The organism is Duganella sp. Dugasp78, from assembly GCF_059491455.1.
In genome coordinates this window covers 4,151,336-4,207,585 of the sequence record NZ_CP168506.1, presented here as the reverse complement: position 1 = coordinate 4,207,585, position 56,250 = coordinate 4,151,336, and the positions used below count along the sequence as shown (strand labels likewise).

Annotated in this window: 53 protein-coding genes and 1 riboswitch (1 of these 54 running past the window's edge); of the genes, 19 read left to right on the top strand and 34 right to left on the bottom strand. The window is 64.3% G+C overall.

The features are described 5' to 3' along the window. Positions 1-147 precede the first annotated feature (147 nt). Positions 148-462 carry a hypothetical protein gene (locus tag ACEN9O_RS18660; protein WP_495618502.1) on the bottom strand — a complete coding sequence of 105 codons (315 nt, stop codon included), beginning with the start codon at positions 460-462 and terminating at the stop codon, positions 148-150. Between the two features lie 243 nt (positions 463-705). On the opposite strand from ACEN9O_RS18660, the gene ompR reads away from it, so the two are divergent. From ompR to ACEN9O_RS18645, 3 genes are read left to right on the top strand one after another with little or no spacing between them, the layout of a single operon-like run. Then, positions 706-1,473 (top strand): osmolarity response regulator transcription factor OmpR, encoded by a 768-nt coding sequence (ompR, locus tag ACEN9O_RS18655; protein ID WP_008450215.1) that lies wholly within the window; start codon positions 706-708, stop codon positions 1,471-1,473. Between the two features lie 15 nt (positions 1,474-1,488). Next, positions 1,489-2,856 (top strand): ATP-binding protein, encoded by a 1,368-nt coding sequence (locus ACEN9O_RS18650; RefSeq protein ID WP_495613331.1) that lies wholly within the window; start codon positions 1,489-1,491, stop codon positions 2,854-2,856. Beyond that, positions 2,856-3,563, top strand: a complete 708-nt coding sequence (locus ACEN9O_RS18645; RefSeq protein WP_495613330.1) for a hypothetical protein — start codon at positions 2,856-2,858, stop codon at positions 3,561-3,563. Before ACEN9O_RS18650 ends, ACEN9O_RS18645 begins: the two co-directional genes overlap by 1 nt. Here the strand turns inward: ACEN9O_RS18645 and ACEN9O_RS18640 are convergent. Next, positions 3,550-4,053, bottom strand: coding sequence for an Imm26 family immunity protein (locus ACEN9O_RS18640; RefSeq protein ID WP_495613329.1), 504 nt, complete (start codon positions 4,051-4,053; stop codon positions 3,550-3,552). The two genes, ACEN9O_RS18645 and ACEN9O_RS18640, sit on opposite strands and share 14 nt — an antisense overlap. Before the next feature lie 176 nt (positions 4,054-4,229). Further along, a riboswitch (TPP riboswitch) is annotated at positions 4,230-4,328 on the top strand. Between the two features lie 56 nt (positions 4,329-4,384). Between ACEN9O_RS18640 and ACEN9O_RS18635 the strand changes: the two genes are divergently transcribed. Next, the gene (locus ACEN9O_RS18635) at positions 4,385-6,514 is read left to right on the top strand and encodes a TonB-dependent siderophore receptor (RefSeq protein WP_495613328.1); all 2,130 of its coding nucleotides are present in this window, start codon (positions 4,385-4,387) and stop codon (positions 6,512-6,514) included. Positions 6,515-6,602: 88 nt separating this feature from the next. Here ACEN9O_RS18635 and ACEN9O_RS18630 read toward each other — a convergent pair whose 3' ends face one another. Continuing rightward, positions 6,603-6,800, bottom strand: a complete 198-nt coding sequence (locus ACEN9O_RS18630) for a hypothetical protein (RefSeq protein WP_495613327.1) — start codon at positions 6,798-6,800, stop codon at positions 6,603-6,605. A gap of 27 nt (positions 6,801-6,827) precedes the next feature. On the opposite strand from ACEN9O_RS18630, the gene ACEN9O_RS18625 reads away from it, so the two are divergent. After that, positions 6,828-7,001 (top strand): hypothetical protein, encoded by a 174-nt coding sequence (locus ACEN9O_RS18625; protein ID WP_495618561.1) that lies wholly within the window; start codon positions 6,828-6,830, stop codon positions 6,999-7,001. A gap of 88 nt (positions 7,002-7,089) precedes the next feature. Here ACEN9O_RS18625 and ACEN9O_RS18620 read toward each other — a convergent pair whose 3' ends face one another. The 5 genes from ACEN9O_RS18620 to ACEN9O_RS18600 form a co-directional block, all read right to left on the bottom strand. Further along, complete coding sequence (locus tag ACEN9O_RS18620; protein WP_495613326.1) at positions 7,090-7,815, bottom strand: hypothetical protein; 726 nt, start codon at positions 7,813-7,815, stop codon at positions 7,090-7,092. Next, positions 7,812-8,339, bottom strand: coding sequence for an AAA family ATPase (locus ACEN9O_RS18615; RefSeq protein ID WP_495613325.1), 528 nt, complete (start codon positions 8,337-8,339; stop codon positions 7,812-7,814). The genes ACEN9O_RS18620 and ACEN9O_RS18615 overlap by 4 nt, the downstream gene beginning before the upstream one ends. After that, entirely contained in the window at positions 8,336-8,983 is a 648-nt protein-coding gene (pnuC, locus tag ACEN9O_RS18610; protein ID WP_495613324.1) for a nicotinamide riboside transporter PnuC, read from the bottom strand. Before pnuC ends, ACEN9O_RS18615 begins: the two co-directional genes overlap by 4 nt. Next, positions 8,983-11,124 carry a S46 family peptidase gene (locus tag ACEN9O_RS18605; protein ID WP_495613323.1) on the bottom strand — a complete coding sequence of 714 codons (2,142 nt, stop codon included), beginning with the start codon at positions 11,122-11,124 and terminating at the stop codon, positions 8,983-8,985. Before ACEN9O_RS18605 ends, pnuC begins: the two co-directional genes overlap by 1 nt. Positions 11,125-11,262: 138 nt before the next feature. Further along, positions 11,263-12,399: a helix-turn-helix transcriptional regulator gene (locus tag ACEN9O_RS18600; RefSeq protein ID WP_495613322.1), complete on the bottom strand. Its 1,137-nt coding sequence runs from the start codon at positions 12,397-12,399 to the stop codon at positions 11,263-11,265. 288 nt (positions 12,400-12,687) lie between these two features. Here ACEN9O_RS18600 and ACEN9O_RS18595 point away from each other — a divergent pair, with 288 nt between their 5' ends. Continuing rightward, positions 12,688-13,911 carry a hypothetical protein gene (locus ACEN9O_RS18595; RefSeq protein WP_495613321.1) on the top strand — a complete coding sequence of 408 codons (1,224 nt, stop codon included), beginning with the start codon at positions 12,688-12,690 and terminating at the stop codon, positions 13,909-13,911. Positions 13,912-13,996: 85 nt separating this feature from the next. Here the strand turns inward: ACEN9O_RS18595 and ACEN9O_RS18590 are convergent, their stop codons facing one another. From ACEN9O_RS18590 to pdxR, 3 genes are all read right to left on the bottom strand, one after another. Then, positions 13,997-14,860: a gluzincin family metallopeptidase gene (locus ACEN9O_RS18590; RefSeq protein ID WP_495613320.1), complete on the bottom strand. Its 864-nt coding sequence runs from the start codon at positions 14,858-14,860 to the stop codon at positions 13,997-13,999. A gap of 292 nt (positions 14,861-15,152) precedes the next feature. Continuing rightward, positions 15,153-15,524 (bottom strand): VOC family protein, encoded by a 372-nt coding sequence (locus ACEN9O_RS18585; protein ID WP_495613319.1) that lies wholly within the window; start codon positions 15,522-15,524, stop codon positions 15,153-15,155. 96 nt (positions 15,525-15,620) lie between these two features. Then, positions 15,621-17,066 carry a MocR-like pyridoxine biosynthesis transcription factor PdxR gene (gene pdxR, locus ACEN9O_RS18580; protein WP_495613318.1) on the bottom strand — a complete coding sequence of 482 codons (1,446 nt, stop codon included), beginning with the start codon at positions 17,064-17,066 and terminating at the stop codon, positions 15,621-15,623. 133 nt (positions 17,067-17,199) lie between these two features. Here pdxR and ACEN9O_RS18575 point away from each other — a divergent pair, with 133 nt between their 5' ends. After that, complete coding sequence (locus ACEN9O_RS18575) at positions 17,200-18,234, top strand: porin (protein ID WP_495613317.1); 1,035 nt, start codon at positions 17,200-17,202, stop codon at positions 18,232-18,234. Positions 18,235-18,263: 29 nt separating this feature from the next. Beyond that, a complete protein-coding gene (locus tag ACEN9O_RS18570) occupies positions 18,264-18,707 on the top strand; it encodes a cupin domain-containing protein (RefSeq protein ID WP_495613316.1) in 444 nt (147 codons plus the stop codon). A gap of 15 nt (positions 18,708-18,722) precedes the next feature. Here the strand turns inward: ACEN9O_RS18570 and ACEN9O_RS18565 are convergent, their stop codons facing one another. The 6 genes from ACEN9O_RS18565 to ACEN9O_RS18540 form a co-directional block, all read right to left on the bottom strand. Then, positions 18,723-20,459 carry a sensor histidine kinase gene (locus ACEN9O_RS18565; RefSeq protein ID WP_495613315.1) on the bottom strand — a complete coding sequence of 579 codons (1,737 nt, stop codon included), beginning with the start codon at positions 20,457-20,459 and terminating at the stop codon, positions 18,723-18,725. Positions 20,460-20,466: 7 nt separating this feature from the next. Continuing rightward, on the bottom strand, positions 20,467-23,046 hold the full coding sequence (locus ACEN9O_RS18560; RefSeq protein WP_495613314.1) for a chemotaxis protein CheB: 2,580 nt from the start codon (positions 23,044-23,046) through the stop codon (positions 20,467-20,469). Positions 23,047-23,183: 137 nt separating this feature from the next. Beyond that, positions 23,184-24,611 carry an efflux transporter outer membrane subunit gene (locus ACEN9O_RS18555; RefSeq protein WP_495613313.1) on the bottom strand — a complete coding sequence of 476 codons (1,428 nt, stop codon included), beginning with the start codon at positions 24,609-24,611 and terminating at the stop codon, positions 23,184-23,186. Further along, positions 24,608-27,934, bottom strand: a complete 3,327-nt coding sequence (locus tag ACEN9O_RS18550; RefSeq protein ID WP_495613312.1) for an efflux RND transporter permease subunit — start codon at positions 27,932-27,934, stop codon at positions 24,608-24,610. The genes ACEN9O_RS18555 and ACEN9O_RS18550 overlap by 4 nt, the downstream gene beginning before the upstream one ends. Beyond that, a complete protein-coding gene (locus tag ACEN9O_RS18545) occupies positions 27,931-31,038 on the bottom strand; it encodes an efflux RND transporter permease subunit (RefSeq protein ID WP_495613311.1) in 3,108 nt (1,035 codons plus the stop codon). The genes ACEN9O_RS18550 and ACEN9O_RS18545 overlap by 4 nt, the downstream gene beginning before the upstream one ends. Continuing rightward, entirely contained in the window at positions 31,035-32,450 is a 1,416-nt protein-coding gene (locus ACEN9O_RS18540) for an efflux RND transporter periplasmic adaptor subunit (protein WP_495613310.1), read from the bottom strand. The genes ACEN9O_RS18545 and ACEN9O_RS18540 overlap by 4 nt, the downstream gene beginning before the upstream one ends. A gap of 250 nt (positions 32,451-32,700) precedes the next feature. Between ACEN9O_RS18540 and ACEN9O_RS18535 the strand changes: the two genes are divergently transcribed. The 3 genes from ACEN9O_RS18535 (at position 32,701) to ACEN9O_RS18525 (ending at position 35,226) form a co-directional block, all read left to right on the top strand. Continuing rightward, positions 32,701-33,177, top strand: coding sequence for a Spy/CpxP family protein refolding chaperone (locus ACEN9O_RS18535; RefSeq protein ID WP_495613309.1), 477 nt, complete (start codon positions 32,701-32,703; stop codon positions 33,175-33,177). Between the two features lie 64 nt (positions 33,178-33,241). Then, positions 33,242-33,955 carry a response regulator gene (locus ACEN9O_RS18530; RefSeq protein ID WP_495613308.1) on the top strand — a complete coding sequence of 238 codons (714 nt, stop codon included), beginning with the start codon at positions 33,242-33,244 and terminating at the stop codon, positions 33,953-33,955. Beyond that, positions 33,955-35,226: a sensor histidine kinase gene (locus ACEN9O_RS18525; RefSeq protein WP_495613307.1), complete on the top strand. Its 1,272-nt coding sequence runs from the start codon at positions 33,955-33,957 to the stop codon at positions 35,224-35,226. The genes ACEN9O_RS18530 and ACEN9O_RS18525 overlap by 1 nt, the downstream gene beginning before the upstream one ends. On the opposite strand, the gene ACEN9O_RS18520 is transcribed toward ACEN9O_RS18525, so the two are convergent. Genes ACEN9O_RS18520 through ACEN9O_RS18505 form a run of 4 tightly spaced genes read right to left on the bottom strand, consistent with a single transcriptional unit; the run spans position 35,195 to position 39,514 of the window. Then, entirely contained in the window at positions 35,195-35,731 is a 537-nt protein-coding gene (locus tag ACEN9O_RS18520) for a GNAT family N-acetyltransferase (protein WP_495613306.1), read from the bottom strand. The two genes, ACEN9O_RS18525 and ACEN9O_RS18520, sit on opposite strands and share 32 nt — an antisense overlap. 1 nt (position 35,732) lies before the next feature. Next, the gene (sppA, locus tag ACEN9O_RS18515) at positions 35,733-37,616 is read right to left on the bottom strand and encodes a signal peptide peptidase SppA (protein ID WP_495613305.1); all 1,884 of its coding nucleotides are present in this window, start codon (positions 37,614-37,616) and stop codon (positions 35,733-35,735) included. Positions 37,617-37,667: 51 nt separating this feature from the next. Further along, a complete protein-coding gene (locus ACEN9O_RS18510; RefSeq protein WP_495613304.1) occupies positions 37,668-39,113 on the bottom strand; it encodes a sodium:solute symporter in 1,446 nt (481 codons plus the stop codon). 59 nt (positions 39,114-39,172) lie between these two features. Next, positions 39,173-39,514 (bottom strand): hypothetical protein, encoded by a 342-nt coding sequence (locus tag ACEN9O_RS18505; protein ID WP_495613303.1) that lies wholly within the window; start codon positions 39,512-39,514, stop codon positions 39,173-39,175. A gap of 65 nt (positions 39,515-39,579) precedes the next feature. On the opposite strand from ACEN9O_RS18505, the gene ACEN9O_RS18500 reads away from it, so the two are divergent. Beyond that, entirely contained in the window at positions 39,580-39,801 is a 222-nt protein-coding gene (locus tag ACEN9O_RS18500; protein WP_495613302.1) for a DUF3820 family protein, read from the top strand. A 20-nt stretch (positions 39,802-39,821) separates the two neighbouring features. Here ACEN9O_RS18500 and ACEN9O_RS18495 read toward each other — a convergent pair whose 3' ends face one another. Both ACEN9O_RS18495 and ACEN9O_RS18490 read right to left on the bottom strand, forming a co-directional pair. Continuing rightward, a complete protein-coding gene (locus ACEN9O_RS18495) occupies positions 39,822-40,745 on the bottom strand; it encodes an alpha/beta hydrolase (protein WP_495613301.1) in 924 nt (307 codons plus the stop codon). A 28-nt stretch (positions 40,746-40,773) separates the two neighbouring features. Continuing rightward, a complete protein-coding gene (locus ACEN9O_RS18490; RefSeq protein ID WP_495613300.1) occupies positions 40,774-40,971 on the bottom strand; it encodes a hypothetical protein in 198 nt (65 codons plus the stop codon). 140 nt (positions 40,972-41,111) lie between these two features. Here ACEN9O_RS18490 and ACEN9O_RS18485 point away from each other — a divergent pair, with 140 nt between their 5' ends. Next, positions 41,112-42,134, top strand: a complete 1,023-nt coding sequence (locus ACEN9O_RS18485; RefSeq protein ID WP_495613299.1) for a M4 family metallopeptidase — start codon at positions 41,112-41,114, stop codon at positions 42,132-42,134. A 10-nt stretch (positions 42,135-42,144) separates the two neighbouring features. After that, entirely contained in the window at positions 42,145-42,450 is a 306-nt protein-coding gene (locus tag ACEN9O_RS18480; RefSeq protein WP_495613298.1) for a protealysin inhibitor emfourin, read from the top strand. On the opposite strand, the gene ACEN9O_RS18475 is transcribed toward ACEN9O_RS18480, so the two are convergent. The 7 genes from ACEN9O_RS18475 to ACEN9O_RS18445 all read right to left on the bottom strand — a co-directional run bounded on the left by ACEN9O_RS18475 (position 42,447) and on the right by ACEN9O_RS18445 (position 48,910). Then, positions 42,447-42,836 (bottom strand): PPC domain-containing DNA-binding protein, encoded by a 390-nt coding sequence (locus ACEN9O_RS18475; RefSeq protein WP_495613297.1) that lies wholly within the window; start codon positions 42,834-42,836, stop codon positions 42,447-42,449. The genes ACEN9O_RS18480 and ACEN9O_RS18475 overlap by 4 nt on opposite strands. Next, positions 42,836-43,201 carry a glutaredoxin gene (locus tag ACEN9O_RS18470; RefSeq protein ID WP_116988067.1) on the bottom strand — a complete coding sequence of 122 codons (366 nt, stop codon included), beginning with the start codon at positions 43,199-43,201 and terminating at the stop codon, positions 42,836-42,838. The genes ACEN9O_RS18475 and ACEN9O_RS18470 overlap by 1 nt, the downstream gene beginning before the upstream one ends. A gap of 87 nt (positions 43,202-43,288) precedes the next feature. Next, complete coding sequence (locus tag ACEN9O_RS18465; RefSeq protein ID WP_495613296.1) at positions 43,289-43,870, bottom strand: BPSL1445 family SYLF domain-containing lipoprotein; 582 nt, start codon at positions 43,868-43,870, stop codon at positions 43,289-43,291. Positions 43,871-43,971: 101 nt separating this feature from the next. After that, on the bottom strand, positions 43,972-44,667 hold the full coding sequence (locus ACEN9O_RS18460; RefSeq protein WP_495613295.1) for a glutathione S-transferase N-terminal domain-containing protein: 696 nt from the start codon (positions 44,665-44,667) through the stop codon (positions 43,972-43,974). Positions 44,668-44,740: 73 nt separating this feature from the next. After that, positions 44,741-46,900 (bottom strand): putative bifunctional diguanylate cyclase/phosphodiesterase, encoded by a 2,160-nt coding sequence (locus ACEN9O_RS18455; RefSeq protein ID WP_495613294.1) that lies wholly within the window; start codon positions 46,898-46,900, stop codon positions 44,741-44,743. Beyond that, complete coding sequence (locus tag ACEN9O_RS18450) at positions 46,893-47,897, bottom strand: EAL and HDOD domain-containing protein (protein ID WP_495613293.1); 1,005 nt, start codon at positions 47,895-47,897, stop codon at positions 46,893-46,895. Before ACEN9O_RS18450 ends, ACEN9O_RS18455 begins: the two co-directional genes overlap by 8 nt. 68 nt (positions 47,898-47,965) lie before the next feature. Then, the gene (locus ACEN9O_RS18445; RefSeq protein WP_495613292.1) at positions 47,966-48,910 is read right to left on the bottom strand and encodes a LysR substrate-binding domain-containing protein; all 945 of its coding nucleotides are present in this window, start codon (positions 48,908-48,910) and stop codon (positions 47,966-47,968) included. Positions 48,911-49,052: 142 nt separating this feature from the next. Here ACEN9O_RS18445 and ACEN9O_RS18440 point away from each other — a divergent pair, with 142 nt between their 5' ends. The 4 genes from ACEN9O_RS18440 (at position 49,053) to ACEN9O_RS18425 (ending at position 53,101) form a co-directional block, all read left to right on the top strand. After that, the gene (locus tag ACEN9O_RS18440) at positions 49,053-49,754 is read left to right on the top strand and encodes a pirin family protein (RefSeq protein ID WP_495613291.1); all 702 of its coding nucleotides are present in this window, start codon (positions 49,053-49,055) and stop codon (positions 49,752-49,754) included. Positions 49,755-49,877: 123 nt separating this feature from the next. After that, entirely contained in the window at positions 49,878-50,531 is a 654-nt protein-coding gene (ribA, locus tag ACEN9O_RS18435) for a GTP cyclohydrolase II (RefSeq protein WP_495613290.1), read from the top strand. 156 nt (positions 50,532-50,687) lie between these two features. Next, positions 50,688-52,112: a S1 family peptidase gene (locus ACEN9O_RS18430; protein ID WP_495613289.1), complete on the top strand. Its 1,425-nt coding sequence runs from the start codon at positions 50,688-50,690 to the stop codon at positions 52,110-52,112. Next, on the top strand, positions 52,109-53,101 hold the full coding sequence (locus ACEN9O_RS18425) for an FHA domain-containing protein (protein WP_495613288.1): 993 nt from the start codon (positions 52,109-52,111) through the stop codon (positions 53,099-53,101). The genes ACEN9O_RS18430 and ACEN9O_RS18425 overlap by 4 nt, the downstream gene beginning before the upstream one ends. 88 nt (positions 53,102-53,189) lie before the next feature. On the opposite strand, the gene ACEN9O_RS18420 is transcribed toward ACEN9O_RS18425, so the two are convergent. Continuing rightward, complete coding sequence (locus ACEN9O_RS18420; protein ID WP_495613287.1) at positions 53,190-53,798, bottom strand: choice-of-anchor C family protein; 609 nt, start codon at positions 53,796-53,798, stop codon at positions 53,190-53,192. A 125-nt stretch (positions 53,799-53,923) separates the two neighbouring features. Further along, positions 53,924-54,535, bottom strand: coding sequence for a TetR/AcrR family transcriptional regulator (locus ACEN9O_RS18415; RefSeq protein WP_495613286.1), 612 nt, complete (start codon positions 54,533-54,535; stop codon positions 53,924-53,926). Between the two features lie 103 nt (positions 54,536-54,638). Here ACEN9O_RS18415 and ACEN9O_RS18410 point away from each other — a divergent pair, with 103 nt between their 5' ends. Continuing rightward, the gene (locus ACEN9O_RS18410) at positions 54,639-55,880 is read left to right on the top strand and encodes an MFS transporter (RefSeq protein ID WP_495613285.1); all 1,242 of its coding nucleotides are present in this window, start codon (positions 54,639-54,641) and stop codon (positions 55,878-55,880) included. Here the strand turns inward: ACEN9O_RS18410 and ACEN9O_RS18405 are convergent, their stop codons facing one another. Together ACEN9O_RS18405 and ACEN9O_RS18400 are read right to left on the bottom strand one after the other, a co-directional pair. After that, entirely contained in the window at positions 55,881-56,177 is a 297-nt protein-coding gene (locus ACEN9O_RS18405; RefSeq protein ID WP_495613284.1) for a hypothetical protein, read from the bottom strand. 55 nt (positions 56,178-56,232) lie between these two features. Then, positions 56,233-56,250: the 3' portion of a LysR family transcriptional regulator gene (locus ACEN9O_RS18400; RefSeq protein WP_495613283.1), read on the bottom strand. The gene runs 888 nt beyond the window's last position; the window shows 18 of its 906 coding nt (coding positions 889-906); its start codon lies beyond the right edge, outside the window — the gene reads right to left on this strand; it ends in the stop codon at positions 56,233-56,235.

Sequence of the window (56,250 nt, the reverse complement as noted above, 5' to 3'; positions counted from 1 at the left end):
CCGAAAGGCAATTGCGTGTAATTAACAGATATTACACTCAGACTAAGGAAAAGAAAGCGATTTTCGTGGCGTGCATTACACAACTGTGAACTAATTGCTACAGATCAATGTTGAACCTATAACAAAGCGCAGCGTCCTCGCCGCGCTCTATTTACGCGGCGGGTTGGCGTAGATATCCTGGCCCGCTTCGTTGATCTGGCGGCGCAGGTCGCGGCGCTCATCGGGTGTCAGGCGGCCGGTGCGGTGGTTCATTTCGGCGTTGCGGCCGACGGCTTCCTGCATGGCGCGGCGCTGGCCCTCGGCTCGGGCCTCGTAGCCGCGCGGATCGAGCTGGCGGGGTTCGGCCTGGCGCGCAGGCGGCGCTTCGCGCACGGGCTGGCTGCGCGGCTCGTCGCGGTTGGGCGCGTCGCGCTCCGACGAACCGTCGTGCGCCATCGCCATCGCGGCGCCGCTCAGCAGCAGAACACCCAACAGGGATCGAACGCAAAAATTTGCGCTTGCTGCCGCGTAGTTTTTTTTGTGATCGATGCCCATGATGTTCCTAGAAAGCTGAATCTATGCCCAGAGTGTATGATGCTTTACCTGAGGGGGTAAGACGAATTGGGTAAAGTTTGTAACACTTTGTAATGGGTTGTCACAGACGTTTTCGCAATGCGATTATGACGTTACCATAGCAACATGAATATGACAAATTTGGCAGGCCCAATGACTAGCACAACGACTGAATCCGGCAACACCCCCGCTAACCAGCATGGCCACCAGGCCAAGATTATGGTAGTGGACGACGACGTGCGCTTGCGCGACCTGCTGCGCCGCTACCTGACCGAGCAGGGCTTCAACGTCTTCACCGCCGAGAGCGCGACGGCCATGAACAAGCTGTGGCTGCGCGAGCGCTACGACCTGCTGGTGCTGGACCTGATGCTGCCGGGCGAAGACGGCCTGTCGATCTGCCGCCGCCTGCGCGGCGCCGGCGACCAGACGCCGATCATCATGCTGACCGCCAAGGGCGAAGACGTGGACCGCATCGTCGGCCTGGAAATGGGCGCCGACGACTACCTGCCGAAGCCATTCAACCCGCGCGAGCTGGTGGCCCGCATCGGCGCCGTGCTGCGCCGCCGCGGCCCGGACGAGATCCCCGGCGCGCCGTCGGAAACCCCGCAATCGTTCGAGTTCGGCCAGTTCGTCCTGGACCTGGGCACCCGCACGCTGAAGAAAAACGGCGAGACCGTGCCGCTGACCACCGGCGAATTCTCGGTGCTAAAAGTGTTCGCCCGCCACGCGCGCCAGCCGTTGTCGCGCGAAAAGCTGATGGAACTGGCGCGCGGCCGCGAATACGAAGTGTTCGACCGCAGCCTGGACGTGCAGATCTCGCGCCTGCGCAAGCTGATCGAGCCCGATCCGTCGAGCCCGCTGTACATCCAGACCGTCTGGGGCCTGGGCTATGTGTTCATTCCGGAGGGGCAGCCGCGCTAAGGCGCGGACGCGCGCATGAAGTTTCCGTCGAAGTTTCCCTTTACGTTTAGAGTCGCCAGCCTGAAGAGCGGCCTGTTCTGGCGCACCTTCTTCCTGCTGGGCGCGCTGACCACCACCAGCATGACGGCCTGGGTCGGCATGATCAGCGTGGTGCAGCACGAGCCGCAGGTGCAGCAGATCTCCTCCCAGGTGATCTCGGTGGTCACCATCACCCACGCCGCCCTCACCCACTCGGCGCCCGAACTGCGGCGCGAGCTGCTGTTCGACCTGGTGTCCAACGAAGGCATCCGCGTGTTCACGCTGGAGGATGACGACAAGGTCGATCCGCCGCCCGACAACGCGCTCATGCCCGACATCCAGAAACTGGTCAAGGCCAAGCTGGGCGAGGACACCCGCTTCTCGGCCCGCGTCAACGGCGTGGCCGGCTTCTGGGTCAGCTTCAAGATCGACGACGATGCCTACTGGCTGATGCTGGAACGCGAACGCATCCGCGGCCTGACCGGCATCCAGTGGCTGGGCTGGGCCAGCGTGGTGTCGGTGGTGTCGCTGCTGGGCGCGGCCTTCATCTCCAGCCTGATCAACCTGCCGCTGCGCCGCCTGACGCAGGCCACCCGCGCCTTCGCGCAGGGCAAGCGCCCCGACCCGCTGCCGGAAAAGGGCCCGATGGAAATCATGGAGGCCAACCGCAGCTTCAACCAGATGGTGGTGCAGCTGCAGCAGGTGGAATCGGACCGCGCCGTGATCCTGGCCGGCATCTCGCACGACCTGCGCACGCCGCTGGCGCGCATGCAGCTGGAGGTGGAGATGGCCAACCTGTCGAACGAGGCGCGCGAAGGCATCCAGTCCGACATCGGCCAGATGGACGACATCATCGGCCAGTTCCTCGACTACGCCAAGCCGACCGAGGTGTCGAGCTTCATCAACGTCGACATCAGCGAGCTGCTGGAAGACACCGCGCATGAAGCCGGCCGCCTGCCGGACGTGCGCATCAGCACCGACATCGTGGCCAACGCGCACGTGATGGGCAACGCCACCGACCTCAAGCGCGTCATCAACAACCTGATCGAGAACGCCCGCCGCTACGGCAAGACGCCCGGCAGCGAGCTCACCGAGATCGACATCAAATGCAGCACGAAGGGCATGCACACCGCGCGCCGCGTCATCATCGAAGTGCAGGACCACGGCAACGGCGTGCCGGCCGACCAGATCGAACAGCTGCTCAAGCCCTTCACCCGGCTTGACGCCGCGCGCGGCCAGGCCAACGGCGCCGGCCTGGGCCTGGCCATCGTCGACCGCGTGATGCTGCGCCACGGCGCCGAACTGCACGTGCGCAACCGCGACGGCGGCGGCCTGCTGATCCAGATCGTGATGAAGGCGATTTGATGCGGGCAGGCTATCTTGCGCTGCTGCTGGCGGCAGCTGGCCCCGCCATTGCCGCCAAGCCCGCCAAGCCGCCCGCCGCGCCGCGCATCGAGCAGCGCGCGCCCAGCGACGAGGAGCGCGGCTCCTTCGACGACTACTTCCGCCAGAAGATGCTGGCCGAGTCCAAAGGCGCGCGCCCGGTGCCGCCGCTGTTCGCGCCGGCGTTCGACATCCAGCGCCAGCATGGCAAGCCGTGGCAGGTGATCGCCCGTGTCGATTCGGCGCCGCGCCATTCGGCGGTCGACCTGTGCCGGCAAATCCGTTCGAGTTTCATCTACGACGCCAAGGCGCCCAAGGATGGCCGCTGGACCGAATCGGCCCAACCGCCGAGCTGGCATGTGTGGCTGGCGCAGCCCAGGACCATCTGCACCGCCGTCCCGCACACGGTGCTGATGGACCAGGCGCTGCCGCCGGAAGATGTGGTGGCGCTGCTGCGCCACTATCCTGAACTGCTGAACCGCGCGCGCCTGCTATTTGCCGGCAACTCGCAATGCATCCGCCAGCGCGCCCTGCCCTTCACCTTGCGCGCGATCGAGCCGGCGCCTCCCGCTGCCGGCGCGCCAGTCATGTTCAGCCTGGTATTTGACAGCGACCGCGACACCGTCGCCCGCGTCGCCGTGCGCAAGCACCGCGGCGAGTATGCGGCCTGGAACGTCAGTTGCGACTAGCGCTGCTGCTGCGGTTGATCGGGTGGTCTTGCGGCTCCAGCAGGCGGGTCAGCAGCAGCTCGGTCGAACCGTAGCCGTACAGCGAATCCGCCTCCAGGCCTTGCGTATCGTAGGGCACGGATTCCTCGCGCTCCGAGCGGCTCGGATCCGCATCCGAATACGTCACGCGCCAGGCGCGCTTGAGCGAATCGGCGCGGCGCAGGAACTGCGGCATCGGCCACCGCGCCGGATCCCAGTCCGCCACATCGCCCAGCACGCGCCAGTGGCCGCTGGCCAGCGCCATGTCGCCCACCCGCAGCACCTTGACCGCGTCCTGCGGCTGCAGCGTGTTGAGCTCCTCCAGCGAAGGCAGGCGCGCCAGCTTGGGGCCGAACAGATACGCCAGCATGATCTTGCTGCCCGGCGACAGCCGCGCCACCAGGCCCCAGCCGTAGCCGCCATCCAGCAGCGGTATGGCGAACCAGCTTCCCTCTTGATACGACTGCCTCATTCCCACCCTTTCACTCGCACGATGCAGCAGAGTGTCGCCAAAATGTATGGACATGATGGCGCCTCCGATAAAAGCTGTGACTGCTTCGTTGGCGCCCTGCGGCGCAAAACGCAAGTGTAGCGGTGCGGCGCGGATCGCGGCGCACGGCACCGCGCCTGCGGCACTGTGCTACACTAACGCCTCGCTAGGGGTCCTGGAGCATTGCTACCGGGTGAGAGATACCCTTCGTACCTGATCTGGATAATGCCAGCGAAGGAAAGCGCAAAGCGGTTCCTCCCCTCCTTTGATGGCTCTCTTCGCGGCTCCAGCCGAGAACAAGAGAGAGCACACAATGTACAAACCAAGTTTCGCAGTTTCCGCCATCGCCCTGGCGGTGCTACAGGCATTCCCCGACGCCGCCGTCGCTGAAACCTCCGCCGCCGAGCAGGCCATGCCCGAAGTGGTGATCACCGGCGCCCGCGCGCAAGCCAGCCGCGCCAGCGTGGCCGGCTTCTCCAACGCGCCGCTGCTGGAAACGCCGGCCTCGGTCAGCGTGCTGACCTCGCAGCAGATGCTGGACCTGCAAATCCGCTCCACCACCGACGCCGCGCGCTACGACGCCAGCATTGGCGACTCCTACAACGCTGTGGGTTATTCCGAGCAGTTCTCCATCCGCGGCTTCAAGCTGGACAACGCCTCCAGCTACCGCAAGGACGGCATGGCCATCTCGGCCGACACCCAGATCCCGCTGGAAAACAAGGAACGCCTGGAAGTGCTGAAAGGCCTGTCCGGCCTGCAATCGGGCGTGTCGACGCCGGGCGGCATCGTCAACTACGTCACCAAGCGCCCGACCGACACGCCGCTGCGCACGGTGGTGCTGGAAGAACGCGAACGCGGCACGCTGTACGGCGCCGTCGACCTGGGCGGCCGCTTTGAGGACCAGCGCTTCGGCTACCGCTTCAACGCCGCCGCCGAGCGCCTGCGCTCCTACATCAAGGGCGCGGACGGCAACCGCAAGTTCGTCTCGGCCGCCTTCGACTGGAAGATCTCGCCGCAGGCGCTGCTGCAGGTGGACGCCGACTACCAGAAGAAATCGCAGGTGACCGCGCCCGGCTTCCAGCTGCTGAACAATGAAACGCTGCCGGTGATCCCTGCCGACACCATGCTCAACAACCAGCCGTGGAGCCGTCCGGTGGAAACCACCAGCAGCAATATCGGCGCCCGTTTCGAGTACAAGTTCACGCCTGACTGGAGCACCACCATCAGCGCCAACCAGCACCAGTTCAAGCGCGATGACTACACGGCCTTCCCTTACGGCTGTACCGCCCAGCAGCTGTACCCCGGCTTCTGCGGCAACGGCGATTACGACATCTACGACTACATCAGCCTGGGCGAGAAGAAATCGCCGCTGACGGTGCAGGCGCTGGTGCAGGGCAAGTTCAGCACCGGCTCGCTCAAGCACGAATTCACCGGCGGCGCATCGTTGTTCAAGAACAGCGAGAAATGGGGCAACTACCTGTACACCCAGGCCGGCACTGACGGTCTCGCGTTCAGCAACATCTACCACCCTATCATGGTGGCGCCGGCGCCCGGCACCAGCGGTCCGGTCTCCGAGCGCCGCCGCGACAAAGAGCGCGCCGTGTTCGCGCAGGACATCGTGAGCATCAACGAGCAGCTCAAGCTGCACGCCGGCGCGCGCTACGTGCAGGTCAAGCGCGACGAGTATGTCGACTCGAACGCCCACACCGACGCCGGCTTCTGGCTGCCGAATGTGGCGCTGGTGTACAGTCTGCGTCCCAACGTCTCGGTCTACACCTCGTATGCGCAAGGTCTGGAGCATGGCGGCGTCGCGCCGATCGGCACGAACAATCCAGGCATCGCACTGGCGCCAGGTAAATCGAAGCAGGTCGAAGTGGGCGTCAAGGCCGACATCCATCCAGACCTGAGCGCCAGCGTGGCGCTGTTCGAGATCCGCAAGGGCCTCGAATACACCGATGCCCAAAACTACTTCGTGCGCAACGGCCAGGCGCAGCACCGCGGCCTGGAAATGGCGCTGAACGGCCGCGCCTCGCGTGAACTGACGGTGGGCGTCTCGGCGATGGCATTGAACTCGCAGCAGCACGACACCGGCTCGGCGGAACTGGACGGCAAGCGTGTCACCGACGTCCCTGCCTTCAAGTCGACCGTCTACGCCGACTACGCGGTGCCGCAAGTAGCCGGCCTGTCGGTCAACGCCAACTGGATCTATTCGGGCAAGAAGGCGTTCGACAACCAGAACCAGGTGTTTGTGCCGAGCTACCATGTGATGAACCTGGGCGGCGCCTACGCCACCCGCATCGGCGGCATCCAGACCACGCTGCGTGCCAGCGTCGACAACGCGTTCGACAAGTTCTACTGGCGCGACGTGACGCCGGAGCTGGGTGGTTATCTGATACCGGGCGCCTCGCGCACCTTCCGCGTATCGGCCCAGATGGACTTTTAACCCCGCATCCCTAAGCGATACGCCGGCCGCGCCGCTTAGGGGTCAGACCCCAACGGGGTCTGACCCCGCATGGCCGTGCGGGTTAAGCCTAAAAGACCAGCTGCACGCGCATCGAAAAACTCTTCGCTGCGCGTGCCGAATTCCTGCCGATCAGGTAAGCGAATTCGTACTTGATCTCCTGCCGGCCGATGTCGCGGTGTCCGAACACCGCCGGCCCGGCGCGGTGCGACTGCTTCCGGTATGGCAGCCAGTCGTTCCACTTCCCTACTTCCCCGAATGCCTGCACGCCGGGTTGCAACCACGGCTTCCAGTGATGCCTGACTTGCAGCTGATAGGTCAATCCCATCGGATTTTCGCCACGCTGCGTGCCAGCGTCGACAACGCGTTCGACAAGTTCTACTGGCGCGACGTGACGCCGGAGCTGGGCGGCTATCTGATACCGGGCGCCTCGCGCACCTTCCGCGTGTCGGCCCAGATGGACTTTTAACCCCGCATCCCTAAGCGATACGCCGGCCGCGCCGCTTAGGGGTCAGACCCCAACGGGGTCTGACCCCGCCTGGCCGTGCGGGTTAAGCCTAAAAGACCAGCTGCACGCGCATCGAAAAACTCTTCGCTGCGCGAGCCGAATTCCTGCCGATCAGGTAAGCGAATTCGTACTTGATCTCCTGCCGGCCGATGTCGCGGTGTCCAAACACCGCCGGCCCGGCGCGGTGCGACTGCTTCCGGTATGGTAGCCAGTCGTTCCACTTCCCTACTTCCCCGAATGCCTGCACGCCGGGTTGCAACCACGGCTTCCAGTGATGCCTGACTTGCAGCTGATAGGTCAATCCCATCGGATTTTCGCCACCGCCCGGCGCCACGCGATAGTCGCGCTGGAAGAACAGGTTGGCGTTGAACTGCGTGCGGCCGATCTCCGTCTGCAGCACCGGGCCCCATTCGAGCGTATAACCGCTGGCATTGTCGCGCGCCCTTTCCACTTTGGTATGCAGCGCCAGGTCAAAGGCATACTGGCCTTGCGTCAGCAGGTAATCGTTCTGCCAGGCCGTCTCCTGCCAATGGGCTGTGCCGCCGTTCGACTTGACCCACTTGGCGTACACCTCGGTGTACCAGCGCGACGTGACGCCGTAACCGATGCCGATTTCCGGCGCCGCCACGGTAAAACCCTTGTAGTGGGCGTTCCAGTATTGGTAGTCGATGGAAGCCTGGCCTTCCACATCGTAGGTGGAGACCAGGTAGTAGCCGGTATCGGCCAACGCCAGCGGGGACACGCACATCAATATCGCCGCCAGCCGTTGTTTCATCGCAGATGCCGCTCCACTTGGGATAATCGTTCGCCGGGATCGCCCGACACCAGCAGATAGGGTATCCCACGTGCCGCCAGCTCGTCCAGCAACATGCGGTTGACGATGACGCTCACTTCCTCGGACTCGCGCTGCAAACCGTCCGCCACCCAGGGGATGTCCGGCGCCGTCACCAGCGTGAAGGCGTAATCCTGCTGGTGGTCGGCAGCCAGCGCGGCTAACTGCTCGTCGATGCCGCCGAAGTAATGACGGCCGTAGACCACCGTCATCAGCGGCGCAGTGTCGCAAAAAAGATACTTGTTGGCGCGCGGCGCGGCCGCATCCTCTCGGTCGCGCTGCGTCTCGGCGATGTGGAACTGGTCGGCCGCCACCGGCACCCTGGCCTCGGTGTCGACGAACTCGCGCAGGTACTCGGGCACCCACAAGGTTTGATAGTGCTCGGCCAGTGCCGCCGCCAGCGTCGACTTGCCGGACGACGTGGTGCCCAGTATGGCCACGCGCAGCGGCGGCGCGTGCGCGCTCATTCCAGCGCCATGCGGCCGTCGCGGCCGTCCGTGCGGTCGCTGCTCCAGGCACGCAGCCCGATCACCGCCATGCCGACGAACACCGCATACAACACGGCCGTCAGGACCAGGTGCTTGTGCAGGTACAGCGCCACGTACAGCACATCGACGATGATCCACACATGCCAGTTCTCGATCTTTTTACGCGACAGCAGCAGCTGCCCGACCAGACTGCCGGCGGTCAGGAAGCCGTCCGAGTTGGGCACGTCGGTATCGGTATAAGACTTGAGGAACCAGGCCAGCAGCGCGAAGCCGGCCAGCCAGCCGCCTGCGGCCCACCAGCGGCCGCGCGCGTCCAGCGAGGATACGGGCAGCCGCTCATGACTGTCGTCGCCATGCAGCCACTGGTACCAGCCGTAGAACGACACGGCGATAAACACCAGCTGCAAGCCCATGTCGCCATACAGCCGCGTGCCGAAGAACACCAGCCCGTAGGTGGCCGACGAAATGATGGCGAACAGCCAGCCCCAATGGCTCTGGCGGATGTTGAGCCACACCGTGGCCACCGACAAAATGAAGGACACCAGTTCCAGCGGGGACGTGGCCACGCCTGCCAGATGCCAGGGCATGTTCAGGTACCCCAGGAGAACCGCTAGCTCGTTCATTATTTTTTCTTGGCCGGATACTTGATGGTCAGCTCTTTGAGCACATTATCGGCATGGTCCACTTCGGCCATCACCCACAGCATATAGCGGATATCCATATGGATGGCGCGGGTGATGGCGGTGTCGAAGTACCAGTCCTTGGTGATGGACTCGTAGGTCGAATCGAAGTTCAGGCCGATCAACTCGCCGTTCTTGTTCATCACCGCCGAGCCGGAATTGCCGCCGGTGGTGTCTGCGCTGGTCAGGAAATCGACCGGCACCGTGCCCAGGACTGGGTCCATGAACTGGCCGTAGCGCTTGGCCTTGATCGCATCCAGCAGCTTTTTCGGCGCGTTGAACGGATCCTTGCCGGTGTTCTTCTCGACGATGCCCTCGACCGTGGTGAACGGGCCCTTGGTGATGCCGTCCTTCGGCGAATAAGGCGACACCGTGCCGTAGGTCACGCGCAGCGTCGAATTCGCATCGGGATAAACCGGCTTGCCCTGCGACTTCTTCCACGCGATCACGGCCTGCATGTATTGCGGGATCACGCGTTCCAGGTTGCCGTCCAGTTCCTTGCGGCGTTCCGTCAGCGACTGCGACACGCCGTCCAGCTTCACGGCCAGCTGCATGAAGGCGTCGTCCGACGCGGCCAGCGCGGCGGCGTCCTTGCCCACCCACGCCAGGCGCTTGGCGGTATCGCCCAGCGACGACTTGGCATACAAGGCCGGCACCGCATCAACGGCCGGCAGCAGCGCATCCATGCCGAGGACGTGCATGGACTTCGGCAGCTTGGCGTAGCGCTGCAAGGCGGCGGTGAAGCGCGCCTGGTCGACACTGCCCACATAGGACTGCTCCAGGCGGTTCAGGCGGGCCTTGATGAAGGTCAGGTCACGCTCCTGATAACCGGCCTCGCGCTCCGCGTCCGGCTTGGCGCCCTCGCGCGCCAGGCGGTACAAGGTGCTCGCGCTCTTCAGCAGATCGCTGGTCGTGGCGACGCTGTGGCCGAATTCCTCATCGCTCAGCGCCAGGTCGGCGGCGATCACCGCGTCCAGTTCCGCCAGCAGGGTTTTCGACACGCCCGGCTGCCTGGCGTACCAGGCGCGGAACTCAGCATCCTGCACGTCCTTGATGGCGGCGATGTCCTTGCGCGCAAAGCCGTCCAGCAGGCCTTGGGTTTTCTTCATCACGTTGTTCATGCTCTTGTCGACGCTGGCGTAACGCACGGCGGCTGCGGGATTGCCCTTGGTGGCGGCGGCGATCACGTCCAGGTCGGCCTGAATCTCGGCCACCTTGGCCGGATACGCGGCATCGCGCGCGGCGCGGATTTCCGACGGCAGCTTGTAGCGGCTGGTGCGGCCAGGGTAGCCGGCCAGCAGCACCGGGTCGCCGTTTTTCAGGCCGGTGGCGGAGACCACCAGGAAGTCCTTCGAGTGGTAAGGCACGTTGTCCGGGGACGGGTCGGCGGGGCGGCCATCCTTGCCGACGTAGGCGCGCAGGAAGGAGTAGTCGCCGCCCTGGCGTGGCCATTCGTAGTTGTCGATGTCGCCGCCGAAGTTACCGATCATGTCGGCCGGCGCGTACACCAGGCGCACGTCGCGTATCATCATCTGGCGGATGCGGTAGTACTCCAGGCCGCGATGGAAGGCAGGCACCGAGCAGCGGTAGATCTTGTCGCTCTCGCATTCGGCGATCAGCGCCTTGATCGATTTTTCCACGGCGTCGTGGCGCTGCTTGCCGCTCATGGTGTCGCTCACGCCTTTGAGCACGCGGTCGGTGACGTTTTCAACCTTGTCGGTCACGTAGACCAGCGTGTTCGGGCCGCCCGGCAGCTCTTCGGCGCGGGTCTTGGCCAGGTAGCCGTCGACGATGTAGTTATGCTCAGGGGTGGCGTTGCGCTGGATCGCGCTGTACGCGCAGTGGTGATTGGTCACCACCAGGCCGGCGTCCGACACGAACGACGCCGAGCAGCCGGGCAGCGAAACGATGGCGCTCATCGGATGCTTGGACAGGTCGGACAATTTCTCGGCCGGGATGGTGATGCCGATGCGTTTCAGTTCGGATTTCAGCTGCGGCAGCTGGTACGGTTGCCATTGGCCTTCGTCGGCCTGCGCCGCTCCGGCGCCGATCAGGGCCACCGGAAGTACTAGATATTTTAACAAGATATACACCCCAGTTTGAGTTCTGGCGGCAGTATATTCCTTCTGCGGATAGGTGAAAATGCTTTTATGAGCAGCCGGCCTGGACCTGGGAACGCATCGACATCGAGGTCAGTTTCGGTCCATGCCAATAGCGCGAATCTAAAGATTAATTTCAGCAAGAAAAAAAGCGGGACTAGATAATAATAACGACACCAGATGAGCTTGGCGCTTAGTCCCCGTTTTACCAAAGATACTTTTCAACTGGCTACGAATGGTGTGGATAGACGTGCCACGCTCGCTTGCGGCATCTTCAAGCGTTTTACCGCAGCATAATGCCACGGCAAGCTTCGCCTCGGCTTCAGACAGACCAAATAAGCGTTTTACCAAATCAACAGTAATTACTGGCGAGTTCTCTGGATCAAAGATAAACATCAATGCCGCACCTTGCGACAAATTGCTTCCTGAAGGGCGCAACGGCATGATCATCAATATGAGCGGCATTCGTGCCGAGCGATGCAACAATACGACATTCCCTGGGTCGACAGTTTCACCGTGGCTTGCGCGAATTGCTTTGGTCAATTCAAGATTCAGGCTCCTTCTCGCCATGAGGTCGCGCGTAAAGATGCGTCCGTCCTCTATCCAGCAGTCTCTACTACCTTTAAGTAATAATTCGCTGCTACGATTTGCATGCACTACGCGGGAGTATTCATCGAAAAGCACAGTCGGCATCGCCAACACATCAAGACTGCTAGCAAGCACATTTTGCCCAAGTTGAAGCTCTGTGAAGCGTTGACGCATCTGGATTGCACGTTGTAAATGCGGCACAAACTCGTTTAACTGATCAATTTCATCACGAACAAACGGCGCCTGATCAGGAGAACGTTGGAGATACAGTTGGGTGAGCCAATTCCCTTCCCGGAGCACGGTTGCGCCTGTGGAGTAAGCGATACCTTGCGGTACAACCCATTCCTGGTAGAAGCGCGTAGCGGGGAAATTTTCTGGATACGGAACATCCAGATTACTGGCGTAAAACAGCGCGATCGGCTCAGCCATGATGTGCTGCGCCAGCATGTCTTCGCTGCTGTATTCCTGCACATAACTATCGATCGATGTCCCGTATACCCATAGTCCGTGGATATCGTGCGTCACTGCGTTTCGAGCGATCATCGTCACAGACTTGGACTGAAATGCGCGACACAGCGTTTCAATGAAGTCCTGAAATCCGGTCGGCGCCATAACGGCATCGTACAGGCATCCAAGAAGGGCCTGCTTGTCAGCTGTTGACAAAATACTCATTCCACAACACTCCTGGGCGGTGACGACTCTTCTCAGGCAGCTCGCTCCATGTCCAGCAACACCTACCCAATAGAGACTTTAGGCTCGATAGCAATATTTTTGATGATCTTATCAACAATTCACTCAAATGAGCGATGTTTTTTTGGGCGGAAAATTGCAATCTGAAAAAGAGAACTGACCGAGAAAAAAGTGGCTATTTCGACATGATTGCATATCGTGTTTGCTGAAATATAACGTTTCCCGTGCGCGGATCTGGTAGAACATTGTTTCAGTAATCAAAGGATAAAAATGAATTATAAAAAATTGGGTTCGATAGTCTTGACGGGATTTATCGCTGGAATGGCTGGCTGCGGCGGCGGCGAAAGTGCTTCGAATGCCGTGGTTACTCCACCCGCTCCGACTATCCCGAGTCTTTCAGGGGTATTTAGCGACGATCCGGTGGCAGGCCTGTCTTACTCTACAAGCGGCGGTTATAGCGGCACGACCGATGCCAAAGGAAATTTCAAATATAACAGCGGCGATACCGTAACGTTTAAAATTGGGAATCTCACGCTGGGCGCCGCCAAAGGCGGAAATACCATCGGCCCGGCTGATTTGTCTTCAAATTCAGATGTAACAACCAATTTATATGTCTTGCTGCAATCGCTAGACAATAAAAGCGTGGCAAATACCATTACGATCCCCGCTACCCTGAGCACCTTAGATCTGAGCGGCGTTGATATCACGCAAGCTCCAGCAACTTTTGCCGGCAGTGGTAATGCAGCGCTGCTTGCAGCACAAGCAACTGCGGGCATCTCTACCGGAATTGTTTCGTCTCCAGTCGCGCTGGCCCACGCGAATACGCAATTCCAGCAGCAGAGTGCTGGGGTATGGCAGTTGTATCAGGGAGATGTGGCTCAACCAATCATATTTCGCTTCGACGCCTCCGGCGGCTATTTAATGGGACAAGCATCAGGTACAAAACCCGGCATCGAAAAAGGGACGATCGTCGTGGATCCGCTGACTGCCCATTTTGCTGCGGGAAGTATAGCCCTTGACACCAATGGTGATGCAGGCTTGTCTAACTTATCCCCCGCAGAAAAGACGGAGACCATGAAATTAGACGGTCAGAATATCACCGTCAGAGATTCATCCGGAACACAGATATTTCAACTCCGGCGAGTCTCTAGTAACTCTTCAAGCGTCGTTGGGGTTTGGTCATTAAATTCGACTACAACTCTCGCGACACAACATTTCGTATTTTGGGCGGACGGTCATTACATGATGCTTGATCCAGTTGGAGATACGGGGACGAGTCGTTGTGGAAGTCCTGGAATCGAATATGGAACGTATACGTTTGTAGCAAGCACCGGTACGTTGACAGCCACTGCGGCCAGTGTTGATACAAACGGTTGCGGAGGCCTGCATGACACAACGTTGTCAGGCGTGCAGAACATTACTGGGAAATTAGCGGCAGACGGCGCTACTTTTACCGTGGATGCAGATACCGTATTGATGCGTGTTTCACCCTGATCAAAGTTAGATCAACAGCAGCGGCGACGTCAGGTGGAAGAATCCGCAACGCCGCCACTGCTTCCCCGGGGCACTGCGCAATATCTCAATTCGAATCAGGGAGCAAATGCTGTTGAAATTCTGCGCGCAATGAATTAATAGTTCGCCCATATGAGCGTTCTACTGCGTGATCGAATTCCGTACCTGAAAGCAATAGCTTAATCAGGTTTTCAAAATCTGCAGGATGCGAATCGTGCAGATAGTGGACAAACAAAGCACCCACTCTGTACAAAAGCCAGTTCGCCCTACCGGTCTTGCCTACAGCATCGCGTGGGTCTTTCGTGCTGAACCAATAATCAACTGTACCCGATTGAAACGCCTCTGTTTCCTCCAAGCTCATTTGATGGAAGACGTCTTTCTCCTGTGTGTATGCGGCCCCTCCGTCCGCCACAAAAACAGCTAGCCCCTCTCTAAACCAAAGCGGAATGTTTTCAATAGACGGCTTTTCACCCAGATGCGTATAGAAAAGATAATGTGTCAGCTCGTGGGTGGTCAGTTCGTTGAGCGATGACTCGTCTCCGTCGAATGCACCGGGTGATAAGAAGAGCTTCCCCCAATAAACGGCACCTTTGACATTTTTTGACAAGAAGACATATTCATTGAATACCTCTTGCGATGAGCAAACATAGACCTCTATGCTTTTCTTAAATTTTGACTTAAGAATTAACTCAACACTATCCTGGCTGTGCTGCAGTATCCTTTGCGTTGCTATCGCATTTTTCTTTGAGTTCTCTTGATATCGAATTCGTGAGTCAGTCGAAAGCACGATAAAGTCATCCGTAGACTTGAACTTTGCTCTCAACGCTTTCAATAACATTGGCTGACTTAAAATTGAAGCAGCGGCAAAAATTAATACAATAAAAAATATAACAAATGAAATTTTTAAAATTCTCGACTTCGACTTCTTCATAAGGGTGAGCCGCCTGGTTAGTAATAACAAAAGTCAGCTTTCGTCCAAAGTAAAAGAGACACAACCGCTGACCATATCCCGTCAACGCAGGAGACCCATACCGCCCCTGGTAATCGGATATCCCATTCAGAAGCATCTGTGCACATGGCGGCCGACATCAAACGAGCGCCATTCGAGAACTCTATAAAGAGTTCAGGAACGGAACCTTGGATAGCAAGATTTTCGATCGTGGTGCCAACAAGCGCGTCTATACCATCATCACCCCGCTCCTCACTCCGCCAACGCCACCGAATCAGATCGGCTTCGAAAAAACGTTCACCAGATTTCCATCGGGATCACGTAAAAGCAGGGAGATATTTCCCCATGGCATGGTCGTTGGTGGCATCACGACTTCTGCACCCGCATCGCTCATGCGCACCAATACCGCCTCAACGTCGTCAACTTGAAATTCCAGGATCGCCGATCGATTAGCGGCCGGCGTTGCGGCCCCCCGGTTGAAAAGTCGAATCAGATGCTCGGAGCTTATCGCTAACACGCTCCCGTCAAAGCGTATTTCCGCAAACCCATCAGCGAGACGTAACGGCTCAACACCCGACAGTTTTTGGTAGAACGCTACAAGGCGCTCGAATTCATTGGTAACAAGACGAACAGACGCAAACTTCATAATTGACTCCTGATAGAAATGAGGAGCTCATGCTAACCAAAGATACTGTCAGTTTCTGTCAGTATCCTGCGACCAGCAGACAGTGGTTCAACGAAACTATCCTAGATGCTTGGCCAAGCGCAGCACGGCCTGATCGATCAGCTGCGTCGGAATCAGGCCCAGCCCAAACACCAACCCGTTCGGCGGCGCGGGGGCCACCGCATACTGGCTGACCGGTTCGACCCGTATCCCCTCCTCTGCCGCCGCAGCGACGACCTGCTCAGCCCGGTCGCCATCGCGCAGCTGCGCGGCGATGTGCAGCCCACCTTCGGCTGGAATCACCGACAACTTCCCCGGCAGATGGCGCTGCAAGGCCCCCATCAGGATCTGCTTGCGCTGGCTGTACACCTGGCGCATCTTGCGGATATGACGGGCGAGGTCGCCATCGTCGATGAAGGCCGCCAGCGTGTCCTGCGCCGCCACCGCACCGTGCCAGTCGCTGCGCTGTTTCGCGCCGACCAGGGCGGGACGGGCCCACGCCGGCGCGATCACATAGCCCAGCCGCAAAGCCGGAAACAGGCTCTTGGAGAAGGTTCCGACATAAAACACCGAGTCGTCCCGGTCCAGGCTTTTCAACGCATCCAGCGGCTGCGACGAGTGACTGAACTCGCCATCGTAATCGTCTTCGATGATCAGGCTGCCGTGTTCGCGCGCGAACGCCAGCAAGGCCATGCGGCGCCGCAGCGACATGACCTGCCCCATCGGAAACTGGTGGGACGGCGTCACGCAAATCAGCCGCGCGTCGGCCGGGATGCGATCGACCACCATGCCCTCGGCGTCGACCGGGACCGGGACCAACACAGCGCCGGCGCTTTCCAGCGCCCAGCGCAACGGCGGATAGCCCGGATCCTCGAACGCCACCTTGGTCACGCCCGGCTCGATGAAGATGCGCGCCAGCAGGTCGAAGGCCTGCTGCGCGCCGGAAGTCACCAGCACGTCGCTACCACTGCAGGCCACCGCACGGGCAAACGACACATGCTTGGCGATGGCGGTCCGCAGCGCCTCCCGCCCTTCCGGCGCCGCGTATTCGGCCGGCGCGCGCTCCAGCTGGCGCAGCGAGCGGGCGTCCAGGCGACGCCAGGTATCGAACGGAAACTGGCTGGTATCGGGCAGTCCCACCGCAAAATCGTATTCGAAGCGCGCCGCCGCCGACGGTCGCAGCACGGTGGGTTCATGGCGCCAGCGCGGCAGCAGCAAGGGCGTCCGGTCGGCCGCCACGCTTGCCGCGCGGGGCGGATCGGCCTGGTAGATGTCGGACACGAAAGTGCCGCCGCCGGCGCGCGCCGCGACCAGTCCTTCGCTCAGCAGCAAATCGTACACCGCCATCGCGCAATTGCGCGACACGCCGCATTGCTCGGCCAGCGTGCGCGAGCCGGGCAGGCGCAAACCGGCCGACAGCCGGCCATCGACGATGGCGGCCCGCATCTGCTGGTGCATGGAACGCAGGATTTGCCGGGAGCCACGCTCCGGCAGCGCAAGGGTGATCGGAAGAACTGGCTCCATCTGGACCTGTAGTGGCTGAAAAAACCGGTAAGGAAGCATCCAACCGGCACCCTGAAGTTTGCCCGGACTGGCTCTGTTGGACATCGCCCCGGCTTGCGACACTGTACACCTCTTCAATTCATTCACCAACACCATGCCATCCAACCTGCACCGTCTTTTTGCCAGCGCCGCGCTGCTGACCGCGATGGTGCCCGGCCACGCCGCCGATGGCCCCACCCTGTACGGCACGGTGACCGCCGGACTGTCCTACATCGACCACATCGGCGCCAACAACGAGCACGTCACGCGCGCCTCGAACAGCGAATGGGGCACCAGCCTGATCGGCATGCAAACGGCCGAGGCCCTGACGCCCGATCTGCAATTGCTGACCCGGCTGGAAAGCGGCTTCAACACCGCCACCGGCACCGTCGGCAGCGACGGCATGCTGTTCAGCCGCTATGCCACGCTGGGCGTGGAGAGCAAAACCTGGGGCAGGCTGGAAACCGGCCGCTCCATGGCCTACAGCAACGACGTCTGGTATATCGATCCGATGGGCCTGAACTGGTCCGGCTCCGCCACGCTGACCAAAGGCCATAGCTGGAACGCGTGGAGCCATACCGTCGGCTATCGCAGCGCGGAGCTGGGCGGCCTGGCCATCGGCTTGCAGACCAGCGTGGGCGAGCGCGCGTGCCGCAGCACCGCGGCCGTGCTCAGCTACCAGCGGGCAGGCCTGGACGTCCGCGCGATTTACGATGAAACCCGCGACAGCCAGGGGCATCTGTCGGACCTGTTCGACGCATCGCGCGAATTGATCGTGGGGGCCCGCTACGACCACGGCGCCAACTCCTGGTTCGCCGCCTACAACGTCGTGCGCGCACCCGATGCCGCCGCCGGCAGCGACACGGCGATGCAGCACGTGTGGGCCGGCGTCAACCGCAAGGTAGGCGCCCGCGATCTGCTGCGCCTCGGCATCTACGGCGCGCGGACCAACGTGACCGACTCGCGCGGCCTGCTGTTGAGCGGCGGCTGGGAACACAGCTTCGCCCCGGCGCTCACGCTGTGGGCCACGGCCGCCGTGGTGCGCAACAGCCGGGAGGCGGCGTTCCCGGTGGCGGCCTACTGGCAGGACTTGCCAGCGCCGGGCGCGACGCAACACACCGTCAATGGCGGCCTGATCTACACCTTCTGAATTCCCATCACTCTTTGAAAGGATCGAACATGAAAACCGAACAAGACACGACGCCAGGCGCCGAGTGGATCGTCGAGGGCGAAGGAAAATGGTCGCAACCCCTGCAGTTCCTGCCCGGCGACACCGGCTGGGTGGAACTGATGCGCCTGTCGCCCGGCGTCAGATTGGGGCTGCACCGGCATACCGGCCATGTGCACGCCTTCAATGTGCAAGGGCACCGGCAGCTGGGAACGGGCGAACAAATCGGCCCGCACGCCTATGTGTACGAGCCCGAAGGGAATGTCGACTGGTGGCAGGCCACAGGCGACACACCGCTGGTGGTCTTTGTGGTGGTCACCGGCGCGGTGGAGTACCTGGCGCCGGACGGCTCCGTGCTGCGCCGGATTACCGCGCTGGACCGCAAACAGGATTATCTGCGCCACTGCGCCGCGCACGGGCTGCAGCCGGTTCTGCTGGACCCGTCAGCGCATTGAGCTGACGCTGCGCAGTCAGGCAGGCAGCTCGAAGTCCATCGTCAGCGTGCAGCCGCGTCCCGGCGCGTACTGGCCGATGTCAAGCCGCCCGCCCAGCGATTCCACGCGCTGCGCCATGCCGATCAAGCCGAAGGACTGGCTCTTGTAGCGGTGCTGCGGCGCGATGCCGACGCCGTTGTCGCTGATGCTGAAGACCAGGCGGCCGTCGCGCCGCGCCAGCTGCACGTCGACCCGGCTGGCGCCCGCATGACGCCGCACATTGCTCAGCGCCTCCTGCAAACTGCGGAACAGCACTATCTCCATCTCCGGCGCGATGGCGGCAAACACCGCTTGGTCCGGCAGCGCCAGCGAGCAGGCCAGGCTGCTGCGCTTACGGAACTCGCCCACCTGCCACTCCAGCGCCGCCTGCAAGCCCAGGTCCAGCACCGCCGGCCGCAGCTCGTTCATGATGCCGCGCACGCTGCTGATGGTGGTGTCGACGTTCTCCAGCACCGCGTCCACGCGCTGGTGCAGGCGCGCGTGGCGCTCGCTGGTGCGGGCGGCGAGCATGGAGATATCGATGCGCAGCGCCATCAGGTTCTGTCCCAGCTCGTCGTGGATGTCACGGGCGATACGGGTGCGTTCGCTTTCCTTGACCGTCTCCAGATGCTCGGCCAGCTTGCGCAGCTGCTCGCGCGATTCGTGCAGCGCCGCCTCGGTGCGCTTGCGCTCCACCACTTCCAGCATCAGCTGGCGATTGGCCTCGGTCAGTTCGGCGGTGCGCTCGGCCACCCGCGCGTCAAGCTCGCGCGACAGCTTCAGCAACGCCGTCTCGGCCTTCTGGCGCGCCGTGATGTCGGAGAACACGCCAATGAAATGGCTGATCAAACCATCATCGTCGCGCACCACCGTCAGCGACATCGAGGCCACGTACGGTGTGCCTTCGCGCCGCCGGTTGTACACCTCGCCCTGCCATTTGCCATAAGTACGCAGGCAACGCAGCGCCTCGGCGTGGTAGCCGATCGGATGTGCGCCGGGGCGGCCCAGGAAGCGCGGATTGCGGCCCAGCGCCTCCTCCACCGCGTAACCGGTCAGCGTGGTGAACGCGGGATTGACGAAGACGATGTGCTGCTCGGCATCGCACACCAGCACCGCCTCGTTGATGCTGTCGAGTACCTGGAAGGCGCGCCGCCGCGCATCCTCGCGCACATCCTCGGTGCCGATATCGGTCAGGATCATGCGGCAGGAGCGGCCCGCCGCATCCATATTGGCTTCGATGCGGACCTGGCGCTGCCCGTGCACGGCGTTGGGCGCGAACAGCGGTACTTCCAGCACCGCGCGCCCGCCGCTGTCGAGCAGGTCGAGCAGGAAGCCGCGCAACAGTGCCTGCGCCTGCGGCGCCACGAACTGCTCGAAGCGCCGGCCCGCCAGGTCGGGCAGCGGCCGCGCCAGCAGCACGGCGGCGGCCTGGTTGGCGCGTGTGATGCAGCCGTCGGCATCGAGCGACAGGTAGCCCGACGGTGCCTGGTCGTACAGCGCGGCGTAGCTGTCGCGTCCCGCCTCGGCCTGGTCGCGCTCGATCTGCAACTCGGCCAGGGCCATGTTCTGCATATCCAGCTCGATCTGGCTGACCTGGAGTTCATGCCAGCGCCTCAGTTCATCGCTGCCGGCGTCGCCCGCCGGTGGCCCGACCTTCGGCAACGCCGCCACCGTCAGCTCGGCGATCAGGCGCAGCTGCACAGGATCGAGTTCCGGACGCTGGCTCTTTTTCATGCTGGCCCTACTCCTTCTGCATCGAACGCAGCTGGGACTCCAGCAGTTTCGATTCGGTGATGTTGATGAAGGTGACGACGACGCCGTCGATCACATTGTTCACGGTCCGGTAAGGCATGATGCGCACCGTGTACCAGCCGCCGCTGTTGGTCTGCACCTGGCGTTCGCGGAACACCAGCGTGCGCAACACCTCGCGGGCATCGGCCTCCAGTTCGGCGTACTGCAGATCGTTGACGATGTCGCCCAGCGGCCGGTGCACATCGCTCGGTATCAGCTTGTAGATCTGCTTGCTCTGGTCGGTGAAGCGGCGGATGCGCAGCTCGCCGTCGAGGAAGATGGTGGCGATGTCGGTGCTGTTGAGCAGATTCTTCATGTCGCCGTTCACCACCGACAGGTCGTCGAGCTTGGATTGCAGCTCGGCGTTGACGGTGTACAGCTCCTCGTTCAGCGACTGCATCTCTTCCTTGGAGGTGGTCAGCTCCTCGTTGGTCGATTGCAGCTCCTCGTTGGTGGACTGCAGCTCCTCGTTGGCCGACTTGAGCTCCTCGCGCGAAGCCTGCATCTCGTCGCGCACCGCCTGGATCTCCAGCCGCGCCTGCGCCAGCTGCTGCTCCAGTTCCAGCACATACGGATTGGTGGAGCGCGCGCGGCGCTTTTCCACCGGCAGCGGCACGGTGGCCAGCGTCAGCAGGACGGCGCCCGACAGCGGGCCGTTGTCCGGCATGGCCTCGGCGGTCAGGTCCAGCGCCTGCGACGGCTTGCCGGCCTCGTCGCGCTGGATCAGGCCGCGCACCGCGATCACGCCCTCGCCCTGCGCCGCGCGCTTGAGCAGGTCGGCCAGCTCGTGCCGCAAGCCCTCGCGCGCCATCGCGTGGATGTTCCAGTTGGCCTTGCCGGCGGCCGGCTCCAGATAGGCGCCGGTGCGCCCGTGGATGTACAGGATGTCGCCGTGAATATTGAGCAGCACGGCGGCCGGCGTGTGCTTCTTGAGCAGCTGCTGCTCGACCTGGGATTGAAGATTACCGTTCATGGATGGCGGATGCGGCTCATTGGCTGTGGGGACCGAGACGTTGTTGACGCGCGTCGGGAAATAGTTGGCGACGCGATGGATGGACGCATCCAGGCGGCGGTAAATGCGGCCCGTGCCGGACATCGGCGCGAACAGCTCGTTGAAATGGCCGGGCGTGTCGGCGCTGCCCAGCATCAGCAGCCCTTCGGGCTTGAGCGCGTAGTGGAACAGCGGGATCAGCTGCTCCTGCAGCTTGGCCGTGAAATAGATCAGCAGGTTGCGACAGCACAGTATATCGAGCTTGGTGAACGGCGGGTCGGAAATGACGTTCTGGCGCGCGAAGATGATGGTGTTGCGCAGGTCCTTGCGGATGCGGTAGCCGCCCTTCCCGGCCGGCATGAAGTAACGCTGCAGCAGCAGCGGCGGGACCTCGGCCTCGATGCCGGCGCCGAACACCCCCTGGCGCGCGCGGTCGATGGCGTCGTCGTCGAGATCGGTGGCGAAGATCTGCAGCGTATAGCGCGCCGAGGGCCGTTCCCGTTCCAGCACCTCGCTGAAGGCGATCGCCAGCGAATACGCCTCCTCGCCGGTCGAGCAGGCCGGCACCCAGGCCTTGAAGGCGGCGCCGCCCGGATGCGCGGCCAGCAGCCGAGGCAGCGTGGTCGTCATCAGGTAGTCCCACACCTTGGCGTCGCGGAAGAAGCTGGTCACGCCGATCAGCAGCTCCTTGAACAGCAGGTCGATCTCGGCCGGATTATCGCGCAGGAAGGCGACATAGTCGGCCAGCGTCACGCACTGGCGCAGCTTCATGCGGCGGTCGATGCGGCGCAATACAGTGCTCAGCTTGTAGTCGGAAAAATTGGCGCCGGTCTGCTTGAGCAGCAGCTGGAACAGCTGCTGCAGCGCGTCGCGCTGGGCCATCGCCTGGGCCGGCAGGCTGGGTTCCTGGTTGTTCCACCAGCCGATCAGGTGCGCCGCCATCTCGCCCGGCAGCGCCACGACGTCGACCACGTCGGCGGCGATGGCGCTGAGCGGCATGGGATCGAAGCGCGCCGAGGTGGGCAGCTGCGCCAGCGTCAGGCCACCGGCTTCGCGCACCGCGCCCAGGCCCAGCGTGCCGTCGGTGCCCATGCCGGAACAGACCACGGCGGCCGCGTGTTCGCCGCCGCGCGCGGCCAGCGCCTGGAAGAAGCGATCGATGGGAAAGTGGTGGCCGCGCGGGCCGGACGGCGGCAGCACGGCAAAGGCGTCGCCGTCGAAACCGAGGTCGTGGCCGGGCGGGATCACGTACACATGGCCGGCTTCGACCAACATGCCGTCCTCGATCTCGTGCACCGGCATGCGCGTGACCCGTTGCAGCAGCTCCGGCAGCATGGCCTTGTGGGTCGGGTCGAGGTGCTGGACGATGACATAGGCGAAGCCGCTGGCCGGCGGCACGCTGACCAGGAATTCGCAAATCGGATCAAGGCCGCCTGCGGACGCGCCCACCCCCACCACCGGCACCAGGCCAGGCACAGACCCGGCCTTCGGAATATCGATAGCGGATACAGCGGCTGCATGAGCGGTTTGTTTCGTCATCGTGGGTTGGCGACCGCCGGAACAACCCTGCACCGTGGTCAGGCGTCTTGGAAAAAGTAGCAATTGTTGACATCTTGCCAGATGATTATACAAACACCTAGTCCAAAAACCAAGCGAACGCCCCTGTGCGACAACAGCTAATCGCTCGCGGCATGCCAGCCGCCGCCGAGCGACTGGATCAGCGCCACCGCCGTGGTCTGGCGGTCGGCCTGCGCCTGTACCAGCGCGCGGCGCGCGGACAGCGCGGTATTTTGCGCCGTCACCACGTCACTGTAGCCGACCTGGCCGGCGCGGTAGCGGTTGAGCATCTGCGCCTCGACCTGGTCGGCCGCCTCGGAGGCGAGCTTGCGCAGGTCCTGCTGCTGGGCCAGCGCGCGGGTCGCGGCCAGCTGGTTCTCGACGTCGGCAAACGCGCTCAGCACCGTCTGGCGATACTGGGCGATGGCGGCGTCGCGCTGCGCCTCGGCGCCGCTGACGCGGGCCCTGGTGGCGCCGGCGTCGAACAGCGTCTGCGCCGCCGACAGGCCCAGCGACCACAGATTGTTGGAGGCGTTGAACAAGCCGCCGGTGGAGCTGGAGCCGTAGCCGAAGGAGCCGGTCAGGTTCAGGCTGGGGAAGTAGGCGCTGCGCGCCACGCCGATCTGCTCATTGGCGGCGGCCACGCGGCGCTCGGCGGCGGCGATGTCCGGCCGCCGCTGCAACAGCGTCGACGGCACGCCGGCCGGCACGTCCGGCACCACCACGTTCCACGGCGCCGGCGGCAGCGCGAAATCGCTGGCGGCCTTGCCCAGCAGGACCGCGATCGCATGCTCCAGCGTGGCGCGCTGGCGGACCAGCGTGACCTGGTCGATGCGGGCATTGGCCAGCTGGGTTTGCGCTTGCAGCAGATCCGACTTGGCGGCGATGCCGGCGTTGAAACGGTTCTGCGTGATCTGCAGCACGCGCTCATAACCTTCGGTGGTGGCGTCCAGCAGCGCCTTCTGGGCGTCGGTCTGCCGCAGCGAGAAGTAGTTGGTGGCCAGCTCGCCCTGCGCCGACAGGCGCGCGGCGGCCAGTTCGGCGGCGCTGGCCTGCATGCCGGCCTTGGCGTTGTTGGCGCCAGCGCGCAGCTTGCCCCAGACGTCCGGCTCCCAGCTGCCGCCGATGTTGGCGCGGTACTGGTTGCCGGTCGGCGTGTTGCCGCCTCCGCCAGAGCGGTTGGCGCTGCCGTTCAGCGTCGCCGACGGGAACAGCGCGGCGCGCTGCTGCTCGACCAGCGCGCGCGCCTGCGCGTAGTTGGCGACGGCGGCGGCCACGTTCTGGTTCGAGACTTCGATGCTGTCGGCCATCTGGTTCAGCAGCGGATCGCCGAACAGCTGCCACCACGGGCCGCGTTCCAGCGTGTCGGCCGGCGCGGCGGCGGTCCAGCCGGCGGCCACCTTCTCGGCGTCGCTGGCGGTTTCCTTGTAGACCGACGGCTGCGGCGTGGACGGCAGCTGGTAGGCCGGGCCGACCGCGCAGCCGCTGGCCAGCACGGCCGCGATGGCGATCAGGGAGTAACGGAAGGATGGTGCGTGTTTGTTCATGGTGTACCCGGCGCTTCGCTGTGGATGCGGCTTAAATGTTGTTCGGACGGGCCGCGGCGGCGCAGCTTGTCCATCAGGATGTAGACCACCGGTGTGGTCAGCAGCGTCAATACCTGGCTGGCGATCAGGCCGCCGATGATGGCCACGCCCAGCGGCTGGCGCAGCTCGGAGCCTTCGCCAAAGCCGATCGCCAGCGGCAGCGCACCCAGCGCGGCGGCCAGGGTGGTCATCAGGATCGGGCGGAAGCGCAGCAGGCACGCCTCGCGCACCGCCTGCACCGGCGTCAGGCCGCGCGAACGTTCCGCCTCCAGCGCGAAGTCGATGATCAGGATGGCGTTCTTCTTGACGATGCCGATCAGGAGGAAGATGCCGATCAGCGAAATGGTCGAGAACTCCATCTTGAAGATCAGCAGCGCCAGCACCGCGCCCACGCCGGCCGACGGCAGCGTGGTCAGCACGGTGACCGGATGCACCAGGCTCTCGTACAGGATGCCCAGCACGATGTAGATCACCACGATGGCGGCCAGGATCAGCAGCGGCAGCGACTTGTTGCTGTCCTGCGCGGCCTTGGCCGAACCCTGGAAGCTGCCGCGCACATTGTTCGGCATGCCGATTTCCGCTTCGGCGGCCTTGATCTGCTCCGCCGCGTCGGACAGACTGGTGCCCGGTTGCAGGTTGAAGGCGATGGTGGTCGCCAGTTCGCCGTCCTGGTGGTTGATCGAGGTCGGCGCCGAGCTTTCTGCGAAGCTGGCCAGCGTCGACAGCGGCACCATCGTGGTGGCCTTGGTGCTCAGCGCGGAACCGGACGATGCATCCTTGACCGCCGGCGCGGCCACGTTGGCCGGGGTGGCACTGGCTGTGGCGGTGCTGCCGCTCGCGCCCTTGTTGGCACCCGCGCTGGTGCTGCCTGCGCTGCCTGCGCCAGTCGGGGCCACCGTCACCGCCACCGGCGCGCCGTTGGGATTGCTGGCGCTCGGCGCCGGCAGGCCCTTCGACGGCACATACACGTCGTTCAGCGCCGCCGGGCTTTTGGCGTACTCGCGCGGCACCTCCATGATGACGTGATACTGGTTCAGCTCATCGTAGATGGTGGCGACCTGGCGCTGGCCGAAGCTGTCGTACAAGGCATTGTCCACGTCGCGCGCCGACAGGCCCAGGCGCGCGGCGCTGCTCTTGTCGATGGTGACGAAGGTTTCGACGCCGTTGTCCGCCTGGTCGGTATCGACGTCGGTCAGCGCTTTCTGGCTCTTCATCGCATCGGCAAGGCGGCTGGCCCACTTCTTCAAATCGGCCTGGTTGTCGCTCTTCAGCGTGTACTGGTAGTTCGAATTGGCCTGGCGTCCGCCGGCCCGCAGGTCCTGCACGGGGCTCAGGAACAGGCTCACGCCGGTCACCCTGGCCAGCTTGGGACGCAGGCGCGCGATCACCGCCTGCCCGGCCACGGTGCGCTGGTTGGCCGGCTTCAGGTTGATGAACATGAAGCCGCCGCCGGCGCGACGGCCACCGGTAAAGCCGACCACCGTGGCGACGTCGGGATCGTCCTTGATGATGTTGACCAGCTGGCGCAGCTTGCCCTGCATGGCCTGGAACGAGATGCTCTGGTCGGCGCGGATGCCGCCGTTGATCTGGCCCGTGTCCTGCTGCGGGAAACCGCCCTTCGGTATCGCCGCGAACAGGTAGAAGTTCAGGCCGATCACGAACACAAGGCTCAGCATCACCAGCCAGACGCTCGACAGCGCCCAGTCCAGGCTATGCTCGTAGCCCTTGTGGATAAAGTCGAAGCCGCGCTCGAAGAAACGGGCGATGCGTCCCGGCGGCCCGCCGTGCGCCTGGCCGGGCTTGAGCAGCCAGGCACACATCATCGGCGTGGTGGTCAGCGAGATCACCAGCGAGATCATCACCGCCGCCGACAACGTCACGGCGAACTCCTTGAACAGCGCGCCGAACTGGCCGCCCATGAACAGCAGCGGAATGAACACGGCGATCAGCGAAAGGCTGATCGACAGCACGGTGAAGCCCACCTCGCGCGCGCCCAGCAGCGCCGCCTCGAAGCGGTCCATGCCGGCCTCGATATGGCGGGTGGTATTTTCCAGCACCACGATGGCGTCGTCGACGACGAAGCCGGTGGCCACCGTCAGCGCCATCAGCGACAGGTTGTTCAGGCTGAAGCCCAGCATATACATGGCGCCGAAGGTGCCCAGCAGCGAGACGATGGTCGCCACCGCCGGTACGATGGTGGCGCGCACGCTGCGCAGGAAGGCGCTCACCACCAGCACCACCAGCAGGATGGAGATGATCAGCGTGATCTCGATCTCGCGCAGCGACGAGCGGATCGAATTGGTGCTGTCGCTGGCGACGTCGATCTTCACGTCCGGCGGCAGCTGCGCCTGCAACTGCGGCAGTTGCGCGCGCACGCTGTTGACGGTTTCGATGACGTTGGCGCCGGCCTGCGACCGCAGGATGACGATGATCGCCGGCCTGCCGTTGAACAGGCCAAGGTTGTTGTTGTCCTCGACGCCGTCGATCACCTGCGCCACGTCCTGCAGGCGGATCGCGCTGTCGTTGCGCCAGCCGACCACCAGGTTGCGGTAGTCGGCTGCCGAGCGGCCGCCGCTGGCGTTGGCCGAGACGGAATAGATCTGCAGGCGGCGGCCGTTGCCCTGCAAGGCGCCGCGCGGACGGTTGGCGTTGGTGGCCTGGATGGCCGCCCGCACGTCTTCCGCCGACAGGCCGTAGCGGTTCAATGCATATGGATTCAATTCGACGCGCACCGCCGGCAGCGAGCTGCCGCCCAGTTCCACGTCGCCCACGCCGGTCACTTGCGACAGGCGTTGCAGCACGGTGTTGGAAACGGCGTCGAAGATCTGGCCCGGCGTGCGGGTTTCCGACGTCAGCGCCAGGATCATCACCGGGATGCCGGAGGTGTTGGCCTTGCGGTAGGTCGGATTGCTACGCAGCGTGGCCGGCAGGTCGACACGGCTGGCATTGATCGCCGCCTGCACTTCGCGCGCGACCGAGTCGACGTTGCGGTTCAAGTCGAACTGCAAGGTCACGCTGGAGGAGCCGGGGTTCGATTGCGACGTCATCTCGTTGACGCCGGCGATCACGCCCAGGTGGCGCTCCAGCGGCGTGGACACGCTGGTGGCCATGGTCGCGGGACTGGCGCCCGGCAGGTTGGCGTTGACCGAGATGACAGGGAAATCCACCTGCGGCAGCGGCGCCACCGGCAACACAAAGAACGCGCCGATGCCGGCCAGCGCCAGGCCGCACGTCAACAGGACCGTGGCGATCGGACGCTTGACGAAGGGTGACGACAGGTTCACAGCGCACCACCTTCAATGGAAGCCGGCGGTGGCGCCGCCTTGCGGCCGAAGCGGCGCGCCAGGCTGTCGAAGCCCAGGTAGATCACCGGCGTGGTGAACAGCGTCAGCATCTGGCTGACGATCAAGCCGCCGAAGATGGCCAGACCCAGAGGACGACGCAGCTCGGCGCCCTCGCCCCAGCCCAGCATCAGCGGCACGGCGGCGAACAGCGCGGCCAGCGTCGTCATCAAAATCGGACGGAAGCGCAGCAGCGCGGCCTGGTGGATCGCCTCACGCGGCGGCTTGCCCTCTTCCCGCTCCGCGTCGATGGCGAAGTCGATCATCATGATGGCGTTCTTCTTGACGATGCCGATCAGCAGGATGATGCCGATGATGCCGATCACGCCCAGGTCCTGGCCGCTGACCAGCAGCGCCAGCAAGGCGCCGACGCCGGCCGACGGCAGCGTCGACAGAATCGTCAGCGGGTGGATATAGCTTTCATACAGCACGCCCAGCACGATGTAGACGCAGATCACAGCGGCCAGGATCAGCCACAGTTGATTCGACAGCGAGTTCTGATAGGCGCCGGACGCGCCGAGGAAGGTCAGCGTGACCGAGGCCGGGAACTTGATCTCGGCGGCGGCCTGCTTGATGCTGTCCACCGCCGTGCCCAGCGAAACACCTGGCGCCGTGTCGAAGCCCAGCGTGGTGGCCGGGTACTGCGCCACGTGCGTCACCTGCAGCGGCGCGGCGCGTTCGCTGATGGTGGCCACCGCCGACAGCGGCGTGGCCTTGCCGGAGCCGGTGCGGATCTGCAGGTTGCCCAGGTCGGCCGGGGTGGTGATGTCGTCGCGGCGCGCTTCCAGGATCACGCGGTACTGGTTGGTCTCGGTGAAGATGGTCGAGACGATGCGCTGGCCGAAGGCGCTGTACAAGGCGTCATCGATGGAGGCGGCGGTGATCGACATGCGCGAGGCGCTGTCGCGGTCCACGCTGACGTAGGCCGCGTTGGCGCTGGCGCCGACGTCCGACACCACGTTGCGCAGTTCGTGCTTGGTGCGCATCTGCTCCGCCAGTTTGGTGGCCCACTGGTTGACGGTGGCGTTGTCCGCGCCTTCGATGGACACGCGGAACTGGGTCGGGCCGGATTCGGCGTCGATGGTCAAGTCCTGGGTCGGTTGCAGGTACAGCGTCAGGCCGGGGATCTGCGATACGCGCTGGCGCAGGCGGTCCATGATCTCCTGCTGGCTGCCGGTGCGCTGGTGCTTCAGGTTGATCAGCATGCTCCCGGTGTGGAGCATGGTGTTGTTGGCGGCGTCGACGCCGACCACGGAGCTGAGCGTGCCGACGTCCGGATCTTCCAGGATCAGGCGTGCGGCCTGCTGCTGCAGGTCCGCCATCTTGGCGTAGGAGACGGCCTTGCCGGTTTCCAGGCGCGCTTGCAGCTGGCCGGTGTCCTGGGTCGGGAACAGGCCTTTCGGTATCACCACGTACAGCAGCACCGTCAGCGCCATCGTGCCCAGCGCGACCAGCAGCGTCAGGCCGGCGTGCTCCAGCACCCAGGTCAGCGAGCGGTCGTAGTGGTTGATCACCCAGTCGAAGAACTGCTGGAAGCGGCGGGCGAAGCGGCCCGGCTTCTCTTCGGCATGGCTCTTGAGCCAGCGCGCCGACATCATCGGCACCAGCGTCAGCGACACCACGGCGGAGATCAGAATGGTAATCGCCAGCGAGATCGCGAACTCGCGGAACAGGCGGCCCACCACGTCGCCCATGAACAGCAGCGGGATCAGCACGGCGATCAGCGACACCGTCAGCGAGATGATGGTGAAGCCGATCTGCTTGGCGCCCTTGAGCGCGGCGGCCATCGGCGTTTCGCCTTCCTCGATATAGCGGGAGATATTCTCGATCATGACGATCGCATCGTCGACCACGAAGCCGGTGGCGATGGTGAGCGCCATCAGCGACAGGTTGTTCAGGCTATAGCCAAGCAAATACATCACGCCGCAGGTGCCGATCAACGAGATCGGCACCGACAGGCTGGCGATCACGGTGGCGCGCAGGCTATGCAGGAAGGCGAAGATCACCAGCACCACCAGCACCACGGCCAGCAGCAGCTCCATCTCCACGTGTTCGACCGAGGCGCGGATGCCGGTGGTGCGGTCGCTCAGCACCTCGACCTTCATCGCGCCCGGCAGGCCGGCTTGCAGCTCCGGCAGGCGGGCCTTAATCGCGTCCACGGTGGCGATGACGTTGGCGCCAGGCTGGCGTTGCACATTGAGGATGATGGCCTTACGGTTGCCGGACCACGCGCCCAGTTCGACGTTTTCCGCGCTGTCCTTGACAGTGGCGACGTCGGCCAGGCGCACCGGGGCGCCGTTCTTGTAGGCCAGGATCAGGTCCTTGTAATCCTTGGCCGTCACCAGCTGGTCGTTGGCGTTGATGCTGTAGGCGCGGGTGGGGCCGTCGAAGCTGCCCTTGGCGCCGTTGGCGTTGGCGGCGGTGATCGCGGTGCGCAGCGTGTCCAGCCCCAGGCCGTAGGACGCCAGCGCGTTGGTGTCCGCCTGGATGCGCACGGCGGGCCGCTGGCCGCCGCTGAGCGTGACCAGGCCGACGCCGGACACCTGGCTGATCTTCAGCGCCAGGCGGGTGTTGACCACGTTCTGCACCTCGGTCAGCGGCATCGTGTCCGAGGTGATGGCCAGCGTCAGCACCGGCGCGTCGGCCGGGTTGACCTTGGCGTACACCGGCGGCGCCGGCAGGTCGGTCGGCAGCAGCGAGGCGCCGGCGTTGATGGCGGCCTGCACTTCCTGCTCGGCCACGTCCAGCGTCTGGCCCAGGCCGAACTGCAAGGTGATGATGGAGACGCCGGCGGCGCTGGTGGAGCTCATGCGCTGCAGGCCGGCCATCTGGCCGAACTGGCGCTCCAGCGGCGCGGTCACGGTCTGCCCCATCACTTCGGGGCTGCCGCCGGGGTACAGCGTCTGCACCTGGATGGTGGGGAAATCCACCTGCGGCAGCGCGGACAGCGGCAGGAACTTGAAGCCGACGATGCCTGCCAGGACGATCGCCAGCATCAGCAGCGATGTCGCTACCGGCCGCTGGATGAAGGGTGCCGATGGACTCATTGTTGTGCCGCGCCCTGTTCTTTGCGATGATGACGACGCTCGCCTTCCGCCGGAGCGGAGGTTGCATCGGCAGCCGAAGCGCCCGGCGCGCCATCGCGCTTGCCCTTCCAGCCGCCCGCGCCGCCGGCACGTTCGCCGCCCGCGGCGCCATCGTGCCTGCCCTTGCCGCCGGCCCCCGGCAGCGTGACCCTGGCGCCTTCCCTCAGGCGGTCGCCGCCTTCCGTGATGACCTGCTCGCCCGCCTGCAGGCCGCTGGCGATCTGCACTTTATCGACCGTGGCCTGGCCGCGCGTGACCGGGCGCACGGTGACGGTCTTGTCCTCCTTGAGCACATAGACGAAATCGCCGCTGGCGCCGTGGCGCACCGCCGTCACCGGCACCATGACCGCATCCTTGATGGTGCGCAGCTCCAGCCGCACGTTGACGAACTGGCTGGGGAACAGCGTCGACTTGGCGTTGGCGAAGCGCGCCTTGGCCTTCACGGTGCCGGTCTGCACGTCGACCTGGTTGTCCATGGCCGCGAATTTGCCGTTGTCCAGCGCATTAGTGCGGGTGCGGTCCAGCGCGATGGCCGGCAACTGCGCGCCGCCATTCACTTCCTGCATCACGCCCGGCACGCTGTCCTGCGGGATCGAGAATTCCACATCGATGGGCGACAGCTGGGTAATCACGGCAAGGCCGTTGGCGTCGCCGGAACTGACCAGGTTACCGATATCGACCACGCGCAAGCCCACGCGGCCTGTAATCGGCGCGATCACCTTGGTGTAGCCGAGATTGAGCTTGGCCGTGCCTTCCTGCGCGCGGTCGGTCATGACGGTGCCTTCCAGCTGCTTGACCAGCGCCGCCTGCGTGTCCACGTCCTGGCGGGCGATGGAGTCCTGGCCCAACAGCGTGCGATAGCGGTTCAGCGTCAGCTTGGCGTTTTCCAGCTGCGCTTCGTCACGCTGGCGTTGGCCGGAAGCCTGCAACAGCGCCATTTCGAACTGGCGCGGATCGATCTGCGCCAGCACCTGGCCGGCCTTGACCATCTGGCCTTCCTTGAACAGCACCTGCTGCAGAATGCCCGACACTTGCGGACGCACCGTGGTGGTGGCTGCTGCTGTCACCGTGCCCAGTGCTTCCAGCGTGACCGGAATGTCGGCCTTGTCGGCAGTCGCCACGCCGACCGTGGTGGCGGGGCCGCCACGCCGTCCGCCGGCGCCGCCCGGACCACCAGGGCCACCAGGACCGGGAGGACCGCCCGCGCCTAGTGCGCCGGGCGCGCCGGTGCCCGGCGGCTGGTGTGTCAGGTACCACGCCAGGCCGCCCAACCCCGCCATGGCGGCGACCGCGATGACGCTGCCCACGACTTTGGCGCGGCGGCTGCGCTGTGGTGGAGTGGCGGGCTGATTCGGCTTGGCTGGTGTATCCATCTTGGTCCTTTTTTATGCGTGCGTATCCATGGCAAACAGGCCATGGCGATCAATGCGAGGACTCTAGCACAGGCACCCCGCCGTGTCAGTCGCAGCCCGCCCGAGGTTACAAAGTCGATACAAATCAAGGACTTTGCGCGCATAAGGTTAAAGTAGCTTTACATATCTTTACCAGCCCGACATCGCCGCTTCACGCTGGCGGCGCACACTGGCCTCGTTGTCCCCCACATTAACCAAACGAGGATAAAACATGAGTATCTTTAACCGCCAAACCATCGCCGCATTCCTGCTGGGTTCCACCTTGGTCGTGGGCGTCGGCGCCTTCGCGGTCGAACGCCACATGGCCATGGGCGGCCCGCACGCCGCCATCGACGCCGGCGCCCATATGGACCACATGCTCAAGCACCTGTACGTGGAAGTCGACGCCACCGATGCGCAGAAGGCCAAAATCGAACCGCTGGTGAAGGCCGCCATGGCCGACATCAAGCCCATGCACGAGCAACTGCACCAGATACACCAGCAGGTGATCCAGCAGATGTCCGCCGCCACCATCGACCGCTCGGCGCTGGAAACCACCCGTGCACAGGGCGTGGCGCTGGCCGACCAGGCATCGAAGCGGCTGGTGCAGCTGCTGGCCGACGTGGGCGACACCCTGACGCCGGCGCAGCGCCAGAAGCTGGCCGATCACCTGGGCCAGATGCACGAGCGCCACGGGCATCACGGCTAAGCCGTCTTGTGAAGCGGATCGCCTGTCCGTAGAATGGTCCGGGTAAACCTCAATCGTGAATCCCATGCCTGACCATATCCTGCTGGTTGAAGACGACCCCCGCCTGGCCGAGATGCTCACCGAGTATCTGAGCCAGGCGACTTTTCGCGTCACGCACGCGCCCAACGGCCGCGCGGCGCTGGAGCACATCGGGGCCGGCGACATCGACGCCGTGATCCTGGACCTGATGCTGCCCGATATGGACGGCCTCGATGTCTGCCGCCAGCTGCGCGCCATCTCCGACATTCCGGTGCTGATGCTGACCGCGCGCGGCGACGCCATCGACCGCATCATCGGCCTGGAAATCGGCGCCGACGACTACCTGCCCAAACCCTTCGAGCCGCGCGAGCTGCTGGCGCGCCTGCGCGCCATCCTGCGCCGCCGCGTCGAGCACCGCCACCAGCCCGACGGCCCGGCGCAGCGCAACGCCGAGTTCCTGCGCTTCGGCCGGCTGGAGATCGACCCGGCAGCCCACGCCGCGCGGCTGGATGGCGTGCCTTGCGAGCTGACCGCCTACCAGTTCGACCTGCTGCTGGTACTGGCGCGCCACGCCGGCCGCGTGCTGTCGCGCGACAGCCTGATGGAGCTGCTCAAGGGCGAGCCGCTGGAAGCCTTCGACCGTTCGATCGACGTCCACATGTCGCGCATCCGCGCCGCCGTCGAGGACGATCCGAAGAAACCGCGCCGCATCATCACCGTGCGCGGCGCCGGCTACCTGTTCGCCAAGGTGCAGGACTGATGGCCGGCCCGCGCTTCAGCTGGGGCCTGCCGCGCCTCTACTTCCGCTTCTACGTGACGCTGCTGGTCAGCCTGTTGCTGTTCGCGATGGCCGTGGTGATGGTATGGAACCGCAGCGGCGGACCGCTGGAGCGTTCCAACGCCATGCTGGCGATGGCGATCCAGAACGCGCTGGCGCCGGCCGATGCGCCGCAGGCCGCGCAGCAGGCCGCGCTGGAGCGCATGGCCGGCAGCCTGCATGCGAACATGTCGCTGTACGACCGCCACTGGGAGCCGCTGGCCGTGGTCGGCATACCCATTCCCCCGCATCACTGGAAACGGCACGACATGGGCAATCCGCCGCTGGAATCGTATGTGCGGCTGTCGGACGGCCGCCATTTGCTGTCCAGCGAGCCGCTGGGCTTCACCCGGCCCATGGCCATGCTGCACAACGCCCTGCTGCTGCTGGCGCTCGGTATAGGCGTCGCCGCCTTTCCGCTGGTGCGGCGGCTGACCAAGCGGCTGGAGCGCTTGCAGCAAGGCGTGGAATCGCTGGGCGCCGGCGACCTGACGGTGCGCGTGCCGGTCGAAGGCAAGGACGAAGTCGCGCGGCTGGCGCAGAGCTTCAACCGCGCCGCCGACCAGATCGAACAACTGGTGGGCGCGCACAAGACGCTGCTGGCCAACGCCTCGCACGAGCTGCGCACACCGCTGGCGCGCATCCGCCTGGCGCTGGAGCTGATCAAGGATGGCGTCGACCCCAAACGCCGCGCCGGATTGGAGCAGGACATCGCCGAGTTGAACGAGCTGCTCGACGAGATCCTGCTGGCCAGCCGCCTCGGCGCCGTCCGCGACAACGCGGAACTGGAGGAACTGGATCTGTTGGCGCTGGCCGCCGAGGAATGCGCGCGCTACGACGACGCGGTGCTCAACGGCGCTTCGGCCGTGATGCAGGGCGACCCGCGCCTGCTGCGCCGGCTGCTGCGCAACCTGCTGGAAAACGCGCACCGCCACGGCGTGCCGCCGGCGCATGTGACCATCGCCTGCAACGAGGGCATGGCGACGCTGGCGGTATGGGATAGCGGGCCGGGGATACCGGCGGAGGAATTCGAGCGGGTGTTCGAGCCGTTCTACCGCCGGCGCGGCACGCGCGACAACAGCGGCGCGGGCCTCGGCCTGGCGCTGGTGCGCCAGATCGCCCGCCGTCACGGCGGCGAGGCCCGCTGCGTGCTGATGGCCGATGGCCGCAGCAGCTTCGAGATTACGCTGCCGCTGGCGACAGCGCCAGAATGATGTCGTCGTAATCGGTGTCGCCAACGCGGAAGGTGCGCTGGCCGATACGTTCAAAGCCGCAGCGCTGGTAGAACGCCAGCGCATCGTGGTTCCCCGCATAGACACCGAGCAGCACGCGGCCGGCGCCGCGTGCACGCGCCTCCGCCACTGCCGCATCCATCAAGCGCTTGCCGACGCGCTGGCCGTGAAAGCGATGCAGCAGGTAGATGCGTTTGATTTCCAGGTCGTCCGCGCGCGGATCGCCTACCGGCAGCTTGGCCGGCGCCAGCACCAGATAGCCTATCGGCGCCCTGCCCGGCGTGGCTTCGGCCAGCCAGATGCGCATGGCGTCGTCGGCCAGCCAGTCGCGGTAGACGGCCGCCGCGTGCTGGCGTTCACAATGGGCGATAATGTCGCCGCCGTCGAGGATGCCGGCAAACGCTTCGAGGAAGCTGGCCTTGCCCACAGCGGACAAGGCCTCCTCGTCACCGCGCACGGCGGCGCGGATGGCGATCTCGCCGCTCATATCAGGGCGACTCGCACAGGCAGTGGGTGATCGCGGTAAACGGCTTGTGCGCCGCCGTGATCTCCGACAGCCAACCGAGGTCGTTGACGATGCCGGCGGCCGCGTTGGGCGGCAGGCCGGTGCTGGCGGTCACGCCCAGCTTGAGTTGCGCGGCGAGGGTTTGCGTCACGGATTGGGCCACCGCCTGCGCGGCCGAGCCGCCCACCATTTCGATCACACGGTCAAACTTGCTGGCTTCGCGTTCGATATAGACCACGCGGTAGTCGGTCAGCCTGGCGCGCTTGGCGGCGGACTTGAGCGCGTCGTTGTAGCTGCCCAGCGTGTCGACCAGGCCGCGCTCCTTGGCTTGCGCGCCGGTCCATACGCGACCCTGCGCCACGGCGTCGATTTTCTCCGGCGTGGTCTTGCGGGCCTTGGCGGCGCGGCCGGTGAACTCGGCGTAGATATGGTTGATGCTGCCCTGGATCACCTGGCCGAAGCGCGGGTCCAGCGGACGCAGTGGATTGCCGGCGTCGCCCAGCCAGGTGGTCGGCTGGCCGGCGGTGTGGATGCCCAGCTTGTCGATCACCTTGTCGGCGGTTGGCAGGATGGCGAACACGCCGATCGAGCCGGTGATGGTGTTCGGATCGGCGATCACTTCGTCCGACGACATCGAGATCCAGTAGCCGCCGGATGCGGCGACGTTGCCCATCGAGACCACCACCGGCTTGCCGGCGGCGCGGGTCAGTTCCAGCTCGCGGCGGATCAGCTCCGAAGCGAAGGCGCTGCCGCCGGGCGAATCGACGCGCAGCACCACGGCCTTGATATGGTCGTCCTCGCGCGCGGCGCGTATCAGCTTGGAGGTGGAATCGCCGCCGATGGCGCCTGGACCGGCGGTGCCGTCGCTGATCTCGCCCTGCGCCACGATCACGCCGACGGCGTCGCCGGTCAGCTTGGTGTGCACGCGGGCCAGGTAGTCGTCAAAGCTGATCTGGCGGAAGGTCTTGCCATCGGTGTCGGGGGCGCCGCGCTTGATCATCATGTCGCGCACTTCGTCCTTGGTTTTCAGGCCGTCGACCAGTTTGGCCGACAGGGTCAGCTTGGCCAGATCCCCGTTGACGGCGGCCACTTGCGCCGGCAGGTCGTTGATGGTCTTCATGACCTGGCCTTGCGGCAGCTTGCGCGCTTTCTCGACGTCGCCGGTGTAGGAGGCCCACAGCGCGTTGTTCAGGTACGATTCCGCCTCGACCGCCGCCGGCGACGGGCCGTTGGCGATGTAGGGTTCACCGAAACTCTTGTAGGTGCCGACGCGCAGCAGGTTGACCGTCACACCCAGCTTGTCGAGCGCGTCGCGGTAGTAGTTGCGATAGCGGCCGTAACCCTCCAGCAGCACCATGCCCATCGGGTGCAAATACACCTCGCTGGCATGCGCGGCCAGCAGGTACTGGCGCTGGTCGTAGCTGGAGCCCCAGGCCACCACCGGCTTGCCTGCGGCCTTGAAGCGGTCGATGCCGGCCGCCACTTCGCGCAGCATGGCCTGGCCGCCGCCTTCCATCTCGTCGGTCAACAGCACGGCGCCGGTGATCTCAGGGTCCTTGGCAGCCGTCTCCAGCACGGACAGCACATCGCGCAGCTGCATCATCTTGTGGTTCTCGCCGCCGCGCACGCTGGTCAGCAGCGCGTCGCGCGCGTTGGCGCTGGACTGCTCGACCAGCTGGCCCTTCAGGTTCAGCACCAGCGTGGTCTTGGGCGACAGCGGCTTGGCGCCGCCGCCGAAGATCGCGTAGCCGAGGATGATCAGCACCAACAGGAACAGCAGGTTCAGCACCGTGCGACGGCCGGTGTCCAGTGCGCGCCAGAAAAAGGCGAAGCCGCTGCGGAGGTAGGAAAACGGGGATCTGCTCATTTGTACTCCAGTTGATTGCGTAATTTGCAAGAATAATACTGCATGCCACCGTTACTGTCTCGGTTTGGAAATCAGCAGCAGCCCGGCGAACACCAGCACGCCGTTCAGGATAAGCAACTCCAGGCCGAGGCGATAGCTGCCAAACAGCAATTGTTGATTGCAGTCAACAACATAGCACAGCGTCGGGCCGGCCAGCGCCGCCAGCGGCACCCAGCGGTCGCGCACGCCGCGCCGGGTCAGGATGCCGAAGGCGAACAGGCCTAGCAACGGGCCATAGGTATAGCCGGTCAGCTTCAATACAAGGCCGATCATGCTGGCGTTGTCCACCCATTTGAACAGCAGCACCAACAGCAGGAACAGCGCGCAGAACGCCAGGTGGACGCGGTGGCGCAGGCCCACCTTGGCCGCCTCCGTCAGGTCGGCGCGGCGCTGCATGCCGAGGATGTCGATGCAGAAGGTCGATGTCAGCGCGGTCATGGCGCCGTCCGCGCTGGGAAACAATGCGGACACCAGGCCGATGAAAAAGATCAGCTGCACGGCGGCCGGCATGTGCTGCATCACCACCGCCGGGAACAGCTTGTCGCCGCTCGCGGCCAGGCCGACCGTGGGCGCGTACAGGCTCAGCAAGCCGCCCAGGAACATGAACAGCAGCAGCACAGCGGTCAGGACCGCGGTCAGCAGCAGCATGTTCTTTTGCGAATCGCGCAGCGTCCGGACAGAGATATTTTTCTGCATGATCTCCTGGTCCATGCCGGTCATCGCCAGCACGATGAAGAAGCCGGCCAGGGCCTGCTTCCAGAAATACGCGGGGCTGTCGACCGAGGTGGTGATCGCGCGGGTCAGGCCGCGCGCCTCCATCGCCGCCAGGCTGGCGGTCAGGCTCAGGTTCAGCTGCCCCAGCAGCCAGCCAGTGCAGATCACCAGGCCCAGCAGCATGCCGGCAGTTTGCAGCGTGTCGGTCCAGACGATGGTCTTGACGCCGCCTTCGTAGGTGTATAGCAGGATCATGGCCAGGATCACCAACGTGGTCAGCCAGAACGGCACGCCCAGCTTGTCGAGGATCGTCGCTTGCAGGATGTTGACCACCAGGTACAGCCGCGCCGACGCGCTCAAGGTGCGCGACAGGATGAAGAAGGCGGCGCCGCTCTGGTAGGAGCGATGGCCCAGGCGCTGGTCGAGATAGCTGTAGATCGAGGTCAGCTTGAGGCGGTAGTACAGCGGCAGCAGGATAGTAGCGACGGCGATATAGCCCAGCACGTAGCCGAGTATCACCTGCAGATAGCCGAAGCCGTCGCGGCCGACGGCGCCGGGCACGCTGATGAAGGTGACCCCGCTCAGCGTGGTGCCGATCATGCCGAACGCGACCAGCATCCAGTTGCTGCGCTTGTTACCGATGAAGAAGCTGTCGTTGGTGGCGTTGCGGGAGGTGCGCCAGGCCACGGCCAGCAGCAAGGCGAAATAGGCGAAGATCAGGCAGAACAGGGAAACAGCAGACATGAGGGACGATCCGGCGGCGAGTAGTTCAGTTCGCCGCCAATATACACCTGCCGCGCGCCTCACTCCACCTTGGTCAGTTCGACGCCATCGACGGTCATTTTCATTTTGTTGTCTTGCGGGTGCGGGGGCCGGGTGACCACGAATGTGCTGCGGATGATGCCGACGCCGGCGTCGAAGTTATCGCCGTTGAAGTCGATGATGTCGACGTTGAGATCGAGATTCTTGCCCGGCTGGTTGCGTTTGTAGTGCAGCTTGCCGCTGGCTTCGATGTTAAGCTCCATGTCCTTGCCCTTCCAGTCGCCGATGTAGGCGCGCTTGGCGGCCGGGATGGGCTGCGGGTCGGCCTGCGCCAGCATCGGCGCGGCCAGCAGACACAACAGCAAAACAGGTTTGAATGACATGGCAGTCCTCTTCGGTCAGCGTTAAGATAGTTAAAATAGCCATCCGATTGTACTGTAGCCTAGAGATGAATTCCGAAAAACTTGCCTTGCTGCTGACGCGTGAAATGCCTTACGGTAAATACAAAGGCCGCGTCATTGCCGACCTACCCGGCCATTACCTGGGCTGGTTCGCGCGCGAGGGATTTCCCTCCGGCGAACTGGGCGGCCTGCTCGCGCTGATGTACGAGCTCGACCACAACGACCTGCGCAGCCTGCTCGATCCGCTGCGCCAGGCCAGGGCGCGATAAGCTGTCCGGAAACGACAGGGCTACAGTATCCCGGCATCCTTGAGCCAGTTTTCAACCAGCGTCGGCCACGACGAGATCGGATGCTCCTTGTCGCGCAGACCGAAGGCGTGTCCGCCCTTGGCGAACAGATGCACCTCCGCCGGCACGCCCGCCTGCTCAAGCGCCCGCGCATACAGCGTGCTGTTGCAGATGGGGTCGACCGGGTCGTCCCAGGCTTGCAGCAGGAAGGTCGGCGGCGTTTTTCCGGTGACGCGAATGCTGGGTTCGAGCGTGCCGCCGGCGCGGCACAGGTGGCCCGGATACAGCGCAATCGCGAAGTCGGGCCGGCTGCTCAGTTTGTCGACCGCATCGACCGGCTTGTACGTCAGCGCGAAGATATTGCTGGTCTGCGCGACCAGGTAGCCGCCCGCCGAGAAACCGATCACGCCGATCTTGTCGGGATTGATGTTCAGCTCCTGCGCCCTGGATCGGACCAGCCTGATCGTCCTTTGCGCGTCCTGCAGCGCGCGCGGAACCTTGGGCGTCACGTGGCAGTTGCATTTTTCGTCCCAGTAGTGATTACCTTTGGGAACGCGGTACTTGAGCAGCACACAGGTGATGCCGCGCGAGGTCAGCCAATCGCAGATCTCAGTGCCCTCCAGGTCCATGGCCAGGACCTTGAAACCGCCACCGGGAAACACCACGACCGCCGCCCCGGTGTTCTGGCCCTTGGGCGCGTACACCGTCATGGTTGGCTGGCTCACGTCGCTGGCCTGGAGCCAGCCGCCGTGGCCTTCGCGCGCAGCGACAGACTCCGCCTTCGGGGCCGCGATCGCATCCGGCACCGCGCCGGGCCAGATCGGAACCTGCACCAGGCCCGGCGACGGTTGCCAGGTCTCGGCCCGCGCCGGAGCATTGCCGATCAGCAGAACCATGACAAACGAGAAGATACTAAATTTGAGCATGCAGGGTCATCCAGTCCGGTTGTTGTGGTTAATGGGCGCGCTGCGCCCCGCGCGCGGCTTCGCCATCCAGCAGGTAGTCTGAAAAAACCTCCTCGTTGTAGGAAAGGCCATCCAGCGTTTTGAGAATGGCCGCCTCTTCAACGAACATGCCTTCCTCGCCGGTGTCCGGGTCGATCCGCTTGAAGTCGAACACGCCGGCATAAGTCGAAAAGGTAATGGATGCCAAAATAGTCTCCCGCTCGCCAGTAGAGTGTCAATCATATCATTTCCACAACTACAAGACTGACGGCAGAGGCAATCGTGACATCCCGAAAATGCAAATACGTGTATAAAGAAGACACTATTGCACCAGTGAAGGAGAACGTCATGGCACACCAGCCGCACAGCTGTACATGCTTCATCATCCCGACCAATATGCTGCGCAAACTGGCCGACGACGCCACCTCGCCGGCGGACCGCTGCCTGCTGCTGGACCAGTGCGAAACGTCCGCCTACCTGCGCGGCCAGCGCTCGATCTCGCCGGTCGCGACGGGCGTGGCCGCCGTCGGCGAAAAACGCCGCACGGTCTACGACGCCGGCCACAAGACCACCCTGCCCGGCAAGCTGATACGCACGGAAGGCGGCGCGGCGGTGGCCGACGAGGCCGTCAACCAGGCCTATGACGGCGCCGGCATCACCTACGACTTCTATCGCGAAGTCTTGAAGCGCAACTCCATCGACAACAAGGGCTTGCGCATCGATTCCACCGTCCACTACCAGAACAAGTTCAACAACGCCTTCTGGAACGGCCAGCAGATGGTCTATGGCGACGGCGACGGCAAACTGTTCCTCGGCTTTACCGGCGCGCTCGACGTCATCGCCCACGAGCTGACCCACGGCGTGACCCAGCACGCCGTGCCCGGCGGCCTGATCTATGAAAATCAAAGCGGCGCGCTCAACGAGTCGATCTCCGATGTGTTCGGCAGCATCATCAAGCAGTGGAAGCTCAAGCAGAACGTCGAGCAGGCGGACTGGCTGATCGGTGCCGGCATCCTGGCGCCCGGCGTCGGCAAGGCGCTGCGCTCGATGGCCGATCCGGGCAACAAGGACATCACCTGGTCGGGCGACGATCAACCGAAAACCATGGCAGGATACGTGGAGGGCGGCGATGTGCACTTCAATTCAGGCATCCCCAACCATGCCTTTTACGCGGCGGCCATCGCGCTCAAGGGCAACTCATGGGACAAGGCCGGACCGATCTGGTACAAGGCGCTGGGCTTGCTGACGCCGAACGCCAGCTTTGCCGACATGGCCAAGGCCACCTCGCAGGCCGCCAGCTTGCTGTATGGCGCCGATTCGCCCGAACAGCATGCGGTGCATGCGGCATGGAAAGTGGTCGGCGTGGTTTAGGAGGAATGCTATGACACGTTTATCGTTGCGATGTACCGGAGGCTTCACCGGCCCGGCGGGCGCGCAGACGCGCACGGTCGATCTGTCGCTGCTGCCGCCGCATCAGGCGCATGAGCTGGAGCACCTGCTGACGGCCAGCGATTTCTTCGCCTTGCCGGACAAGCTGGTCAAGCCCGCACCCAGCTCGTCGGACTTTCTGTACGACCTCAAGGTGGACCAGGGCCAGCAGGCGCACTGCGTCCGCTATCACCTGGACGCCGTGCCGCCGCCGCTCAAGGAACTCACCGACAAGCTCAACGAAGTCGATCCCGACTAGGTGATCTTCAATTCCGGATAGCCGGTGCGCGGGTCCAGCTCGCGCGTGAAGCGCTGGCCGGGCAGCAGCGCCAGCAGCAGTTCCGCCGTGGTGCGCACGATGCAGCCCGCGCACACATGGCCGCCCAGCACCCGCCCCTGCGCATCCGACACCGCCATGTGCAGATGCGCGCCGTCGGCCGAGATCGATCCGGCCAGGGTCAGGATCTCCAGGTCGCCGCGCAGTGCGTCCGGCTGCGGCAGGCCGGCGTAGCGCAGCTGCGCCACGCTCAGGCTGCCGATGCCCTGCAACACAAAGCCCGCCTGATGGCCGCTGGCGACCAGGGCCGCCACCACCGCCGCCCGCACATCGTCACCAGGGTTGAGCCGCAGCGCCAGCGTTTGCATCAGGCCACCATGCGCGCGAATTCGCCCTGCTCGACCAGCTTTTGCAGATCGTCGGCGCCGCCGATCAGCGTGCCTTTCACAAAGATCATCGGGAAGCTCGGCCAGCCGGTCCACATCTTCAGCGCCGTGCGCGGACGCCATTCGGACAGGTAGCTGCCATAGCTCAGGTATTGGTAGGGCGTGCCCAGGCCGTCGAGGATTTTACGGGCCTTGCGCGGGAAGGGATTCAAGCCCATGCCAACCACCACCACAGCATTGGCGGCCACGGCGGCCTGCACTTCGGCCACCAGGTCGCGGTGATAGCCGCCGACGCGCTCGCGCACGGCCGGGTGGATATGGGCTTCGTCCAGGATGTTACGGCTCATCGGTATTCCTCATGAATGATAGATGAGCGTAAGAGTAGCCGTAACCGGCGCGGCGGCATAGCCTTTTCCGCGCCGGCTGCCGGCGAATCACAGGTTGAGCTTGGTGATCTTGGTGCCTTCGAGGTTCAGGTTGGCCATCAGGCCGGCGTTGGTCAGCACCAGCGCCTGCACCGGATTGTTGGCGGTGGTGGTGTCGATCTCGCCGTTGGCGCCCACTTTCAGCAGCGCCACCGAGCCGTCGACACCGGCCGTCCAGCCTTTGCTGTTGCGGAATTTATCCAGCGCTTCCCTGGTCATGAACAGCAGCACCACCGCCTTCGATTGCGCGCCGGCCTGGAAGCCGACCGACACCGATGCCACGCTGTAGTAGTCGACCGTCTGGCCGCCGGTGCGCAGCACGCCCTTGCCGTATTCGCCGCCCACCACCAGCCCCGCCGCCAGCACGCGCGGGAACACCAGCACGCCGGCGGCCTTGTGCACCAGTTCGCGCGAGCCCTTCACTTCCGAATACAGGCGTTCCAGCGTTGCGTAGGAACCCTGCTCGATCTCGGTGCGCACGGCAGCCGAATCGGCCTTGCCGGCCGAGGTGGTCGTGGTGCAGCCGCCCAACGCCAGACCGGCGAACATCAGCGCTGCGGTGCTGCGGACCAGGAAAGTACGTTTTTGCATGGGAATCTCCGAAAAAGATGAAAGGACGGCAGGTTGCCATTATTGCCATTACCCTGCGTATTCTGTCACTTTCCGGCGTTTCGTGCTCTATCCCATCCGTATCAAACGCGCTTGCCCTGCCCGAACAAAATGGCGCGCTCTTCGGCCGACATGCTGCGGTCCTTGCGCGCATAATTGTTCTCCACGCCGACATAAGCCTTGACGGTGGCCGGCCGCGCCCGCATCGCTTCGAACCAGCGTTGCAGGTCGGGGAAATCGGCCAGCGTCTGCCCGTGCCCCTCGTGCGGCACGATCCACGGATAGCAGGCGATGTCGGCAATCGAGAACTCGCCGGCGATGAAGTCGCGGCCCTGCAGCTGCTTGTCCAGCACGCCGTACAGGCGGCTGGTCTCGCGCGTGTAGCGGTCGATGGCGTAAGGCACGATCTCCGGCGCGTAGACGTTGAAGTGGCCGATCTGCCCGGCCATCGGCCCCAGTCCGGACACCTGCCAGGTCAGCCATTGCAGCGCTACCAGCCGCGCGCGCGGATCGCGCGGCAGGCCGAAGCCGCTCTTCTCGGCCAGGTATTGCAGCATGGCGCCGGACTCGAACATGCTCAGCGGCGGGCCGCCGTCGGCCGGCGCGTGGTCCACCAGCGCCGGGATCTTGTTGTTCGGCGAAATGCGCAGGTATTCCGGCGCAAACTGTTCACCCTTGCCGATGTTCACACGGATCAGCCGGTATTCAAGACCGGCCTCCTCCATGTACATGGTCATTTTTAAGCCGTTGGGGGTGGCGGCGTAGTAGAGATCTATCATGGGTTGATTGTGCACGTGGATGGCCCGCCGGCAGGATGCCAATCGCGGGATTTTTCAGGAGGCCAATCGGGCATCAACGGTGACCGAAGGCCAGGCGTTTGCCTTCGCGCAGCATGCCGGCGAAGTCGGCCGCCGGGATAGGCTGGCTGAACAGATAGCCCTGCAGCTGGTCGCAGCCCAGCTCGCGCAGGAAGCTCATCTGCTCGGCCGTCTCCACCCCTTCGGCCACGATCTCCTGGCGCAGCTGCTGCGCCATGGTGACGATGGCGCGCGCGATGGCGCAATCGTTTTCCTCATACGGCAGGCCGATGACGAAGGAGCGGTCGATCTTCAGGGTGCTGATCGGGAATTTCTTCAGGTAGGCCAGGCTGGAATAGCCGGTGCCGAAGTCGTCCAGCGCCAGCGCCATGCCCATCGCCACCAGCTCGTTCATGATGGCGATCACATTGTCGGTGCCGCGCACCAGCAGGCTCTCGGTGATCTCCAGGTTGATCTGGTCGGGCTGCACGCCGTGCCGCTCCAGCACCGCCGCGATGCGCTTGGGCAGCTGGTTGTCGAACTGCCGCGCCGACAGGTTGACCGCGATCGGCGGCATGATCAGGTTGGCGTCCTTCCATTCGCGCACCTGGCGGCAGGCTTCCTCCAGCACCCAGGTGCCGAGGTCGAGGATCAGGCCAGTCTCTTCCGCCACCGGGATGAACACCCCCGGCGACACCAGGCCGCGCACCGGATGGCGCCAGCGCAGCAGCGCCTCGGCGCCGACGATGCGGCCGCTGCGCAAGCTGACCTTGGGCTGGTAGTACAACATCAGCTCGTTGTTGCTGAGCGCCTGGCGCAGCTCGCTCTCGATGCGCAGGTGCTCCTTGGCGCGCTGGTTCATCTCCTCGCTGTAGAACAGGAAGGCCGATTCGATATTCTGCGCGGCCTTGTTCATCGCCACGTCGGCGTAGCGGATCAGGGTCGGGACATCGGTGCCGTCCTCGGTGTAGACGGTGATGCCGATGTGGGCGCCGACCTGCAGCCGATGGCCGCCGATAACGATGGGCGCGACCAGCGCGGCCAGCAGCTTTTGCGCGACGATGGCCGCGTGTTCGCGCTTTTCGATGTGCAGCAGCGCGACCGCGAACTTGTGGCCGTCCAGCCGCGCCAGCACGTCGGCCTCGCGCAGCGACAGCCGGAACAGGCGGCCGATCTCGCACAGCAGGTCGTTGCCGATATCGTGGCCCAGCGTGTCGCTGATGGCGCCGACGCGGGTGATCTCGATCACCAGCAGCGCGCCGTGCTCCTGCGAGCGCTTGGTCTCGGTCAGCGCCTGGCCCACCAGCTGGTTCAGCAGGCACAGGTTGGGCAGGCCGGTCAGCGTGTCGTAGTTGGCCATGCGCTGCATGCGCGCCTCGGCGTCCTTGTGCACGCTGATGTCGGAGAACAGCGAGAAGGTGTGGCTGATCTTGCCCTGCTGGTCGCGCACCACGCTGATGGTCACCGACTGCGGGAACAGCTCGCCGTTCTTGCGCTTGCCGATGATCTCGCCGCGCCACGGGCCCTGGCCCTGCATGGCCGAGCGCACCTTGGCGCGGAACTCGGCGTCGTGCACGCCGGAGCGCAGCAGGTCGGGCGTCTTGCCGATCGATTCCTCCGGCGTGTAGCCGGTGATGCGGGTGAACGAGGAATTGATCGAGACAATGCGCTCGTGGGCGTCGGTGATCAGCACGCCCTGGTCGCTGTCCTCGATGATGCGGGCGTGCAGGTTGAGCTTGTCCTGCTCGGACAAGGCTTCGTTGACCTTGCTGAGCTTGACCAGCATGCCGACCGCGTCGCCGGCCTCGTCGTGACGCAGCAGGATGTGCAGGTTCACCCAGATCAGCTCGCCGCTCTTCTTGCGCCGGCGCACCTCGGTATGGGCGCCGCCGTTGGGGCTGCCATCGGTCTCGAAGAACAGCTCGGCGACGTTGCCGTCGTCGTCGCCCTCGGCGTACAGGAACAGCACGTGCTGGCCCAGCGCCTCCTCGGCGGCGTAGCCGAACATGTGCTGGGCGCCGGCGTTCCAGCCGGTCAGGTAGCCGGCCAGGTCCAGTTCCAGCTCCGCATCCGCCGGCGCCGCCGCAGCGGGCAAACCGGCGCCCGCCTCGGCCAGCGTTGCGTCGAGCCGGGCCAGCGTCGCCGCCAGCGCCTCGCCCGATTCGCTGCGCGCCTGCCGGCTCAGCGCAAGGCAACGCTCGATCGCGTCACGCATGGGGACTACCTGCCTTGCCTGCCGATACGCCCTGCATCCACAAATAGGCGTCGGCCAGCACCTGGTTGAAGCCGGCGTTGTCGATCTGCAGCGCCTGCAAGCCTTGCGTCAGCGCCGCGACATCGTCGTGCTCGGCGGCCTCGACCACGCTGAGCAGCTGGCCCAGCTCGCCTTCGCGCGCCAGCAGCGCCTGCTGCACGGCTTCGCTGATGGTCAGCGGTTGCAGCACCTCGGCCAGCGGCAGGCCGAACAATACGCCCAGCAGCGAGAACATGCCGGCCATAAAGGCCTGCTCCTGGCGCGGCTTGTCGTGGCCGGCGGCCTTGGCCAGCAGCTCCATCGCCCGCGCCCGCACCGACACGCGCGCCAGCAGCATGGCCGAGCGCTGGTCGGCCTCGCGCGACGAGAACAGCATCAGGTTGAGCCAGCGGCGCAGCTGCGAGCGGCCCAGTATCAGAATGGCCTGCGAAAAACTGGTGACGCGGCGGCCGGTGCCCATGCCCAGCGAGTTCACCAGCCGCAGCAGGTGGTAGGACAGCGTCGGATCCTGGCGCAGCAGCGCTTCGATTTCGTGGGTGTCGGCGTCGGCCGAGACCAGCTGCACCAGCTTGAGCGCCAGCGCGCGCGAGGCGGCCTGGCTGCCGACCGGCTTGGGCGGCGGCGCCAGGAACCAGTCGCCCTCGATCCAGGCAACGCTGGTGGGCAGCTCGGCGGCCAGCGCCATATCGCTGTGGTGGACTTTATCGGCGGGCAGCGCCCTCCAGCCGGCCTCGTCCAGCAATTGATGGACGGCCGCCGCCCTGGCGTCGGCCTGCCCGGCGCCAAGGCGGAAGCGGTAGTAGCAGCTCATGCTGCCGGAGGCCAGTTCCTGCAACGCCTTGACCGGCACCATTTCGACCTGCAAGCCCTCGGCATCGAGCAGCAACGCCGAGGGCACGCCGTTGCGGTCGGCCAGGGGATGCAAAAACACAGGCGGCATGGCAGTCGTAGCGCTCATGATGGTGTCCAGCGAAAGCAGTCGGTGATCCCGCTATGGTACTCCGAAATTATTGACCTCGGCCAACATTATGCTGGCGAAGCGGGCAATATCAAGCGATGGGGCAGATGCCCGACCAGCCGCTCAAGCAGCCCCGGCTGTTTCATGCGCTTGAGCCACCACTGGAGCGCGGCGCCGTGCTCGCCGCTGCGCCAGGCCAGGTAGAAGGTTTCGGCCGGTTTCGGCTCCTCCACTTCCTTCTCCACCAGCAGCCCGGCGGCGATGGCGGCGCGCGCGCACGGCTCCGGCAGGAAGCCGAAACCCATGCCGGCCAGCTGGTACTGGAACTTGGTGGCCATGTCGGGCACGGTCAGGGTGTCCTGGCCCAGCAGCAGGCCGACAGTGCGCGGCGCCATCCGGCGCGCCGAGTCGGCCACGCTGACGGCGCGGTATTGCTGCAGCTGCACCCGGTCCAGCCGGCCCGCCACCGCCGCCAGCGGATGCGTGGGCGCCACCGCGAAGACGAAACCGATCTTGCCGATCGGCAGGGAGACATAGCCGCCGCCGGCCGGCCCGTCGCCGGCCACGCCCACCAGCAGGTCGGCGCGGCGCTCCAGCAGCGCCTCCCAGGTGCCGGACAGGGCTTCCTGGACGATGCGCAGCCGGGTCTGCTGGGCGACCTGGTAGAAGGCCTGGATATCGTCATGGAGCATGCAGGCCGAGAACATCGAATCCATGCCGACCGCCAGCTCGGTCTCCCAGCCGGAGGCCACCCGGCGCACGCGGTGCTCCAGGTCCTGGGCGGCCTTCAGCAGGTAGCGCCCCTCCTTGAGCAGCTCGACGCCGGCCGCCGTCAGCTCCACGCGCGGGCCGTTGCGCTCGAACACCTGCACGCCGAGGTCGTCCTCCAGCTTGCTGACGGTGTAGGAGATGGTCGAGGGCACGCGGTGCAGTTCCTTGCCGGCGGCGGAGAACGAGCCGCGGCGGTCGATGGCGTCGACGATTTGCAGGGCTTCCAGGCTGAGTCTGAGCATTCGATTTTTTCGATAATAAAAGGGTAAATTTTCCGTTTTTTTATTCCGAATCGCGGGTCTATACTGTGATTCATGGATGCAGCGATCAGAAAACAGCTTTCAAAATTATCGCACATTAACTTACAAGAAACGGAGCCCTACCATGTTGCAAATTCGTAAAAGTGAAGAACGCGGCGTCGCCAACCACGGCTGGCTGCAATCGCGCCACACCTTCTCGTTCGGCAGCTATCACGATCCGAAACATACCGGTTTCGGCCCGCTGCTGGTCATCAACGAAGACCAGGTCCAGGCTGGCCAGGGCTTCGGCACCCACGGCCACCGCGACATGGAGATCATTTCCTACGTGCTCAGCGGCGCGCTGGAACACAAGGACAGCATGGGCACCGGCTCGGTGCTGCATTACGGCGACGTCCAGCGCATGAGCGCCGGCAACGGCGTGCGTCACAGCGAGTTTAACCACTCGCCGAGCGAGCAGGTGCATTTCCTGCAGATCTGGATCCAGCCCAACCAGACCGGCATTCCGCCAAGCTACGAGGAAAAGCACTTCACGCCGGAGAGCAAGCTGGGTCAGCTGCGCCTGATCGCCTCCAGCGACGGCCGCGAGGGCTCGGTGCTGATCCACCAGGACGCGGCGATCTACGCCACCCTGATGACGGCCGGCGACAGCCTGAAGCATGAGCTGGGCACGGGACGCCAGTCCTATGTCCACGTGATCCGAGGCGAGGTGACGGTCAACGGCACGGCGCTCAAAGGCGGCGACGCGCTGAAAATCACCGGGGAAACGCTGGTGACGCTGCAAGACGCCAAGGCGGCGGAAGTGCTGGTGTTCGACCTGCCCGCATAAAGGTAGAGGCCGGCCTAATAAAACTTTCCGCCAGTTTTGGTATCATGAAGGGCGCGCCGGGTCTGTTCGAACAGCCCGGCGCGCCTTTTTTACCAGAATATCAATCAATTGAAGAGCATAGCTATGTCGCAGAGCGCAGCAACCCCGGCAACAGACGAACTGGATTACATGACTTCCTGCGCCCTGCCGACCCCTTGGGCCCAGTTCACGCTGCACGCCTTTGTCGAGAAGGCCACCGGCAAGGAACACCTGGCGATGGTGCTGGGCGACATCGGCAATGGCGAGCCGGTGCTGGCGCGCGTGCATTCCGAGTGTCTGACCGGCGACGTGCTGTTCTCGCAGCGCTGCGACTGCGGCGCCCAGCTCGAAGGCGCGCTGAAGAAGATCGCCGCCGAAGGCCGCGGCGTGCTGCTGTACCTGCGCCAGGAAGGCCGCGGCATCGGCCTGATCAACAAGATCCGCGCCTATCGCCTGCAGGAAGCCGGCGCCGACACGGTGCAGGCCAACGAGCAGCTGGGCTTCAAGCCGGATCAGCGCACCTATGGCCTGGTCAAGCCAATGCTGGGGCAGTTCGGCGTCAAAAGCTTACGCCTGATGACCAATAATCCGCGTAAGATCGATGCCATGACCAAACTGGGCATCGAGGTGGCCGAACGCGTTCCGCTGCTGGTCAACCGTAACGCCTTTAACCAGCACTACCTGAATACCAAGGCCGCCAAGCTGGGCCACATGATGACGCCGCTGACCCCGGCCCCGGTGGAGGATGGCGCGCTGTAAATAGCATCGTCATTCCCGCGCAAGCGGGAATCCATACGCCGTATGACCAGAGGCGCGGCATGGAGCAAATTCAGGCGATGCATGGATTCCCGCTTGCGCGGGAATGACGATTTTGCGGTTATTCGAGATCCTCTAAAGTCGATTTTTAAGGATTGCATGAAATTTAACGAGCTTGCTGTCTCCATCGCCCTGAGCTGGGCCAGCGCCACCGCGTTGGCTGCTCCGGCCGCAACCACGCCGACCACGCCGCCGCAACTGGCCGCCGCGCAGTCTTCCGCCAAGGCCTCGGCCCCGGCCGCCGACAACGCCGACGCCGCACCGCTGCCGCCGCCCTCCAGCGCGGCCCAGCATCTCTACGGTTCCGCAAAAAACGACATCCTGCAGGTGCGTTCGCTGCTCAAGAGCGGCCGCACGCAATCGTCGGTCGGCTCCGGCTTTTTGATCGGCACCAGCAACCTGGTGGTCACCAACTATCATGTGGTCTCGCAGTTCGCGCTCGATCCCGACACCTATGTCGGCGAATGGGTGGACACCAGCGGCCAGCGCGGCAACGTCGAACTGCTGGCGGTGGACGTGCTGCACGACCTGGCCGTGCTGCGCGTGAGCCGCAACGGCACCGGCTTCTTCAAGATCCCCGAACAGCTGGCCAGGCTGACGCAGGGCCAGTACCTGTACTCGCTGGGCAATCCGCTGGACCTGGGCTTCGCCATTTCCGAAGGCGCCTACAACGGCGTGATCGCGCGCAGCTTCTACGACCAGCTGATGTTCACCGGCCCGATCAACTCGGGCATGAGCGGCGGCCCCAGCGTGACGGTCGACGGCGCGGTGGCCGGCGTCAACGTCTCCAAGCGCCTCGACGGCGAGCTGGTCAGCTTCCTGGTGCCGGCCCGCTTTGCGCAGGACTTGCTCAAGCGCGTGGAGCAGCAACAGAAAGCGCCGGCCGATTTCACCGCCGTCGTCGCCGCGCAATTGCTCACCCATCAGCGCGCCATGGTCGATCAACTGCTGGCCAGTCCGCTGAGCCTCAAACCGATGGGCCCGTATCAGGTGCCGGTGCGCGAGTCCGAGCAGATGCGCTGCTGGGGCCGCTCCAACGTCAAGGCCGACAAGCCGTTCACGGTGGACGACGCCAGCTGCGCGATGGAGTCCGCCATCTTTGTCAGCGGCTCGCTGCAGACGGGCCAGCTGAGCATACGCCACCAGTACCTGCGCAGCACCGGGCTGGGCAAGCTGCGCTTCGCGCAACTGGCCAGTTCCTCGTTCAAGAACGAACACTTCGGCAACAACAAGGACACCCGCCTGACCGGTCCGCAATGCACCGAGGACTTCGTCAAGAACAAGGACGTGCCGCTGCGCGCCGTGCTGTGCGTGCGCGCTTACCGTAAGTTCGCCGGCCTGTACGACTTCGCGCTGCTGACCGCGACCACCGACCAGGGCCTGATGAGTTTGCAGAGCCGGCTCGACGCGCGCGGCGTCTCGTATGAAAACGGGCTGCGCCTGTCGCGCGTGTTCATCGATTCGATCGGCCTGGCGCCGGTGGCCAGGAAGCCCGCCGCGCCGGCCAAGGGAGGCGCGCAATGAAAGCCCCCTACTTCATCGAGATCCTGGCCCGCAACGGCGACGTGCTGCACCGTCACAAGGTGGCCGGGCTGCCGATCCGCCTGGGCCGCAGCTACGATAACGACGTCATCCTCGACGACGCCCACAGCGCCGCCGCGCACGCCGTGGTCGACGCCAACGAACAGGGCGAGCTGGTGCTGCGCGACCTCGGCAGCAAGAACGGCACTTACATCCAGGGCAAGCGCCAGACCAGCATGGTGCTGGACGGCGACACCGTGGCGCGCCTGGGCCACACGCGGCTGCGCGTGCGCGCGGCCGACTTCCCGGTCGCCGACGAACTGGCCGACACCACCATGCACGGCTGGGAAGGCGCGGTGCCGGCCACCATCGGCCTGGCGCTGATCGCCATCTTCACCTGCGCGGAAACCTGGTTGTCCGACGTCGAACCGTTCGCGCTGATACGCTACCTGCAGGTGCTGGCCACCAGCCTGGCCGCCGGCCTGGTGTGGAGCGGCTTGTGGGCGCTGGCCAATCGCCTGTTCGGCGTCCACGCGCGGCTGGGGCGGCACTTGTTCATCCTTGGCAGCGCGCTGGCCGTGGTCGGCTTGTGGCGGGTCGCCAGTTCGGTGCTGGCCTATGCGTGGTCGGCCGAAGCGTTCACGCGCTACGGCAACCTGGTCACGCTGGCGATCGCCTGCGGCATGCTGTTCTTCCACCTCATCACCATCAAGCCGCATCATCCGCGGCGTTTCGCCATCAGCTGCTGGGTGATGTTGGTGGGCGGCGCCGGCCTGATGTTGATGACCAACCTGCAAGGCACGGGCCGCGCCGCCGACGAGCTGTACATGTCGGTGCTGCTGCCGCCGGAAGTGCGACACAGCGCCGACCACAGCGTCGACCAGTTCATGGCCGATGCCGCCAAACTGAAAACCAGCGCCGACGCCGCGCGCGTCCGCACAGTCAAGGACGGCACGCCGGAAACCGAGGACGACGACGACGGCGCCGAATAAACCATAGTGAGCCAGACGTAAAAAAGCCCGCCGGCCTGAACGCGCTCAACATTGCGCTCAGTGCCGGCGGGCTTTTTTTGTACTGTCTTTACTTGGCGGCTTTGCGGCGGCGGGCGATGGCGCCCACCAGGCCCAGGCCTGCCAGCATCATGGCGTAGGTTTCCGGCTCAGGAACGGCGGCGGTGACCGACACATTGTCCAGCACGGCGCCCGACCAGCCGTCGCCACCGACGCTGCTGAACACCAGCGCTTGCGAACCACCGGTGGTGGTGAAGTTGAAGGTGTGGTTGGCGAGCCCGCTGCCGCCATCGAACGCGTAGTGGTTGCCACCAACGAACACATCCAGACCTGCGCCGTTCGAATACGGATTGTGAGTCAGGTCGAACGACAGCGTGTAGGTGGCGCCGGCGACCGCGTTGAACGATTGCGACAGTACGCCGGGACCCGGCGAGCCCAGCATGTCGATGCTGTTGCCCGATATCGAGTTGTAGCTGTGGTTGATGATATCGACCGACTTACCGCCGACGGTCCAGTAGGCGATCGCGCTATCACCGGCGCTCACCATGACGTAGTTGTTCAAATTGACGCCGCTGGCAATTTCAAAGTCGCCATTCTGGATCAGGTTGTCGGCCGATGCGGCGCCCGAAACGCTTGCTGCGGCAATGGCTGCTGCCAGGATCAATTTGGACATTTTCATGATGTGACTTTCAAAAAGGAGGGAACAGCGACTCAATGACGCCATTCTACCGAACAATTTCAAAGACACAACTTAAATTTCATTTTGTTACTGAATATATTTTTTTAGGCAACATTGTGACGACATCAAGAAGGCCAGCCGCGCAGCACCTGGTCCACCACCTCCTGCAACTGTTTGCGGGTGGCGCCAGCCGCCGCCTGCACCGCCATCCCATTGGAGACCGTCATCACATAGCGCGCCATCTGGCCTGAACAGCTGTCGGCCGGCAGGTCGCCGTCGGCCTTGGCGCGCTCCAGGCGCGCGCGCAATTTGGCCTCGCTGGCGGCGCGGCGTTCGATCAAGGTGTCGCGGATAGGCAACGCATCGTCGCTGCAGGCAAGCGCGCCGTTGATCACCAGGCAACCGTGCGGGTTCTCGGAGCAGGTCTGGGCGTCGGCATTGCCACGCAAAAAATGCTCGACCACGGCGCGCGCGGTCGGCTGCTCCAGCGCCGCGTTGAACAGCGGGTCGTGGCTGGCGCTGTAACGCTCCAGCGCCATGCGGAACAGATTCTCCTTGTTGCCGAACACGGCGTACAAGCTGGGGCGGTTCATGCCCATCGCCTCGGTCAGCTCGGGCAGCGAACTGCCTTCATAGCCCTTTTCCCAGAACACTTTCATGGCCTTGTCGAGCGCCGTCTCCGCGTCAAAGGTGCGCGGGCGGCCGCTCTTGCGTGCGGAAGCGGAAGTATCTTTCATACCGTTCGGTTAAAAATTCGTTGACAAAGTTGTTTGTGGTGTTCATTATGAACCGATCAGTAAAAAATTCAAGTATTTTTACCGCTCATAGGAATCACCTCACATGAAAAACCACACCAACACCCAAGCCGTCCTGCGCGACGACGCGCCCTCGCCCCTCCCAACACCCACCCGTTCCGCCTGGCTGGCCGTGCTGTCGGTCGCCGTCGGCTCATTCGCGCTGGTGACGACGGAATTCCTGCCGGTCGGCCTGCTGCCGTCCATCGCCGCCGAACTGGGCGTGACCGAAGGCGTCGCCGGCATGATGGTGACCATTCCCGGCCTGGTGGCCGCGTTTGCCGCCATCCTGGTCACCATCGGCGTCGGCAAGACCGACCGCCGTTACGTCATCTGGGGCCTGACCGCCACGCTGATCGTCTCCAACCTGATCGTCGCGCTGTCGCACAGCTACCCGCTGGTGCTGGCCGGACGCGCGCTGCTGGGCATAGGCGTGGGCGGCTTCTGGGCCATCGGCGGCGCGCTGGGCAACCGGCTGGTGCCGGAAGCCTCGGCCGCGCGCGCCACGTCGATCATCTTTGCCGGCATTTCGCTGGGCACCGTGGCCGGCGTGCCGGCCGGCGCGATGATCGGCGAGATGGTGGGCTGGCGCACGGCCTTCTTCGCCGCCAGCGCGGTATCGATGCTGGTGCTGGCGGCGCAAATGTGGCTGCTGCCACGGCTGCCGACCACCTCCGCCCTGACCTTCGGACAGCTGCCGGCGCTGCTGCGCGTGCAGAAGGCGCGGCTCGGCATGCTGGCGACGCTGCTGATCTTCATCGGCCAGTTCGCCGCCTACACTTATGTGACGCCGTTCCTGAGCCAGGTCGCCGGCCTGAGCGCCAAGACCATCAGCGCGCTGCTGCTGATTTACGGCGCGGCAGGTTTCGCCGGCAATCTGATCGGCGGCTGGGCGGTGGCCCGAAGCGTCAAGAATTCGCTGATCGCCACCGGCGTGATCATGGGCTTGTCCGCAGCGGCGATGCCGCTGTTTGGCACCACGGCCGCCGGCGCGACGGTGTTGATCGTGATCTGGGGCCTGGCCTTCGGCATGATGCCGATCTCGGTGCAGACCTGGATGTTCAAGGCGGCGCCGGATGCGATGGAAAGCGGCGGCGCGGTGTTCGTCGCCACCGCGCAGATCTCGCTGGCCAGCGGTGCGCTGGTGGGCGGTGTGTCGGTCGACTATCTGGGCGTGTCGAGCGCGATGGTGGTGGGCGGCGTGTTTGCGCTGGCGATGGCCGCCGTCATCGCGGCGTGGGCGCGGGACGACGGCAAGCCGCTAGCCAAGCTGCACGCCGTACACTGATCAAATCCGGCCGCGTTTGAATTCAGCCAGGAAGGCCTTGGTCTCCCTGGCTGAGAGCACTTTGATTTCGTCGCCGTGCCAGGCGTACAGATATGGCGTGCCGCCGAGGCGGTCGGTCAGCTTGGCGTCGAGCAGGAAGCAGGTGCCGATCGGATAATCGTCGCTCATGCGGCGCGAGCACTGCACATGCAGCTCCGGCGAGAAAGCCTGTCCCGGCACCGGATGGATCTCCACCCCGCCCGCGCGCTCCACCGAATGCACCGCCACCTGCCGATAAGCGTAGATATCACGCGCCATCGTCCATCCTTTGCCGTCAAAAGCGCCATGGTAGCAGATCGTTTGTCGATCCTGCCTATCGCACCAGCGACGT

Coding starts and splice junctions, on each gene's coding strand:
- ACEN9O_RS18640 (WP_495613329.1), bottom strand. CDS start 4,053: ATGAGGCAGTCGTATCAAGAGGGAAGCTGGTTCGCCATACCGCTGCTG.
- ACEN9O_RS18500 (WP_495613302.1), top strand. CDS start 39,580: ATGAATTCCGAAAAACTTGCCTTGCTGCTGACGCGTGAAATGCCTTAC.
- ACEN9O_RS18525 (WP_495613307.1), top strand. CDS start 33,955: ATGGCCGGCCCGCGCTTCAGCTGGGGCCTGCCGCGCCTCTACTTCCGC.
- ACEN9O_RS18405 (WP_495613284.1), bottom strand. CDS start 56,177: ATGGCGCGTGATATCTACGCTTATCGGCAGGTGGCGGTGCATTCGGTG.
- ACEN9O_RS18460 (WP_495613295.1), bottom strand. CDS start 44,667: ATGATAGATCTCTACTACGCCGCCACCCCCAACGGCTTAAAAATGACC.
- ACEN9O_RS18410 (WP_495613285.1), top strand. CDS start 54,639: ATGAAAAACCACACCAACACCCAAGCCGTCCTGCGCGACGACGCGCCC.
- pdxR (WP_495613318.1), bottom strand. CDS start 17,066: ATGGAGCCAGTTCTTCCGATCACCCTTGCGCTGCCGGAGCGTGGCTCC.
- ACEN9O_RS18635 (WP_495613328.1), top strand. CDS start 4,385: ATGTACAAACCAAGTTTCGCAGTTTCCGCCATCGCCCTGGCGGTGCTA.
- ACEN9O_RS18485 (WP_495613299.1), top strand. CDS start 41,112: ATGGCACACCAGCCGCACAGCTGTACATGCTTCATCATCCCGACCAAT.
- ACEN9O_RS18570 (WP_495613316.1), top strand. CDS start 18,264: ATGAAAACCGAACAAGACACGACGCCAGGCGCCGAGTGGATCGTCGAG.
- ACEN9O_RS18625 (WP_495618561.1), top strand. CDS start 6,828: ATGCCTGACTTGCAGCTGATAGGTCAATCCCATCGGATTTTCGCCACG.
- ACEN9O_RS18620 (WP_495613326.1), bottom strand. CDS start 7,815: ATGAAACAACGGCTGGCGGCGATATTGATGTGCGTGTCCCCGCTGGCG.
- ACEN9O_RS18465 (WP_495613296.1), bottom strand. CDS start 43,870: ATGCAAAAACGTACTTTCCTGGTCCGCAGCACCGCAGCGCTGATGTTC.
- ACEN9O_RS18535 (WP_495613309.1), top strand. CDS start 32,701: ATGAGTATCTTTAACCGCCAAACCATCGCCGCATTCCTGCTGGGTTCC.
- ACEN9O_RS18590 (WP_495613320.1), bottom strand. CDS start 14,860: ATGAAGAAGTCGAAGTCGAGAATTTTAAAAATTTCATTTGTTATATTT.
- ACEN9O_RS18475 (WP_495613297.1), bottom strand. CDS start 42,836: ATGCAAACGCTGGCGCTGCGGCTCAACCCTGGTGACGATGTGCGGGCG.
- ACEN9O_RS18495 (WP_495613301.1), bottom strand. CDS start 40,745: ATGCTCAAATTTAGTATCTTCTCGTTTGTCATGGTTCTGCTGATCGGC.
- ACEN9O_RS18645 (WP_495613330.1), top strand. CDS start 2,856: ATGCGGGCAGGCTATCTTGCGCTGCTGCTGGCGGCAGCTGGCCCCGCC.
- ACEN9O_RS18530 (WP_495613308.1), top strand. CDS start 33,242: ATGCCTGACCATATCCTGCTGGTTGAAGACGACCCCCGCCTGGCCGAG.
- ACEN9O_RS18470 (WP_116988067.1), bottom strand. CDS start 43,201: ATGAGCCGTAACATCCTGGACGAAGCCCATATCCACCCGGCCGTGCGC.
- ACEN9O_RS18510 (WP_495613304.1), bottom strand. CDS start 39,113: ATGTCTGCTGTTTCCCTGTTCTGCCTGATCTTCGCCTATTTCGCCTTG.
- ACEN9O_RS18595 (WP_495613321.1), top strand. CDS start 12,688: ATGAATTATAAAAAATTGGGTTCGATAGTCTTGACGGGATTTATCGCT.
- ACEN9O_RS18545 (WP_495613311.1), bottom strand. CDS start 31,038: ATGAGTCCATCGGCACCCTTCATCCAGCGGCCGGTAGCGACATCGCTG.
- ACEN9O_RS18650 (WP_495613331.1), top strand. CDS start 1,489: ATGAAGTTTCCGTCGAAGTTTCCCTTTACGTTTAGAGTCGCCAGCCTG.
- ACEN9O_RS18600 (WP_495613322.1), bottom strand. CDS start 12,399: ATGAGTATTTTGTCAACAGCTGACAAGCAGGCCCTTCTTGGATGCCTG.
- ribA (WP_495613290.1), top strand. CDS start 49,878: ATGTCGCAGAGCGCAGCAACCCCGGCAACAGACGAACTGGATTACATG.
- ACEN9O_RS18450 (WP_495613293.1), bottom strand. CDS start 47,897: ATGAGCGCTACGACTGCCATGCCGCCTGTGTTTTTGCATCCCCTGGCC.
- ACEN9O_RS18615 (WP_495613325.1), bottom strand. CDS start 8,339: ATGAGCGCGCACGCGCCGCCGCTGCGCGTGGCCATACTGGGCACCACG.
- ACEN9O_RS18480 (WP_495613298.1), top strand. CDS start 42,145: ATGACACGTTTATCGTTGCGATGTACCGGAGGCTTCACCGGCCCGGCG.
- ACEN9O_RS18415 (WP_495613286.1), bottom strand. CDS start 54,535: ATGAAAGATACTTCCGCTTCCGCACGCAAGAGCGGCCGCCCGCGCACC.
- ACEN9O_RS18560 (WP_495613314.1), bottom strand. CDS start 23,046: ATGACGAAACAAACCGCTCATGCAGCCGCTGTATCCGCTATCGATATT.
- pnuC (WP_495613324.1), bottom strand. CDS start 8,983: ATGAACGAGCTAGCGGTTCTCCTGGGGTACCTGAACATGCCCTGGCAT.
- ACEN9O_RS18430 (WP_495613289.1), top strand. CDS start 50,688: ATGAAATTTAACGAGCTTGCTGTCTCCATCGCCCTGAGCTGGGCCAGC.
- ACEN9O_RS18520 (WP_495613306.1), bottom strand. CDS start 35,731: ATGAGCGGCGAGATCGCCATCCGCGCCGCCGTGCGCGGTGACGAGGAG.
- ompR (WP_008450215.1), top strand. CDS start 706: ATGACTAGCACAACGACTGAATCCGGCAACACCCCCGCTAACCAGCAT.
- ACEN9O_RS18425 (WP_495613288.1), top strand. CDS start 52,109: ATGAAAGCCCCCTACTTCATCGAGATCCTGGCCCGCAACGGCGACGTG.
- ACEN9O_RS18555 (WP_495613313.1), bottom strand. CDS start 24,611: ATGAACAAACACGCACCATCCTTCCGTTACTCCCTGATCGCCATCGCG.
- ACEN9O_RS18585 (WP_495613319.1), bottom strand. CDS start 15,524: ATGAAGTTTGCGTCTGTTCGTCTTGTTACCAATGAATTCGAGCGCCTT.
- ACEN9O_RS18565 (WP_495613315.1), bottom strand. CDS start 20,459: ATGAAAAAGAGCCAGCGTCCGGAACTCGATCCTGTGCAGCTGCGCCTG.
- ACEN9O_RS18420 (WP_495613287.1), bottom strand. CDS start 53,798: ATGAAAATGTCCAAATTGATCCTGGCAGCAGCCATTGCCGCAGCAAGC.
- ACEN9O_RS18445 (WP_495613292.1), bottom strand. CDS start 48,910: ATGCTCAGACTCAGCCTGGAAGCCCTGCAAATCGTCGACGCCATCGAC.
- ACEN9O_RS18575 (WP_495613317.1), top strand. CDS start 17,200: ATGCCATCCAACCTGCACCGTCTTTTTGCCAGCGCCGCGCTGCTGACC.
- ACEN9O_RS18455 (WP_495613294.1), bottom strand. CDS start 46,900: ATGCGTGACGCGATCGAGCGTTGCCTTGCGCTGAGCCGGCAGGCGCGC.
- ACEN9O_RS18540 (WP_495613310.1), bottom strand. CDS start 32,450: ATGGATACACCAGCCAAGCCGAATCAGCCCGCCACTCCACCACAGCGC.
- ACEN9O_RS18505 (WP_495613303.1), bottom strand. CDS start 39,514: ATGTCATTCAAACCTGTTTTGCTGTTGTGTCTGCTGGCCGCGCCGATG.
- ACEN9O_RS18440 (WP_495613291.1), top strand. CDS start 49,053: ATGTTGCAAATTCGTAAAAGTGAAGAACGCGGCGTCGCCAACCACGGC.
- sppA (WP_495613305.1), bottom strand. CDS start 37,616: ATGAGCAGATCCCCGTTTTCCTACCTCCGCAGCGGCTTCGCCTTTTTC.